Consider the following 56,085-nt stretch of genomic DNA (forward strand, 5'->3'; position numbering starts at 1 on the left):
CCCCGATCGGACCGCCGCGAGCGGAGGCCGCCGACCAGCGACGTTCGAGTCCGGTGGCCTGCCAGGCCGCCCACAGCACGTCCTCGATGCCGCGCCCGCGCCCCAGCGGAACCCTCGCCTTGCGCAGCACGGACAGCACCCGGTTCAGGGACGCCGCTTCGACGTCGGTCAGCTTCGCCGTGACCCTGCGGGTGCTGTCCGTCTCGCCGACCAGCAGGAGACGGAGCAGTTCCGCGGAGTCGCGGTCGCCGCCGGAGGCCAGCTCGGCGCGCCGCAGACCCCGGCGAAGACGCCGGAGCGCCACGGGTTCCGCGCCGCCGACCGGGCCGGCGAGCAGGGCGAGCGCATCCTCGCCCGTGAATTCCTGCCCCGACAGTGCCCGCAGCACCAGCATCAGCCCCGACACCCCGTGCTGACGGGCCAGCGGCAACTCGGACGCCGCGGTGGTGACGGGCACGCCCGCGCTCAGCAGTGCCCGCCGGAGCGGCGCCAGCGCCCGCGGAACCGAGCGCACGATCACCGCCATCTCCGTCCACGGCACGCCGTCGAGGAGGTGGGCGCGGCGCAGGGTGTCGGCGATCAGCGCGGCCTCCTTCGCCGCGGTGCCGAGGACCCGGACCGACGTCCTGCCGCCGTCCTGCGACGGGGCCCAGATCCGGTGGGGCAGGTGCCCGGGAAGGCGGGACGTGATGCGGGCCGCGGTGGCCGCGACCTCCGCTGAACTGCGAAAGTTGACCGGGAGCAGCACCTGTCGGGAATCGCCCTTGTCGGCCAGGCCGGTGAGGAACGTGGGGTCGGCCCCGCGGAAGCCGTAGATCGACTGGTCCGGGTCGCCGGCCACGACCGTGGTGCGGGTACCGGTGCCGACGAGCCGGACCAGTTCCGCGGCCTGCGGATCGAGGTGCTGGGCGTCGTCGACGAGCAGGTGCCGCACCCGGGTCCGTTCCGCGCTCAGCAGGTCCGGATCGGTGGCGAACGCGGTGAGGGCCGCACCGATGAGTTCGGCCGCGTCCAGCGCCGGCGCCGTGGCCTCGGGGGCCTCGACACCCACCGCTCCGCGCAGCAGCATGCCGTGCTCGTACCGGGCGGCGAACATGCCCGCCGCCACCCACTCGGAGCGGTTGTGCCGCCGGCCCAGCTTGATCAGATCTTCCGGGCCGAGTCCCCGCTCGCTCGAGCGCAACATGAGATCGCGCAGTTCGACGGCGAAGCCGCCCAGCGCCAGTGCGGGACGCAGACGTTCGGGCCACATCTCGCCGCCGTCCGCAATGTCGCCCTGCAACATCTCGCGGAGCACGGCGTCCTGTTCGGCGCCGGTGATGAGGCGCGGCGGCGGATTGCCGTGGGCGGCGGCCTGCAACCGCAGCACCGCGAACGCGTAGGAGTGGACGGTGCGGACGAGCGGTTCGCGCGTGGCCCGGGGCCCGTGGTGCTCGTCGTGGCCGATGAGGGCGGCGGTCACCTCTTCGCGCACCCGGCCCGCCGCTCGCTTCGACTGCGTCAGGACGAGCACCGACTCCGGGTCTTCGCCGCCCGCGATCCGGTCCACCGCGACGTCGACGAGCAGCGACGTCTTGCCGGTTCCCGGGCCGCCGAGCACCTGCCACGGATTCCAGCCCATGCCGAGGGGCGGTGCGGTGAGGACCCGCTGCGTGGAGTCGTCCCACACCCGGGCCGGGCGGTCGGGGCTCGGGCGGTGCACGAGCCGGGCCCGGGGAGCCGACGTCCTGGTGCGCACCGCCGATTCCGTCATGGGCAGCATTCCACCAGAACGGTCCGACATCTCCTGCGGCGCCCCGATCCGGCATCATGGGTCACGTGTCAGCTCTGAATACGTACCTGTTCGGCGCCGAGGACGGCACGGAGATCCTCGCCCTGCACGGACTCACCGGTCACGGCAGACGGTGGGAGGCGCTGGCCACCGACCAGTTGCCCGACGCCCGGTGGATCTCCCCCGACCTGCTCGGGCACGGCCGCTCGACGTGGTCGCCGCCGTGGAACCTGGAGGCCCACGTCGCGAGCCTCGTCGACACCCTCGACGCGCACGCCCGGGGACCGGTCCTGGTGGTGGGCCACTCGTTCGGTTGCGCCCTCGCGCTGCACCTGGCGCGCGCGGTCCCCGACCGGGTCCGCGGCCTCGTGCTGCTCGACCCGGCGATCGGGCTCGATCCCGCGCAGATGCAGTCGGTGGCCGATCTCACCATCTCCTCCCCCGACTACACCGACGTCGAGGAGGCCCGGTCCGACAAGCTTCACGGCTCGTGGGGCGAGGTGGCCCGCGACGTCCTCGAGGACGAGATCGCCGAACACCTGGTGCCCCTCGAGAACGGCCGGGTCAACTGGCGACTGTCCACCCCGGCCGTCGTCACGGCGTGGGGCGAACTCGCCCGCGAGGCTGTTCTTCCGCCCGCGCACCTGCCGACCGTGCTCGTGCAGGCATCGAAGGTGCAGCCGCCGTACGTCACACCCGAGTTCCGCACGGCCCTCGTCGGCCACCTGGGCGACAACCTCACCGCCGTCGACCTCGACTGCGACCACATGGTGCCGCAGGCCCGGCCCGACGAGGTGGCCGCGCTCATCCGCACACTCCTCTGATGGTCGCGACGACGGAGGAACAGGTCGAGGCGGTCCGCGCGCTCGTCGCGTCGATTCCGCCCGGCCGGGTGGCCACCTACGGTGACATCGCGTCGGCGGCCGGGCTGTCGAGTGCGCGGACGGTGGGTTGGATCATGCGCACCGACTCCGCCGACCTGCCCTGGCACCGCGTGCTGGGCGCCTCGGGGCGGCCGGCGCCGCACCTCGCGCACAAGCAGATCGCGAAGCTCGAACTCGAGGGCGTGCCCATCCGGGACGGCCGCGTGGATCTCGCGGCGGCGCGGTACCGGTTCGATCCGCCCGGCTGACGGTCCACCCGCCTCAGCAGGTGCTCGGCGCGGGGTCGCCGCGGAACCGGGCGTCCATCCAGTCCAGCCCCTGGGGCAGTCCCAGCGCCGCCGCCGACAGATGGTCGGGTGTCGGCGTGAGCAGCGTCTGCACCGGTGTGCCCGCGTCGCAGTACCGCCGCAGCGTGGTGTCGATCGAATCGACCGGGATCAGCGCGTCCGTCGGGCTGTGCCATTCGAAGATCGGCGTGGTGGGCACGCCCGGATACAGTTCCAGGCTGTTCTCCTCCATCACTTTCCACGCTTCCGGATCGTCCATGAAGTTCGTGTTGTCCGTCATCTGGGAGGCGCTTCGCCCGAGCCCGAACAGCATGATCTCGTTGGTGCATCCGTTGCCGATCATCTGCTTCATCCAGCGGCCCTCGTCGTTGAGTTGGCCGCTGACGTCGATGCGATCCGGGTATTCGCGCTCGAGCCCGAGCGCGGCGGCCATCGCGAGACCGAACGCGGGGTGCGGGTTCGTGCCCAGCGCCTCCGCCATCTTCACCAGGTTCATCGGGGTGCCGCCTGCGGCGGCGCCGACGATGTTCAGGTCGGGGGCGTAGCTCGGGGCCAGCGCCGCCGCCCATGCCGTCGCCATGCCGCCACCGGAGTACCCGCCCAGTCCGACCTTGCTGTTCTGAACCTGCAGTTCGGGAACCCGCTGGACGGCACGGATGCCGTCCAGCGTGATCTGGCCACCGAGTTTGGCTGCGCCGTACGCCATCCGCGGTCCCAGATGGTCGGGCAGCGCCACCGCCCACCCGCGCGCGAGAGCGATGTTGAGTCCTGCGGCCTCCCGGATCTGGTGCAGCGGGTCGGTGGTGTACAGCTCGGTGACGATCTTGCACTTGTTGCCCAGCGAATTGATGATGTGCTGATACGACACCAGCGGGCCGTCCGGGACGTGGTTCGGGGGCAGCACGTACGTGGTGTTCGCCGCGATCGGTCTGCCCTCGGAGTCGGTGGTCCGGAACAGCAACTCCCACATCGCACTACCGGGGAAGTAGTACGACGGCGGCAACTGGCGGATCTTCAGCACGTCGCCCGGGGCGTGGTCGGCGATGTCCGCGGGCTGAATGTAGAAGGGGTCCGGGTCGGCGACCGGGAAGATCGCGTCGGCGGCAGGTGGTGTCGGCAGGGGCGCCAACGGTACCAGTGGTTGTGCCGCGGAGGTTCCGGCGCCGAACAGGGCGGCGGTCAGTGCGAGGACCGAACCGACTGTGCCGAAGGATCTGCGGAACAACGAGCCCATGACATACCCCACATTTCAGCGACGGGTCGACGGCATCACTATGCCAGAGCGTCGATAAAGATCCGCCCCTTTCCCGGTACCGAACAGGTCTCTGACCGATACTTCGATTCACAGATACATTTCCGTGACCCACCCCGCGTCACACGACGAGCGTCGGCGCCGCGGACATCGCGGCGTCGACGGACACGACCAGCGTGGCAAGGACATTCACGGCGGCGGTCAATTCGGACATCGGCCGCGTGAACGGCATCCGCTGATGGTCGTCGAACAGATGGCCGGTGCCGAACCGCGGCCCCGGCGCCAGCAGCAGCCCCCGCGACCGCGCGGCCGCGACGAGGTCCGTCGAACTCGTACCGGCAGGCAGCCGGCACCACAGGGACAGTCCCCCGGCGGGCAGCACGTAGCTCCACCCGGGCAACCGCTCGTCGATCGCCGCCGCGAGCGCGTCCCGCTGCACCCGGAGATCGTGGCGGCGCTGTGCGACCAGTCGGTCGTGCCAGGCGAACAGGCGCACGGCCGCAAGCTGATCCAGCACCGAGACCGACAGTTGCCTGCGCGCCATGATCTTGGCCATCTGCGCGGTGCGGGCAGCCTCCGCACGCACCCAGCCGATGCGGATACCACCCCACACGGTCTTGCTGAGGCTGCCGATCGCCACGGTCGCCGATTCCGGGACCGGGACGCCGAACGGCTCGAGGTCGTCCGGACCGTCCAGCACGATGTCGGCCGCCACCTCGTCCACGACGGTCACCACTCCGTGCCGGGCGAGGGTCGCGGCCAGCCGCCGTCTGCCCTCGGCGGTGGCCCGGGCTCCCGACGGATTGGAGAAGTCCGGCATCACGTACGCCACCGTGGGGGCACTCTGCCGGGCGGCCCGGTCCACTTCGGCGACGAATGCGTCGGGGTCGGTCGCGTCGATCGGCACCGGAACGGGTCTGCCGCCGGCCGCCTGCACGGATTCGACCGCGCCGGGGTAGGTCGGGTGCTCGATCAGGACCCGGTCGCCCGCCTCGACCAGTGCCTCGAACACCACCTCGGTGGCGTCGCCCGCGCCCCCGGTGACGAGGATCTGGTCTGCAGTGGTCGGGCGACCGCGGCGCGTGTAGCGGTCTGCTATCGCCGCCCGGAGTGTGGTCAGCCCGCCGGGGTGGTAGCCGTGCTGGAGCATGAAGCGGGGCAACTCGTCGACGGCGTCGAGGTATGCCTCCCGGAGTTCGGGAGCGGCCGCCGGTGCGGCGTTGACGAGGTCGATCACGCCGTCGACCGGCGCCCCGACCATGCTCCCCCAGGCGGGCGGACCCGACGGCATCGCCACGAACGTCCCCGATCCGTGCCGCGCCGACGCCCAACCCGCCTCCCTCAGTTCGCGATAGGCGGCGCTGACGGTTACCCGGCTGAGCCGGAGTTCCTCCGCGAGGGCCCGCTCGGCGGGCAGCCGGACTCCGACGGCCAGGGATCCGTCGGCGACCCTCTCGCGGAGGGCGTCGGCGAGACCGCGGTACAGCGGCTGCCTGCCTGCGGGTGCCGCGCCGAGCAGCACCGCCAACTCGGCCGCGGAGACGGTTCGGACCGGTTCACTGCTCATACAGGCCACTTTTCCACAGAGGACTGGAAATCACGGTCCATTTTGGGCCGACAATTGATTCATGTTGGTAATTGGAATCCTCCTCGCCCTCAGTCTGGCGTCGGTGGCCTGGCTCTGCGTCAGCACGGCGCAGGGCGGACGGTCCGGGCTCGCCGGCCCTCCGCGCAGCCACCTGCACAGCGACTGAGGGTGTGCGGCAGCATGAGGGAATGAACTCTGCCGCGCCCGTTCACGCGATAGTCCTCGCCGGTGGACGAGCCACTCGGATGGGCGGCGTCGACAAACCGGCCGTGGTGGTCGGCGGACGCCGGATGCTCGACACCGCTCTCGACGCCGTCGACGACTGTGAGCGCATCGTCGTCGTGGGACCTCGCCGCACCGACCTCGATTCGACAGTGCTCCAGACGCAGGAGACGCCGCCGGGCGCCGGCCCGGTCGCAGGAGTGGCGGCCGGGCTGGCCGTGCTCGACGCCGACCCGGGCGACCGGGTGATCCTGCTCGCGTCGGACCTGCCGTTCGCGGAACCGGCGATGGCCGAGGCCCTCGCCACCGCCGTGCAGGACGCCGACACGGTGTTCGCGGTCGACGAGTCGGGCCGACTGCAGTTCCTGTTGTCCGCCTGGCGCGTCAGCGCGCTCACCGACCGGCTCCGCGCGCTCGGCTCGGCCGTGAATCAGCCGATGAAGGCCCTCGTCCCGGAATCGTTCGACACGGTGCTCTTCCGGGGCGTCACCGACTGCGACACACCGGAGGACGTCGAGCGGGCCCGCAGCACGGCCGCGGCGGTGCCCGTCACCGTCGCCGAGGCCCGCACCGCGATCCTGACCGCGGTCCCCCCACTGCCACCGCGCGCCGCGACGCTCGGCGCATCGCTCGGCGCCACGCTGGCCGAGCCGCTGCTCGCCGCCGAAGCCCTGCCGCGTATCGCCGTGTCCGCCATGGACGGATACGCCGTCGCGGGCGACGGTCCGTGGGTGCTGCGCGACGCCATCCGGTACGCCGGCAGTGACGAGGAACTCGAGCTGGCGGAGGGCGAGGCGGCGCGGATCGCGACGGGGGCACACCTGCCCAACGGCGCCTCCACCGTCGTGCGGGACGAATTCGCTGTGACGACAGACACTTCCGACGGACGGCGACTGTCCCGCAGGACCGACGCCCCCGTGCGCGACGACGCGCGGCGCCGCGGCGAGGACTGGCACGAAGGGTATCGGCTCGCGGCGGAGGGGACAGCCGTCACGCCCGCGCTCGTCTCCGCGGCCGCGAGCGCGGAGGTGACCACCGCCGGGGTCCGCGGACCCGTGCGCGCGCACGTGGTGGTGACGGGAGACGAGATCCGGCGCGACGGCCCACTGCGGCACGGGCAGACGCGGGATGCCCTGGGCCCCGTTCTCCCCCAGTTCCTCTCGTGGTGCGGCATCCACACGGTCGCCGACACGCACCTGCGGGACACGTCCGACAGCTTCGACGAGCTGTTCCGGGAAGTCCGCCGGCCCGACCTGATCGTGATCGTGGGGGCCACCGGCGGCGGCGCGGCCGACCAGCTGCGTGCGTCGCTCGACCGGGCGGGCGCCCGGATCGTGGTGGGGCGGGTGCGGTGCCGGCCGGGCGGTTCACAGGTGACCGCCCTGCTACCCGACGGCCGGGTGGTCCTCGGGCTGCCCGGCAACCCGTACGCCGCGGTCGTGACACTGCTGACCACGGTTCCGTCCATCGCGGCCGCGCTCACCGGTCGCACCCCGGCCCCGATTCAGCTGGGGCGCATCGCGAATGCGTCGGAGGTCAGCGGCGACGCGACCCGCATCCTGCCTGCCGTCCCGCAACCGGACGGCACGTGGCGCGTCGACGCCGGAATCCGGACGGCGCATCTCGCGGCCCTGATCGACCGCGAAGCGCTGGCTCTGGTCCCGGCGGGGGCCGCCGACGGTGATCTCGCCGAGCTGGTGCCGCTGCCGCGCTGACCGGGCGGTTCAGCGCTGGTACGACAGGGCGCGGACCGCGGCCGGGATTCCGCTGCGGTAGCGGTCCGCGACGAGATCGACGATCGCCGGATCGACGCCGAGCGGCTCGGCCACCCCGTCCGCACCGGCATCGGCGAGGCGGGCGTGGAACAGTCCGTGGGCCAGGAGATACGACGCGACGAACACCCGCTGCTCGCCGTCGGCCCGCAACCCGGCGACCACGTCGGGGACGCGCGGCTGCGCGGTCGCGACGTAGCCGATCCGGACCCGCGACTCGACGAGTTCCGACAGCATCGCCGCGGCGCGCCGGACGTCGCGCAGCGCCCGGGGGTCGGACGAGCCGGCCGCGGCGAGCACGACCGCGTCGCCGGGCCGCCAGCCCGCATCGACGAGACGCCGCAGCAGGACGTCCGCGAGAACGGGGTCCGGTCCCAGGGCCCGGGTCACGGCCACGGAGGGATGGCCGCTGTCGGCGACCTCCCGCGGAACGTCGGTGTGGACGTGGTAGCCCGACGCGAGGAACGCCGGCACCACGACGGCGGGCCCGGTGATGTCTCGGAGCACCTCGGCGGGTGACGGCCCGAGCACGTCCACGAAGGACACCCGGGTGGGTCCGACCTGCTCGGCGACGGCGTCGGCGAGCGCGGCGATCATTTCCACGCCCCGGGGACTCCGCGTTCCGTGTGCCACCAGTACCAGTGCTGTCTCGTTCATCATTGCTGTCCCTCCTCACGTGAATCGGCGCAGTCGACGGGATCGAGCGCGAGGCGGTATCCCCGCTTGACCACCGTCTGGACTGCTTTCGGTGCGCCCAGGGACGCGCGCAGTCTGGCCACCGCCGTTTCCACGGCGTGGGTGTCGCCGCCGCCTCCGGGCAGTGCGGCGAGCAGTTCGTCCCGGGGGACGACCCGGCCGGGCCGGGCGCCGAGCGTGCGCATCAGCGACATCGCGGCGGGCGGCAACTGGCGCACCTCGCCGTCGACGACGACGCATCCGCCGCGGATGCTCAGCTCGTGTCCGGCGGTGTGGATCTTGTTCGCCCGCCGCGGCAGCTCGTCGGCGATGTGCCGGGCGAGCGCACCCAGTCGTGAGCGTGCCGGCATGGTCGTCGGGACCTCGAGCTCGCGGAGCGGTCCGGCGGTGACCGGTCCGACGCAGGCGGCGAGAACCCGGTGCCGGAACGAGTGCAGCACCATCTCGATCATTCCGGTCTCCTTGGCGCGGGTCAGCAGCGAGGCGACCGCCGGTGCGCTGGTGAAGCTGACCGCGTCGAGACCGCCGGAGGCGATCAGTTCGATCATCCGGTCCATCGGGGCCTGGTCCTCGAGCGGTGTCCACCGGTAGACGGGGACGGCGATCACGTCGGCGCCCGCGCAGCGGAGCACCTCGCAGAAGTCCGCGACCGGCTCCCATTCGGTGGTGGCCCCGTGCAGCTGGACCGCGATGCGCTTGCCTTCGACGCCCTCGCCGAGCAGGTGATCGAGCACTTCGGCCGACGACTCCGACGCGGGTGACCACTCTTCCCGCAGGTCCGCCGCCCGGATCGCGCCCTTTGCCTTGGGTCCGCGGGCCAGCAGCCGGCTGGCGGCCAGCGCGCGCCCGAGCTCCTCCGCTTCACCCCAGCCGTCCGCGGCCTCCATCCAGCCGCGGAAACCGATCCCGGTGGTCGCGACGACGATCTCCGGCGGGTTGTCGATGATCTGGCGCGTGACGCGCTCGAGTTCCGTGTCGTCGGCCAACGGGATGATGCGGATGGCCGGAGCGTGCACCACGGTGGCACCGCGCCGCGTCAGCAGTGTGGCGAACTCTTCCGCACGCCGGGACGCCGTGATCCCGATCGTGAACCCGCACAGCGGCGCCGCGTCGTTCACGCGTGCGTGCTGTGGACCTGGACGACGCCGGCCCACACCCGCACGTCGTACACGGGCAGCCGCACCGATTCGTCGTCCAGGCAGCGACCGTCGACCAGCGAGAACACCTGCTTGAGCAGGGGCGACGCCACGGTGGGCTCCCCTGCCCGGTCCCCCACGAGGCCCCGCGACATCACGGCAGCGCGCCCGAACGGGTCGATGTTGCCGACGGCGTGCAGGGATCCGTCCTCGAGAAGGAACAGTGCCACCTGCTCTCCGCCCCGCAGCAGCACCGCCACCCCGAGACCGGGGATCAGTTGGCTGAGCGGACACGCGGACGTCCATTCGAGACGGCCTGACTTGACGCTTTCGAACCTGGTTCCACTGGCACTGTGGACGTTCATGTCGACGACGGTCATCACAGTCCTCCTTCGGGCTGGTGTGTATCCGTGCTTGGATACATAGTTCGTGGTGGGTGTTTCCGCTGCGTTAAGCGGGGATTACTCCGATGTAGAAGCTGCGAATTTCGGCATTCCCATCAACACCGGGACCTTCCGGACACCCGTGTCGTCGAACGCGACGGTCGGATCGGCCTCTTCGGGTGCGTTGACGAACGACACGAACCGCGACAGCTTCTCCGGGTCCTCGAGCACACCCGCCCACTCGTCCTTGTACCCCAGAACGTGCTTGGCCATGGCCGCCTCGAGTTCGGCGGCGATGCCCAGGCTGTCCTCGCACACCACGGCCTTGAGATGGTCGAGTCCGCCGTCGAGGGACTCGACCCACGGCGCGGTGCGCTGGAGCCGGTCCGCGGTGCGGATGTAGAACATCAGGTACCGGTCGATGTACCGGATGAGGGTCTCGTCGTCGAGCCCGCCCGCGAGCAGCTGGGCGTGCTTCGGCGACTGGCCGCCGTTGCCGCCGACGTACAGATTCCAGCCGTTCTCTGTGGCGATGACGCCGACGTCCTTGCCGCGCGCCTCGGCGCATTCGCGGGCACAGCCCGACACACCGAACTTGATCTTGTGCGGGGACCGCAGACCGCGGTAGCGGTTCTCCAGGTCGACCGCCATACCCACGGAGTCCTGCACGCCGTACCGGCACCAGGTGGATCCGACGCAGCTCTTCACGGTGCGCAGCGACTTGCCGTACGCCTGACCCGACTCCATGCCGGCATCGACGAGACGCTTCCAGATCGCGGGCAGTTGCTCGACGCGCGCGCCGAACAGGTCGATGCGCTGACCGCCGGTGACCTTCGTGTAGAGACCGAAGTCGCGGGCCACCTCACCGATGACGATGAGCTGTTCGGGCGTGCACTCGCCGCCGGGCATCCGCGGCACCACCGAGTAGGTGCCGTTCTTCTGGATGTTGGCCAGGAAGTGGTCGTTCGTGTCCTGCAGTCCCGCCTGGTTGCGGTGCAGAATGTGGTCCGAGTCGGTGGACGCCAGGATCGACGCGACGACGGGCTTGCAGATGTCGCAGCCCGAGCCCGTCCCGTACTTCGAGATCAGGGCGGAGAACGTGCGTGTGTCGGTGGCCTGCACGATCTCGAACAGCTCGGCGCGCGACTGCTCGAAGTGCTCGCACAGCGCCTTCGACATCACCACTCCGGACGAGGCGAGCAGCTGCTTGATGGTCGGCAGGCAGCCGCCGCACGTGGTGCCGGCGTTGGTGCAGCTCTTGACCTGCGCGATGTCGCAGGCGCCGGCAGCGATGGCGCCGCAGATCGAACCCTTGGTGACGCCGTTGCACGAGCACACCTCGGCGTCGTCGGGCAGCGATCCGGCGCCGGGCTTCTCCCCCGCGGGCGAGATGAGCGAGGCCGGATCGCCGGGCAGTTCGCGGCCGACGAGGGGACGCAGCGACGCGTACGCGGACGCGTCGCCGACGAGGATGCCGCCGAGCAGCGTCTTCGCGTCGTCGGACACGACGAGCTTGGCGTAGGTGCCCTTGGCGGCGTCGCTGAGAACCACCTCCAGCGCGCCGGGGGTCTGAGCGTGGGCGTCGCCGAAGCTGGCGACGTCCACACCCATCAGCTTGAGCTTGGTGGACAGATCGGCGCCGGGGAACTCCGCCGCCCCGCCGAGCAACCGGTCCGCGACGATCTCCGCGGTGGTGTACCCGGGAGCGACGAGGCCGTAGCACCGGCCCTCCACCGCGGCGCACTCGCCGACCGCGTAGATGTTCTCGTCCGACGTGCGGCAGCCGAGGTCGGTGATGATCCCACCCCGCTCGCCGACCTCGAGTCCGGCGTCGCGGGCCAGCTGGTCCTGCGGCCGCACACCCGCGGAGAACACCAGCAGCGCGGCCTCGATCACCGAGCCGTCGGACAGTTCGACGCTGATCCCGTCCGGGCCCTCGGTGATGCCTGCGGTGCCGACACCCGTGTGGACGGTGAGACCCAGGTCGGTGACGAGGTTGGCCAGCAGCGCGCCGCCGCCCTCGTCCACCTGCAGCGGCATCAGCCGGGGAGCGAACTCGACCACGTGCGGGGTCATGCCCATCAACTTGAGGGCGTTCGCGGCCTCGAGTCCGAGCAGACCGCCGCCGACGACGACACCGACGGCGCCGGGACCGGCCTCGTCGGCCCGCTTCCGGATGCCGTCGAGGTCGGCGAGCGTGCGGTAGACGAAGCACTCCGGGCGGTCGTGGCCGGGGATCGGCGGTACGAACGGATACGAACCGGTGGCCATCACGAGGGCGTCGTACCCGACGACCTCACCCGAATCGGTGGTGACCTTGCGGGCCTCCCGGTCGATGGTCGCGGCCCGGCGGCCGACCCGCAGGTCGACGAGCGCGTCGTCCGGGTAGTCGTTACCCGCGAGCGCAAGCTCCTTGGGGTCCCACGCCCCCACGTAGGAGGACAGTCCCACCCGGTCGTACGCGGGGAGGGGCTCCTCGCAGAGCACCGTCACCGACCAGTCGTCCGACTCGTCGCGTGCCCGCAACGCCTCGACGAATCGATGTCCGACCATTCCGTGTCCGATGACCACTGCTGACTTGCGGCTCATGCCGTCGCTCCTTCTAGCTGAATTTCTCGGGTTCGTGCGGTACTGCGCGGGGTCAGGCCGAGACCGACACCTTTTCGTCGTCGCCGTCGGAGACGGGGAGGCCACGCGTGACGGACGGGCGGCGCAGGAAGACGAACCAGGTGACGAGGATGCAGGCGAGGTAGAAGGCGAGGAACACCCAGAACGCCATGGTCGCCGACTTCGCGGCGCCGCCGTAGGACGCGCGGAGCACCAGGTTGATTCCGACGCCGCCGAGGCCGCCGATGGCACCGGCGAAACCGATGAGAGCGCCGGACATCGCCCGCGACCACGCGGCCTTGGCGTCGCGGCTCAGTCCTTCGAGCCCCTGCGCCTTGGCCTCGAAGATCGACGGGATCATCTTGTAGACCGAGCCGTTGCCGATGCCGGCCAGCAGGATCAGGGTGATGAAGCCGAACACGAACGCCACCAGCACTCCGGCGGTGGCCGCACCCGGCGCGCCGTCATCGACGGTGCCCGCGGTCACCAGCACTGCGGCGGCGAGCGCCATGGCGACGAAGGTGTACAGCGTGATCTTGCCGCCGCCGATGCGGTCGGCGAGCTTGCCGCCCATCGGCCGGGCGATGGAGCCGAGCAGCGGTCCGATGAACGCGATCTGCGCGGCGTGCAGGGCGGCCTCCGCGGGAGTGGCGCCACCGGCGAGGAAGTTGATCTGCAGCACCTGGCCGAACGCGAAGCTGAATCCGATGAACGAACCGAACGTGCCGATGTAGAGGAAGCTGATGACCCACGAGTCGGAGAACTTCAGCGCCTTCGCCATCGACCGGAGATCGGACTTCTGGTTGCCGAGGTTGTCCATGAACAGGGAAGCCCCGACCGCGGCGACGGCGATGAAGACCAGGTAGACGGCGCACACGATCCAGGGGTCCGTGTTGCCGAGGGTGGCGATCACGAGCAGACCGACGACCTGGATCACCGGGACACCGATGTTGCCGCCACCCGCGTTGAGACCGAGCGCCCAGCCTTTGAGCCGCTGCGGGTAGAACGCGTTGATGTTGGTCATCGACGAGGCGAAGTTGCCGCCCCCGACGCCGGCGAGTGCCGCGACGAGGATGAACGTCGTGTACGACGCTCCCGGGTTCATCATCAGGTAGAGAGTGAACAGCGTCGGGACGAGCAGGACGAGGGCGCTGAAGACGGTCCAGTTGCGACCACCGAAGCGGGCCGTCGCGACCGTGTAGGGGATCCGCAGGATCGAGCCGACGAGGGTCGGGACGGCGACGAGGAAGAACTTGCCCGCCGCGTCGATCCCGTAGATGTCGGTCGGCATGAACAGGACCATGACGGACCAGATCGACCAGACGGAGAAGCCGACGTGCTCAGCGACTACCGACCAGATCAGGTTCCGCTTCGCGATGTCCTTGCCGCCCGCCTCCCAGGCGTCGACGTCTTCCGCGTCCCAGTGCTCGATGTAGTGCTTCTTCACCCGGGCCTCCTCGTTGTGTGGGAGACCCAAAGGTAGAAAACCGGTGTTGCGGCGGTGCTGCGGTCGGTGACCGGGGCGTCAACGGATCCTCACTTTTCGACTGGGCCGATGTGAGGTTTCCTGCATGTTTCCTAGACGTGTCGAAGAGCGTCCACGGGCTCATTTTCGACGTGCCAGCTGTCCTCGAGCATGCGCGGCTTGCATGCCTGGTACGCCGCTATGAGGAGGATCACCACGCCGAACGTCAGGAATCCGAACGACACGGTCCAGCCGCCCGAGGCGTCGTGGAACACCCCGAACAGTAGCGGACCGAGGCACGCGACGGCGTAGCCCACACCCTGCGTGAAACCGGACAGCGTCGCCGAGCCGAGGTGGCTGCGCGTGCGCAGATTGATGAGCGTCAGCGACATCGGGAACGTGCTCGGTCCGAGCCCCAGCAGCACGATCCACAGGATCGGTGCGCTCATCGGAGCGAACAGCAGCCCGCTGAAGGCGACCAGGTAGCAGACCGCGCATCCGATCACGACCGGGAACGGGTTGCGCATGCGGGCGCACAACGTGGGGGCGCCGAACGCGGCGACGAGGCCCATGAACGAGAACAGTCCCACCATGGCGCCGCCGAACGCCTCGCTCGCGCCGGCGTCGGACAAGATGTCGGGAATCCAGGTGAACATCGAGTACGTGATCATCGACGTCATCCCGAACATGCCGGCCATCCCCCAGCCGACGGGCGAACGCCAGGCCTTCCCGCGCGGGCGATCGGCCTGCGCTCCCGTCGGCTGATCCGTCGCGACGACCACGGCGCGACGTCGCTCGCGGGTGAGCAGGAAGATCCACGGCACGGCCGCGGCGAAGCCGAGGAGCGCCCAGACTCCGATCGAAAACCGCCAGCCGAGCGCCTCGGCGAGCGGGACGGCCACGAAGGCGGGCGCGATGGTGCCGATCTGCACCCCGACGATGTACACCGAACTCATCACGGCCAGCCGGTCGGAGAAGTAGCGCTTGACCAGCGGCGGAATCACCACGTTGCCGATTCCCATGCCGGCCAGCGCGAGCGACGACAGCGCCAGCAACGACCAGGTGTCGCTCATCAGTGCTCTCGTGAGCATGCCGACTCCGGCCATCAGCATCGCCACGAGCGCGGTCCGTTCCAGGCCCCATCGCTTGGCGATGAGCGGGGTTCCCAGGCCGAACAGCGCGAACATCGCCGTCGGCACCATCCCGAACACCCCGACGACCGTCGGCGAGAATCCGATGTCCTCCCGGATCTGCGAGGCCAGCGGGGTGAACGAGGTGACCGCGAGCCTCAGGACGAGAGCAGACATGGCGATCGCGCAGAAGACGAGGAGGCGGCCGCGTAGAAGAGTCACGAGAGAAATCATAGGATGACAGGATGACCTTTGGAAAACCCGTGCGCCGCTCGAGTCTCATCTCACAGGTGACCGAGCAGCTACGCGACGAGATCTGCAGCGGCCGGTGGGCGGTGGGCGCGAAGATTCCCACCGAGACAGCACTGTCCGAACTCACCGGAACGGGACGCAACACCGTCCGTGAAGCAGTGCAGGCCCTCGTCCACACCGGGCTTCTGGAACGGCGGCAGGGATCGGGCACGTACGTCGTCGCCACCTCCGACGTCGGCGGAACACTCGGCAAATACTTCGCAGGCGCGCACGAACGGGACGTCACGGAACTGCGGCAGGCACTCGACGTCACCGCGGCCGCCCTCGCCGCCCGGCGACGCACCCCGGACGACGTCGCCCGACTGCAGAACCTGCTCGACGAGCGGTTCCGGTGCTGGGCCGAATCCGACACCGAGGCCGCCGTCGCAGCCGACGTCACCCTGCACCGCGCGATCGTCGAGGCGAGCCACAACGCCGTGTACCTCGAGTTCTACGACTCGCTGCTGCCCTCGATCGCCCAGACCGTCGACCGGCACGTGCACGCGACGGGGGCGGGGTTCCACGACGAGCACCGGAACCTGATCGGGGCGATCGTCGACGGCGACGAGTCCGCGGCGACCGCCGCCGCCCGCGACCTGTTCGCCGAACTGCTCACCACCTAGAGCAGGAGACGCACCACGTCGGCGGTGCGAGCGAGCCCGGGGAACGCCTCCGCGGTCGAGCGCGGGTGCAGCGCGTGGACGGCGAGCCGGAACAACACCGCCCGCAGCAGCATCTGCGGCCACTCGGGCAGGTCTTCCCACCTCCCGATGAGGGCCTCGTCGGCTCCACCCCAGGAGATGGCGTCCACCACCGCCACCGCCGCCGCCCAGGACGCGGGGCGCCAGTACGGCGTGATGTCGGTGATCCCGGGCGCGAGGGCACCGGCGAAAAGGACGGTGCCGAACAGGTCGCCGTGGACGAGCTGATCCGGACACGTGACGGGCTTGCGCAACGTCGCCAGCCCGGTGATCAGCTCGAGACTCTTGCGACCGTCCGGGGACGGGGTCTCGAGCTGTTCGGCGCCCTTCGCACTGCGGAGCGGAATCTTCTCCCAGGCCGCCCGGTCCGCCGCGACGAACACGTCGACCTCCGCCCACGGCGCGACCGGGGGCTGCACCAGGAACCGGGGACGGTCGAGTTGCGAGGTGGCGGCGTGCAGCCGCCCCGACATCGACACGACCTCGTCGTGACGCGGTTCGGGTGTGCCCTCGATGAACGTGTCGGCGCGCCACCCGGACACCACGTACCGGCCGTCGGTGGACCGCACGGGACGGGCGAGCCGCACGCCGTCCACCTCGAGCGTCTCGCGGACCTTGGCGGACCACGCGGCGCGCGCGTGGTCGGCGACGGCTGACAGGACTACGTCTCCACAGAGCCACCCGCCGTCCCAGTCCGCACCGAGCGGGATGGGCTCGACTTCCCGGAGGCCGAACGTGGAGCACACGTGCTGAGGGGGTTGGCCGGTGCTCACGTCCTCAACGCTACCGCCGGGTGGGCCGGTGACAGCGCAAGGCGCGCTGGCCCGGAGACGTCAAACACGCCGCGACCGGGCCGGTGGGCAGGCAGTGGTCAGTAGACGGGCAGGCTCGTGTCCACCTGCCTGGCCCACGCGATGACCCCACCCTGCAGATGGGTGGCGTCGGAGAACCCGGCCTTCTTCAGCGCGGCCAGCGCCTCCGCCGACCGAACCCCGGTCTTGCAGTGCAGCACGATCGGCTTGTTCTGCGGAAGCTCCGACAGCGCCTCCCCCGACAGGATCCGGTCCTTGGGGATGAGCACCGCACCGGGCAGGTGGACGATGTCCCATTCCACGGGCTCGCGCACGTCGACGAGTTCGATCTCCTTGCCGGAGTCGAGGAGGTCGCGCAGCTCCGTGGCCGTGATCGTCGAACCGGCCGCCGCGGCCTGCCCCTCGTCGGACACCACACCGCAGAACGCGTCGTAGTCGATCAGTTCGGTGACCGGAGTCCGCGCCGGATCCCGGCGCAGCGCGATGGTGCGGTACGTCATGTCGAGCGCGTCGTAGACCATCAGCCGTCCGAGCAGTGATTCGCCGATGCCGGTGATCAGCTTCACCGCCTCGGTGGCCATGATCGAACCGATCGAAGCGCAGAGCACACCGAGCACGCCGCCCTCCGCGCACGACGGCACCATGCCCGGCGGGGGCGCCTCCGGGTACAGGTCGCGGTAGTTGAGTCCGCGGCCGTTCGGCGCGTCCTCCCAGAACACGGACGCCTGGCCTTCGAAGCGGTAGATCGAGCCCCACACGTACGGCTTGTGCGCGAGGACGGCGGCATCGTTGACGAGGTACCGGGTGGCGAAGTTGTCGGTGCCGTCGAGGATCAGGTCGTACTGCTCGAACAGTTCGACGGCGTTGTCGGGCTCGAGTCGGAACTCGTGCAACCGGACGTCGACGTTGTCGTTGATCTCGCGGATCGAATCGCGCGCGCTCTCACCCTTGGGCCGGCCCACGTCGGAGCGGCCATGGATCACCTGTCGTTGCAGGTTCGACATGTCGACCTCGTCGAACTCGACGATGCCGAGCGTCCCGACCCCCGCGGCCGCCAGGTAGAGCAGGGCCGGTGAGCCGAGGCCGCCGGCGCCGATGACGAGGACCTTCGCGTTCTTCAGGCGCTTCTGCCCCGCCATACCGACGTCGGGGATGATCAGGTGCCTGCTGTACCGCGCCACCTCGTCGCGGGAAAGTTCGGCGTCCGGTTCGACCAGCGGCGGCAGCGCCCCGGTTGTCTTCACAGAACGGTCAAGCGACACGGCCCACTCCTGACGATTGCGCGACGGCTTCCGATGTGTCGGACAGCATTGCTTTCAACGCCCCGACGAGGTCCATTCTTCCCCTCTCGCCCGCAGTCGCGCGGGACCGGTCCAGACTCACGCCCGCGGGAAGGGCCAGGGATTGAAATGGCAGGTCAGCCCGTTCATCGGCACGACACCCTCGGGGTCGAGCTGCGCGATGTCGTTGTTGGCGGTCCCGAACGTCTGCTGCATCATCACCGGCGCGAGACCGCCTTCGGTCTCCCACGGCTGGTGGTCCTGATAGCCGATGGCGTGCCCGACCTCGTGGTTGATCTGGTACTGCCGGTACGACCCGATGTCGCCCTGGAACGCGATGGCGCCGCGGACCCAGCGGGGCTCGTTGAGGACGACGCGGTCGATGCCCGGGTTGTAGCAGGACACCTCCAGCTGGATGTCGTAGCCACACGCCTCGCGGATCGTCATCTGCGACGTCAGCGACACCCGGAAGTCGGGGTCCCCCTGGTCGACGCGGCGGAACGCGAACCGCGGGTCCTTCGTCCAGCTCTTCGGATTCGACAGCGTCTGGTCGACCATCCGGCCGAACGACTCGTCGCCGCCGAATCCGGACGTGTCGACGCCGTCCTCGATCTCGACGCTGTACGTGAATTCGCGTTCGGTGCCCTGCCCCACCTTGGTTCCGTTGCCGGGAACGACGTGCCAGGTGCCTGCGCCCACCGCCGTGAACGGACCCCCCTCGGGCAACGCGCCGGAGGGAAGTTCGGCGGCGAAGTTCCCGTCGGCCTCCGGCGGGACCCCGATGACGCTCGAACCGTCGGTGTCGCGCGACAGGGTGCCGAATCCGGGGGTGTCGGTCTCGGCCGTCGTCTCGCCGCCACCGGTGTCGCGGACCGCGTCGACCACCACGAGCACGGTGACCACCAGCAGGATCGGGATCGCGTACGCGCGCCAGCCGTAGGTGGAGACGAACCGGCCGATGCGGCTCTGTTTCCGGGCCTGCCGCTCGGGGCGCGGGTTGCGGGGACGGCCGACGTCGCGGCTGGTCGGGTCCCATTGCGCGCGGAGCGGTTGATGCGACTGCGCCTGCGGTGCCGACTGCGAGGCGCGGGGACGGACGTCACGCTGGTCGATGCTTCGCGATCGTCGCTCCCCGTCCTCGGAACTCTGGGGAGCCCGGCCGCGAACACGCGGTCCTCCTCGGTCAGTCACGCAGCCCAGAATCTCACAGTCCGGCACCGCCTCGTCCCAGTGCACCGTCCGCAGGTCATTCGGCGTGTCACGGGAACACGACCCGCAACGTCGCGGCTACCCGGGTCACCAGGTGTCCCGAACCCCTGCGGTACCCCAGCTACCGAACAGGCAATATCCTTGACCGGGCGAGTCCTGCGAGTCCACCATGAACGGTTCACTACGCGCGGGTATCGTTCACACAGTTACACAGAATGTGACGCGGAATACTTGTGCAGATTGGAAGCGCTATGACTGAACTCGCGGATCGGACGAACTCCGATCGCGATGCCAACACCGGAAAGGGCACCGGGGCCCGTCGCAGCACGCGACTCCCCCGCGACGCCCGGCGACTGCAGCTACTCGCCGCAGCCAGCGAGGTCTTCGTCACACGCGGATACCACGCTGCCGGTATGGACGAGATCGCCGAGTGCGCCGGTGTGAGCAAGCCCGTCCTCTACCAGCACTTCCCCGGCAAGCTCGAGCTGTACGTGGCCGTGCTGCAGAGCTATGTCGACAGCCTGATCTCGGGTGTCCGGCAGGCGCTGCGCTCGACCACCGACAACAAGCAGCGTGTCCGTGCCGCGGTGCAGGCGTTCTTCGACTTCGTCGACAACGACTCGCAGGGCTTCCGGCTCGTGTTCGAGTCCGACCTCATGGGCGAGCCGCAGGTGCAGAGCCGCGTCGAGCAGGCCACCGAGGCGTGCGTCGACGCCGTGTTCGACCTCGTCAGCCACGACTCCGGTCTCGACCCCTACCGGGCCCGCATCCTCGCCGTCGGCCTCGTCGGCGCCAGCCAGTTCACCGCGCGGTACTGGCTCGAGGCGGCGCGCCCGATCCCGAAGGAAGAAGCGGTCGACACGACGGTCACGCTCGCGTGGGGCGGTCTGTCCCGCGTGCCGCTGCATCCCGAACAGCGCTGACACTCACGAGAAAGGGCCCGACAGTCGATGCGACTGCGGGCCCTTTCTCGTGTGATCACGTGGTCGGAGCGAATCCGACTGCGTTCACTTCGCCGGTGCGAATCCGACCTTGCGGATATCGGACGGGCCGATCTCCACGTAGGCGATCTTGCTGGACTGAATGAGGTACTTACGCCCCTTGTCGTCCTCCAGGGACAGGATCCCGTCGCCACCGGTGAGGGCGCCCGAGACCAATGTCTCGACCTCGTCCGGGGTCTGCTCGCTGCTGACGATGAGCTCACGCGGGCTGTCGATTACACCGATCTTGACCTCCACGGTCAACCTCCGAACTCTCCGAGAAACATCAGCTGTCCTGGCCAGGCTAATGCAGTGGCCGCCGCCGGTGCGCGTCTGCGGGCTGTGCCCTGAGCGAACACGCCCGACGGCGGTGCCGTCCAGACCAGGCCCGACGTGGTGCCGTCTAGACCAGGCCCAGCACGGCCATGCGTTCGGCGTGCATCTCCTGCATGCGGTCGAAAAGTGCGACGACGCCGTTGAGGTCGCCGGACGCGGAGATGACGAGTTCGGTCAGCGCTTCCCGCTGCGCCAGGACGAACTGGGCCTGGGTGATGGCCTCGCCGAGCAGTCGTCTGCCCCACAGCATGAGGCGGTCCTTGTCGCGGTTGCTGGCCTTGATCGCCTGCTGCACCTCGTGGACGACGAACTCGGAGTGACCGGTCTGTGAGAGCACCTCCTCGACGGTTCGCGACACCTCGGCGGGCAGCGAGTGCCCGATCTCGCGGTAGAAGTCCGCGGCGATACCGTCACCGACGTACGCCTTGACCAGCGCCTCGAGCCACGTCGAGGGAGTGGTGGACGCATGGTAGTTGTCGAGGGCGCGGACGAACGGATCCATTGCCTCGAAGATGTCGAACCCACGGGCGGTCAGCGCCTTCTCGAGCATCTCGAAGTGGCCCATCTCGGCGGCCGCCATGCTCGCGAGCGCCACTTTGCCCTGCAGGGTCCGCGCCATCTGCGCGTCCTCGGACAGCCGGTAGAACGCGGAGATCTCGCCGTACGCGAGGACCGCGAAGAGTTCACCGACGCCGGGGTGATCAGCGGGAATCGTGGAATCAGAGGATGCAGGGGTGTTGGGCTCCATGGCGCCACAGCCTAGTGCGTCGGGCAGTGATGTTTGCCATGCGTAACCAGTTGCGGAGCGTTCTCCGGCTACAATGATCGTGGGCAACCGCTCGTCACCACGTTCGTCTCCACAGAGAACGCGGTTCGAGTGATGAGAGATCACGATCCGATCGGCGGTTCCCACCGATAATGTGCGCGCACCTGATCGACGGTCCCAGCCGCGCCTCGCCGAAATCTTCGATTTCTGCGCTGAGGCAGAGGCAGGATCGACTCGGAAGAGGACATCGACGAGCGTCGACTGGGAAATCGGGCCGACCAGCGGCCTGGCCCTTACCTCGTGCGTGCGTGCAGCTACGAGGAAGGCCAGACCCCTGAGCAAGATCACTGTCGACCATGAAGACGACGCCACCGAGACCACGCTGTCGGCGCAACTCGACTCCACACACGTCGCCCCCACGTTCGCCGAACTGGGGGTTCGTGACGAGATCGTCCGCGCTCTCGACGAGATCGGCATCGAGCGCACATTCGCCATCCAGGAGCTGACGCTCCCCCTCGCCCTCGCCGGCGACGACCTGATCGGTCAGGCCCGCACGGGCATGGGCAAGACGTTCGGTTTCGGCGTCCCGCTGCTCCACCGCATCTCCTCCGGCACCACGGGGACGGCCGCGCTCGACGGCACTCCCCGCGCGCTGGTCATCGTCCCCACCCGCGAGCTGTGCATCCAGGTCACCAAGGACCTCGAGGGCGCCGCGAAGTACCTGAAGGGCGAGAAGAACAAGCCCCTCGAGGTCCTCGCCATCTACGGTGGCCGCCCGTACGAGACCCAGATCGCGACGCTCCAGAAGGGCGCCGACGTCGTCGTGGGCACCCCCGGCCGCCTGCTCGACCTCGCCAACCAGGGCCATCTGATCCTCGGCAAGGTGGAGGTGCTCGTTCTCGACGAGGCCGACGAGATGCTCGACCTCGGCTTCCTGCCCGACATCGAGCGCATCCTGAACATGGTTCCGGACAAGCGCCAGACGATGCTGTTCTCGGCGACCATGCCGGGCCCGATCATCACGCTCGCCCGCACGTTCCTCACCCAGCCGACGCACATCCGCGCCGAGCAGGCCGACGACTCGGCGGTCCACGACCGCACGAGCCAGCACATCTACCGGGCGCACGCGCTCGACAAGGCGGAGATGGTGGCCCGCGTGCTGCAGGCCGACGGCCGCGGCGCGACGATGATCTTCACCCGCACCAAGCGGACCGCGCAGAAGGTGTCCGACGAACTCGCCGAGCGCGGTTTCGCCGTCGGTTCCGTGCACGGCGACCTCAACCAGGTCGCCCGCGAGAAGGCGCTCAAGGCGTTCCGCTCGGGCAAGATCGACGTGCTCGTCGCGACGGACGTCGCGGCCCGCGGCATCGACATCGACGACGTCACGCACGTCATCAACTACCAGTGCCCGGAGGACGAGAAGACGTACGTCCACCGGATCGGCCGCACCGGCCGCGCGGGCCGCACCGGCATCGCCGTGACGCTCGTGGACTGGGACGACATCCCCCGCTGGCAGCTCATCGACAAGGCTCTCGGCCTCGGTATCCCGGATCCGGTCGAGACGTACTCGAGCTCCCCGCACCTGTACGAGGAACTGTCGATCCCGGCCGAGGCGACCGGCACGATCAAGCGTCCCCGGGTCGAGAAGGCCGCACCCGCGCAGAGCGAGAACACCGAGCAGGCCGAGAAGGCCGAACGCACGGAGCGTCCGGCCCGCACCCGCACCCGTCGCCGCACCCGCGGCGGCCGTCCCACGGACTCGGTGGGGCCGAAGTCCGTGTCGCCGGAGCCGACGGCACCGGAATCCGCAGCGCCGAGCGCGGACGCCGACGGCGACGGCACCTCCAAGCCCCGGCGGCGCCGTCGCCGCCGGACCACGAAGGTCGGCGCCGCCGCGACGAACGCGGAGTAAACAACCGCCGTGCTCGCACCTGAGCGGCGGTCGCGCGCCGATCTCGTCGTCGCTGCCGGAATCGCCGTCACGATCGTGGTCGCCCTCACCGTGGTGTGGTTCCGCAGCGATGCCCGGGGCACCACCTCGGTCACCGCCGCCGAGCCGCCGGCTGCGCTCGTCACCGCCCTGACGGTCCCCGAGACACTGAGCCCGATCTGGGACTCCGCCAGTTCCGCCACCACGGCGCCTCTCGTGGCCGGTGGTGCCGCCGTCACCGCCGAGGGCGGCGTCGTCGTGGGCCGGGACCGGATGTCGGGCGCCGAGCTGTGGCGGTACGAGCGTGATCTCGACCTGTGCGGTGTCACGGCGTCCTGGGAGAAGGTGGTGGCCGTCTACCGCGACGACCGCGGATGCTCCCAGGTCACCGAACTCGACGGCGGCACCGGTGAGCGTGTGGCGCAGCGGAACAGCGACGCCGATCCCGCGGTGACGCTGACGGCCGACGGAACCTATGTGGCGTCCCTCGGCGACCGCCGCCTGGAACTGTGGCGCTCGGACCTGGTGCGCACCGTCGAGTACGGGCGGGTGGACGCGCCGGTGAATCCCAAGAAGCAGCCCCGCAGCGGATGCACGCTGATCGACGCCGATTCGAGCAGCAGCAGGCTGTCCGTGCTCGAACGCTGCCCCGGCGAGGTGGCCGATCGGCTGACGGTCATGAACCCCTCACCGAAAGACAATCAGGAACCCGAGGAATACGGGTCGAGCGTCCTGGCGGGTGTCGACGCCGGCGTCGAGGGTGCCCGCATCCTGGGGGTGTCGGGTGAGACCACAGCCGTCTACCTTCCCGCGGGCAGGACGACCGGGCCGCGGATCGGCCTGTTCGACGGCACCGGCAACGCCGTGTCCGAATACGCGCTCGCCCTGAAGATCGGACCGGATCCGGTCACGTCCGCGAGCAGTTCGGTGGTCACCTGGTGGACCGGTTCGGATGTCGTCTCGCTCGGCGCGTCCGATCTCGTTCCCCGCTGGACCTTCCCGGGCGCTCTCGGCCCCGGTGCCGTGATGGCCGGAAACCTGCTGGTTCCGGTGGAATCCGGGATCGCCGTGCTCGATCTGTCGAGCGGGGCGTTGCTGCGCACGATCCCGGTCGCGCGGGACACCTCGACCGGGCCGATCACCACGACGGTGGCCGGCGACGTCGTGCTCGAACAGCGCGGCGACGGCGTGGTGGCGCTGCGCTGAGGTCGCCGCTCAGGCGGGTTCGGCGAACACCACGAGGTAGCCGTCGAGATCGCGGAGCCAGATCTCGCGATGTCCCGCATTGGGATTGACGTGCACGTCCGTGACCACGTCGGCTCCCGCCTCCCGCGCCCGCGCGACGGTGCCGTCGAAGTCGGTCGTCTCGAACCAGATCGCCACCCCGTTTCCGCGCGCGAGTGACGGATCGCCGAGGGGGCCGTGGTGGTGGCCCTCGTCGAGTCGGTGCAGTTGCAGGATCATGTGCCCGTCGACGAGGAGTTGCTCGTAGTCCTGCCCACCGTGACCGCTGCGTGCGTTCAGGACCTTCCGGTACCACTCGCCTGCCCGTTCGACGTCGTCGACGGCGAGGAGCGGCTGAGCCCGCATCGACAGCGTGTTGTTCCGAGGTGTGTCCGAGACCGTCATGCGCCGAACGTTAGCGCCGGACGCTCCCCCGCTCTTGGACGAATGGGCACACCGCGCGCCCGTCAGCGGAAGGTGGCGCGGTACGCGGAGGGTGAGACGCCGACGGTGCGCGCGAGGTGTTGCCGCAAGGAGGTCGCGGTGCCGAATCCCGCGGCCCCGGCCACGTCGTCGACCGGCAGGTCGGTGTTCTCCAGCAGTTCACGGGCGCGGGTGATCCGCTGCTCGAGAATCCACTGCGTCGGCGACATCCCCGTCTCGGCGCGGAATCGCCGGGTGAACGTGCGCACGCTCATCGACTCCCCCGCCGCCAGTTCCCGCAGCGACAGCGGCTGATCGAGGCGGGCCAGCGCCCGCACCCGCGCACCCGACGTCGACGCACCGTCGGCCGCCGGGACGGGCGCGGTGACGAACTGCGCCTGACCGCCGCTGCGATGAGGCGGCACGACCGTTCCCCGCGCCACCTCGTTGGCCACCGACGCACCGTGGTCGACACGAATCATGTACAGGCACAAATCGATTCCGGATGCGACGCCGGCGGCGGTGAGCACGGTGCCGTCGTGGGTGTAGAGCACGCCGGGGTCGAGGTGCACGCCGGGGTAGAGCCGCCGGAACGCGTCCGCCGACTTCCAGTGCGTCGTGGCTCGCCGGTTCTCCAGCAGGCCGGCGGCGGCGAGAACGAACGATCCCGTGCAGATCGAGGCCACCCGGGTGCCCGGCCGGATGTGCGCGAAGGCATCCGCGAGGTGGCGGGGTAGTCCGCCGTCCTCCGGCGGGTCGTAGTCCTGATCGGACGCCGGGACCACGACCGTGTCGGCGGTGCCGAGCAGCGCCGGGCCGTGCTCGACCGACAGCGTCACGTCGGTGTCGGTCCGGACGGCGCCGGGCTCGAGGGCGCACGTGAGGACCTCGTACAGCGGTTCGCCGTCCCGCGACCGCGCTTCCCCGAACAGTCGGTGGACGATTCCGAACTCGATGGGGAGCAGGCCGTCACGCACGAACACGACCACGCGATGGCGGCGCCCGGGCCGTTCGCCTCTCGAATCGGACATGGCCCGATTATTTCACATAGTGTCCCACCGGCCACTGGTGCGGCGACGCGCGCGGATCCATGATCGGAAGGGTCGACGGCGACCGAGCGAAAGGTGGACCATGAAGATCCTCTGGGTGTCGGCACATCCCGAGCCGAAGTCCCTGAACGCGGCACTACGCAGCGATGCTCTCGCAGCCCTGCGCTGCGCAGGCCACGAGATCCGGACCTCCGATCTGTACGGGATGCGATGGAATCCGGTGGTGACCGCGGAGGACTTCGCGCACGATCCGAGCGGCCGACTGCTGGTCGGAGCGCGGTCCGGGCAGGCACTGGCCGAGGGCACCCTGGCCCCCGACATCCTGGCGGAGCAGCGCAAACTCGGGTGGGCCGATGCGGTGATCGTGCAGTTCCCACTGTGGTGGTACGGCATGCCCGCGATCCTCAAGGGCTGGTTCGACCGGGTGTTCGTCGAGGGCTACGGGTACGGGGTTCGCCGCGAGGACGGTGCCACCCGCCGATACGGCGAGGGGACCCTCGCCGGCAAGCGGGCCATGACCGTCGTCAGTTTCGGCGGCAGCGCCGACAGTGCGGGCCCGCGCGGAATCAACGGCCAGATGGACGAGGTCCTGTTCCCCATCCACCACGGAATCTTCTGGTACACGGGGATGTCCGTGCTGCCCCCGGTCCTGATCGACAGCGCGGACCGGCTGCGCGCCGAGAACTACCCCGGCGTCGCGGCCCGCCTGATCGATCGTGTGTCCGGCCTGTTCACCGACGCGCCGCTGCCCTTCCGCTCACAGAACGGCGGCGACTACGACGACCGGTTCGTGTTGTGCGAGGACCGGGCACCCGGCGTCACGGGACTACGCGCCCACTACGCCGACACGAATTCCGCGGCACTCGGACCGGAGGCCGAAGTCCCCACCCGCTGCACTGTGTAACGTGTTCTAATTCACGGCATGGCAACCTACGTGATCACCGGTGCGGCCTCCGGCATCGGGGCGGCGAGCCGCCACACCCTCGAGGCCGGCGGCCACACCGTCATCGGCGTCGACCTCGCACACACCGACGTGACCGCCGACCTGTCCACCCCCGGCGGCCGGGCCGCCGCGGCCACCGCCGTGTCGGACAGGAGCGGCGGCGTCGTGGACGGCCTCGTCTGCTGCGCCGGACTCGGATCGCTGTCCCACGTCCCCGGCGGCAAGCTGATCGCCGTCAACTATTTCGGGGCCGTGGATCTCGTGACGGCCCTGAAGCCCGCCCTCGAACGCGCGGGCGGCGCCTCGGTGGTGGTGATCTCGTCGAGCAGCACCACCACGCAGCCCGGAGTTCCCGGGAATCTGGTGACGGCGTGCCTGCGCGGCGACGAGGCGGAGGCGGTGCGCATCGGCGACGAGGTGACCGCCATCCCCGCGTATCCGGCGTCGAAGCTCGCGCTGGCCTGGTGGATTCGACGGGAAGCGGTGCGACCCGAATGGATCGGCAACGGCATCCGGCTCAACGCGATCGCACCGGGCATGATCGACACGCCGATGACCAGCGGAGACGACCTCGACCCCGAGCTGGCGAAGGCCCTGGACTTCTATCCGGTGCCGCTCGGCAGGCGCGGACGTCCGGACGAGATCGCCGCGCTCGTCGAATTCCTGCTCGGACCGGGGTCGACACTGCTCTGCGGAAGCGTCGTCTTCGCCGACGGAGGCACGGATGCGCAGTTACGCCAGCAGGATTGGCCCGCCGCGTGGAGTCCCACGCCGGAGGAACTTACTCGGCACTTCCAGGCGAAAACGTAGCGAGTTCCGATCCGGCCCAGTGCTTGGCGAGGTTCTCGGCCAGGTCCCGGTAGGCCTGGGCACCCTTGTTCTTGCGCCCCGCCAGCACCGTGGCACCCGACGCCGTCGCCTCCGCGAACCGCACCGTCCGCGGGATCGGCGGGGCGAGGACCGGCAGGTTGTAGCGATCGGACACGTCGGACAGCACGTCCCTGCTGTGGGTGGTGCGCGCGTCGTACAGCGTCGGCAGCGCGCCGAGCAGCACCAGGTCGGGGTTGGTGATCTGCTGCACCTCGGTGACCGTCCGCAGCAACTGCCCGACACCGCGGTGGGCGAGCGTCTCGCACTGCAGCGGCACCAGTACCGATTGCGCCGCCGTGAGCCCGTTGAGTGTGAGCACACCGAGCGACGGCGGACAGTCGATGATGACCGTGTCGTAGTCGTCCAGCAACGGCGTCAGAGCGCGTTTGAGGGCGAACTCGCGACCGGGACGCATGAGCAGCAACGCTTCCGCGCCCGCGAGGTCGATCGTCGCGGGCAGGAGCGCGACACCGTCCTCGGTGTCGATCACCGCTTCCCGCGCCCCCAGGTCACCCGTCAGCACCTCGTGGACGGAGGCCTCCAACCGGTCGGGGTTGTGCCCCAGGGAGAAGGTCAGGCAGCCCTGTGGGTCGAGATCCACCACCAGAACCTTCTGGCCCAGCCCGACGAGAGCCGCGCCGAGAGAGGCGACCGTGGTGGTCTTCGCGACCCCACCCTTCTGATTTGCCACTGCAAGAACCGTTGTCACGGCTCGATCCTTACCTACTTCGTCGCCGGAGGCGAGCCATACACGCAGATTGACTGACATGATGGACGGATGCCACCCAGTGATTCGCCGCGCGGCCGCCGGATCGTCCTCCTCCGGCACGGCGAAACGGAATGGGCCCGTTGGGGTAAACACACCGGCCGCACCGACGTCCACCTCACGGAACTGGGTGAGTCCCAGGCGCGGCAGGTGGGTCCGGCGATGGACGCCCTCGCGCTGCGCGACCCCCTCGTCATCGTCAGCCCGCGACAACGCGCCCAGGAGACGGCGGAACTGGCGGGTTTGAAGATTCAGCGCACCTGGGACGCACTCGCCGAATGGGACTACGGGATCTACGAGGGCATGACGACGCCCGAGATCCGGCAGCAGGTGCCGGATTGGACCGTGTGGACGCATCCGTGCCCCCGAGGCGAACAGGTCGAGCAGGTGCACACCCGCTGCGACCTCGTGCTGTCCGTCGCGCATTCGCAACTCGTCGACCGCGACGTGATCCTCGTCGGGCACGGCCACTTCTCCCGCGCGCTCATCGCGCGCTGGGCGGAGCTTCCCGTCAGCGAGGGCCGACGGTTCGCGATGGCGCCCGGCGCGTACTCCGTCCTCGGTTTCGAGCACGGGGCGCAACAGGTGGTCAGCCACAACGTGACGACGGAAGGTGCCCGATGATCAGACGCGCAGCACGCGAGGACGTCTCCGCGATCACCGCGATGATCTACGAACTGGCCGAACACCAGAAGGCCCGCGACAAGTGCACCGTCACGGCCGACCAGATAGACGACGCCCTGTTCGGCCCGCAGCCGTCCACGTTCGCCCACGTCGCGGCGAACGACGACGACCGGGTCGTCGGGATCGCGGTGTGGTTCCGGAACTTCTCCACGTGGGACGGAACGCACGGCATCTATCTCGAGGACCTGTTCGTCAGCCCGTCCGAGCGCGGTTCCGGTCACGGAAAGGCGCTGCTCGCCACCCTCGCGAAGGAGTGTGTCGACAACGGCTACACGCGGCTGTCGTGGTCGGTGGTCAACTGGAACACGCCGTCGATCGCGTTCTACGAGTCCCTCGACGCGCGACCACAGGACGAGTGGACCACGTACCGGCTCACCGGGGATCCCCTCGGCCGCCTCGCGTCCGAGGTGAGTTAGCGCTCCGACGGGTTGTCGACGTCGGCTTCCTGGCCGTACTCGGCGGCCATCCATTTCGACGTGGGGCTGCTGAACAGGCACCCGAGGGCTCCGACCACCACGACGCCGAGCAGCACACCGAAGAACGGCTGGTGGGAATCGGTGAGCAGCGACCACGCCACCGGAAGCAGCAGCAGTTGGGCGACGATCGCGATCGCCCGCCCCCAGCGCCTGCCGAAGATCAGGGCGAGCCCGGCGGCGAGCACGGCGCCACCGAGAATGGCGAACCACGCGGCGGTGCCGTATCCGCTGCTGACGCTCTGGTCGTGCCCGAGCAGCCCCCGGATCACCAGTACCACGGCGACACCGACCGCCACCGCGCCCTCGAGCGACACCAGGGCGCCCGCCGCGCGGACCGTGGTGGGCGTGGACTTGCTCTGAGACGGCTTCGGCACGTCGGCCAGCCTAGAACACCCCGCCGCCGGCGGCCTCGGACGGTGACACGTGCCGCCCCGGCTAGGCTTGGGCCCCGTGCGTGCGCTGCTGATCGTCAACCCCAATGCCACATCGACGACCCCGGCCGGGCGGGACCTGCTCGCGCACGCGCTGTCGAGCCGGGTGCGGTTGACGGTCGCGCACACGACGCATCGTGGGCACGCCGCCGAACTGGCGCAGCAGGCCTGCGTCGACGGAATGGGCCTGATCATCGTCCACGGCGGCGACGGCACCGTGAACGAGGTGGTCAACGGGCTGCTCGGCATCCCGGACCCGAAGTCGACGAGCGCGGTGACGGTGGGGCCGATTCCCCCGATCGCCGTCGTTCCCGGCGGATCGGCGAACGTGTTCGCCCGCTCGCTCGGCATCGCCCCCGACCCGGTGGACGCCACCAACCAGCTCATCGACCTCCTCTCCCGCGGGCAGCGGCGCAGGATCGGGCTGGCCCACTGCGACCACCGCTGGTTCACGTTCAACGCGGGCCTCGGCTGGGATGCCCAGGTGTGTGAGGCGGTCGACATGCACCGCAAGAACGGGCGCCCCGCCACACCGGCCCAGTACGTCCGCGCGGCGGTGCGCGTGTTCTTCCGGTCGAAGTACGCGGAGCCGACACTCACCGTCGAGGTTCCCGATCGCGATCCGTTCGAGGGTGTTCATTACGCCTTCGTGTCGAACGCGAGTCCCTGGACGTATCTGAACAAACGGGAAGTCCACACCAATCCCGATACCACCTACGACACCGGCCTCGGTGTCTTCGCGATGCGGTCCACCGCGATCCTGACCACCCTGCGCGTGGCCCGTCAGCTGCTGACCCCCGGAACCCGCCCGACGGCGAAGAAACTCGTCCGGGTCGACGACGTGCCGCGCGTGCGGATCTCCGCGTCGGAGCCGATCGGACTGCAGATGGACGGCGACTACATCGGACTTCGCAACGTGGTGGAGTTCGTGTCGGTGCCCGACGCGCTGGATGTCGTCGCGCCGCCGCGACCCTGAGCAGTTCTCGAGAATCCCCGTTTTCACCTAGCGGGAAGCGCCGGCGCGGGGTAAAAAGGACGGCGCCCCTCGAAGGGCAGCCTAACTACGTGAGCTCCCCCACGGTGCGGCGGTTTTCTATTGACATCCCGCCAGTTCGTGAAAGCATTCACAAGCAACAGTGCGGAAACATTCTCTACGCACACATGAACTCACGAAGACGAAACGGTGCACGACGCACCCAGTTAAGGAGCAGAAGGATGGACTGGCGCCACAAGGCAATCTGTCGCGACGAAGACCCCGAGTTGTTCTTCCCTGTGGGCAACAGCGGTCCGGCTCTCGCGCAGATTGCTGATGCCAAGGTTGTCTGCAACCGCTGCCCGGTGACCGCCGAATGCCTCTCGTGGGCACTCGAGTCGGGCCAGGACGCCGGTGTGTGGGGCGGCATGAGCGAAGACGAGCGTCGCGCACTCAAGCGCCGGAACGCTCGGACGCGTGCCCGCACCACCGTCTGATACTTCAGAAGGAGACGGGCCCGGCACCACATGGTGCCGGGCCTTTTGCTTGCCCGCCGGTCAGTACCGCGGTCCACGACGGCCCAGCGGTACGCGTAACACGGCATCCGTTCCCCCCTCCGCCCCCGGGTGCAGCCCCAGCGAACCGTTCAGTTCGGCGGCCACCAGGGTCCGGACGATCTGCAGACCGAGCCGGTCGGACCGCTCGAGGCTGAAACCGGGCGGCAATCCCCTGCCGTTGTCGTGGATCACGACGTCCAGCCAGCGCGCCGACCGTTCTGCCCTCATGGTGACCGTGCCTGCGGCGCCCGGTTCGAAGGCGTGCTCGATCGCGTTCTGCACGAGTTCGGTCAGCACCATCACCAGCGGTGTGGCCCGCTCCGCGGAGAACACCCCGAAGCTGCCCTCCCGGCGGACCTTGATCGGCGTGCTCACCGTCGCCACGTCGGACAGAATCGGCACGAGCCGGTCCACGACCTCGTCGAGGTTCACCTCCTCGTCCACCGACATCGACAGCGTGTCGTGCACGAGGGCGATCGACGTGACGCGGCGCACCGATTCGCTGAGCGCCTGACGGGCCTCCTCGTTGTTGGTGCGGCGGGCCTGCAGCCGCAGCAACGCCGCCACGGTCTGCAGATTATTCTTCACCCGGTGATGGATCTCGCGGATCGTCGCATCCTTGCTGAGCAGGGCGCGATCCCGCCTCTTCACCTCCGTGACGTCCCGCACGACGACGGCGGCGCCCACCCGCTTCCCGCCGGGTTTGAGTACCAGCGCCCGCAGCAGGACGGTCGCGCCCCGGGCCTCGATCTCCATCCGGCGGCCCGGTTTGTCGGCGATCGTGTCGCGGATGTATCCGGCGACCTCCTGCGACTCGAACGGATCCGTCACGAGTGAGCGTGTCGTGGCGGCGAGGTTCTGGCCGATCAGGTCCGAGCTGAGACCCATCCGGTGGTACGCCGACAGCGCGTTGGGACTCGCGTAGACCACGCTGCCGTCGGTGTCCAGGCGGATGAAGCCGTCGCCGGCGCGGGGGCTCGAGTTGGTGTCCGAGCGGGCCTCACGGATCGGGAACGTGCCGTCGCTGATCATCTGGCACAGGTCCTCGGCGCAGTCGAGATACGCGACCTCGAGCGGGCTCTGCGCCCGCTGGTGCGACAGGTTGGTGTCCCGGCTCAGGACGGCGATCACCTCGCCGTTCCACCGCACCGGGACCGCTTCGCCGCGCGGCGGCAGACCCGCGTGCCCGCCGCCGTCCTCGGGCCGCACGACGCGGCCCTCGAGCAGCGCCTGCAGCACCTGCGGGTGTTCCGACTCCGACACGACGGTTCCGACGACGTCCTCCGGGAACGCGGTCGACGCGGTGGTGGGCCTGCAGTGCGCGACGCAGATCACGGTGCCGGTCGGGTTGGTGGCCGCGGAGTCCGCTCCGACCCACAGCAGGACGTCCGCGAAGGAGAGATCGGCGAGCAGCTGCCATTCGCCGACGACGCGCTGCAGGTGGTCGACGGCCTCGCCGGGCAGGTCGGTGTGTTCGGCGAGCAGATCGCTCAGGGTCGACATCGTGGGAGGTGTCAGTCAGCTCAGGAGATGACCGCGATCAGGTCGCCCTGTTGGATCACGTCGCCGACCTTGACGTCCACCGAGGTGACCGTGCCGGGCTCTTCGGCGATGACGGGGATCTCCATCTTCATCGACTCGAGGATGACGAGGGTGTCGCCTTCCTTCACCTCGTCACCCGCGCTCACCACAACCTGATACACCGTCGAAACCATTTCGGCGCGCACGTCTTCTGCCATTGTGATCCTTCACTCCCGGGTGTCGAGAAAGCCCTGTTGCAAGGACACCCAACCACACGTGGAAGACTGTGGTGAAAAGAAGGGAGATCTACTCATGGGTAAGCGTGGTCGCAAGAAGCGCAGTCGCAAGGGCAATGCCGCAAACCACGGTAAGCGTCCCAACGCCTGACGCGCCGTAGAACGCACCAGGGGCCGGAAAGCAGCGATGCTTTCCGGCCCCTGATTGCTGTTCTGACGGGTTACGACTCGGGTTCGGTGTTCGTGATGAGGATCGTCCGCCGCAACTCGATGGAGAGCCTCTGACGCAGGCTCTCCGGTGCGTGCTCACCGCCGCACTTGCGGTTCACGAGGCTCTTGACCTTCTCCTCGATGCCGTACGCCTCGAGGCACGACCCGCACTCGTCGAGGTGCCGCTGCAGCCGCGCCCGCGAGGCCTCGTCGCATTCGCTGTCCAGCATCAGCCAGACGTCCGCGATGACGGCGGAGCAGTCGAGCTGCTCGAATTCGTCCTGCTCGCTCACCGAGAAACCTCCTGCTCCGCACTCACTACACTGCCGCCGGCCACCTCGTCGGTGCCGCCACGGTTGAATCCTCGTTCGCGTGCGACGTCGGCGAGCAGACCCCGGAGCTGCTTACGCCCGCGGTGCAGCCGCGACATCACGGTCCCGATCGGGGTGCCCATGATCTCGGCGATCTCCTTGTAGGGAAAGCCCTCGACGTCGGCGTAGTAGACGGCCATCCGGAACTCCTCCGGCAGGGCCTGGAGGGCTTCCTTGATGTCGTCGTCGGGGAGCGCGTCCAGTGCCTCGACCTCGGCGGACCGCAGCCCGGTCGACGAATGCTCCGCCGTCGCCGCCAGCTGCCAGTCGGTGATCTCGTCGGTCGGGTACTGCGCGGGCTGCCGCTGCTTCTTGCGGTACGAGTTGATGTACGTGTTCGTGAGAATCCGGTACAGCCACGCCTTGAGGTTGGTGCCCTCGCGGAACGAGCGGAACGCCGTGTAGGCCTTCACGTACGTTTCCTGCACGAGGTCCTCGGCGTCCGCCGGGTTCCGGGTCATCCTCAGAGCAGCGCCGTACAACTGATCCAGAAGTGGGAGCGCATCCCTTTCGAAACGCGCGATCAACTCGTCCTGTGGCTCGGCCTTCTCTGCCGTCGGACGGTCATGTTCCTGCACGCTGATCCCTTCGGTCGCCGTGGGCGTCAACGTTACCGCCAACTGCAGATGCGACGTGGGCTCGATTACCGAGGACATCACGATACGGACCACTCCCTTCGATGCACGGGTCTTCTGCAGGTACCAACACGACTCCCGCCCGCGGTGTTCCCGCACCGCGTGGCAGAGTGTTCGTCCATGGCCGGAACTGCCACTCCCGCGACGAAGTTGCTCGTCACACAGCGCATCGACCACACCGTGCACAGCTACGCGCACGACGAGCGGGCGGAGTCGTACGGTTCGGAGGCCGTCGACGCGCTGGGCGAGACGGTCGGCGTCACCGCCCACCAGGTGTTCAAGACGCTCGTGATCAAACTCGACACGGGCAAGCTGGCGGTGGCGGTCCTGCCGGTGCCGGAGAAACTGTCCCTGAAGGCGGCGGCCGCGGCGCTGGGCGCAGGCAAGGCCGTGATGGCGGACCGCACCGAAGCCGAGCGCTCCACCGGTTACGTGTTCGGCGGCATCTCCCCGCTCGGCCAGCGGAAGGCACTTCCGACGGTCGTCGACGCGTCGGCGCTCGACTGGGACCGGGTGCTGTGCAGCGCGGGCAGGCGCGGACTCGAGATCGAACTCGCGCCCGCCGATCTGGTGCGGCTCAGCGGAGCCGTCACCGCGGCGGTCACAGCAGGCTGATCTGCTCCCCCACCTGCGCGCCGTCGCGACCGGCCGCGTCGGGGGCGAGGAGTTCCGGGCCGTTGTTCTTCACGCTGTTCACCAGCGTGGACACCCGCCGGACCGTGATGTCGGCGATGGCGTCGGGCGACACCTCGAGCAGGTCCGTCGACGCGGGGTGCTCGGGATCGAGCCACGCGGCCCAGCGGTCGCGGGGCATCACGAGCGGCATCCGGTCGTGCACGTTCTCGAGCTGGGCGGCGGAGTCGACCGTGATGATGCTGCAGCTCAGGACGGGCGGCGACTCCTCGACCGCGGGATCGTGCCAGACCGACCACAGCCCGGCCATGTACAGGCGCGAGCCGTCCTCCGGCGACATGTAGTACGGAATCTTCTTCGCCTTGCCCGCCTTCTTCCCGGCGGCCGCCGGCTCGGTCTCGGTCTGCCACTCGTACCAGCCGTCCATCGGCACGAGGCAGCGCTTGTACTTGAACGAGGTCCGGAAGGCGGGCTTGTTGTCGACCGAATCCGCCCGGGCGTTGAACAGCACCGGCCCCTTGCCGAGCTCCTTCGTCCACGACGGCACGAGACCCCACCGCATCCGCCGGATCCGACGGGCGTCGTGCCGGTCGACCACCGTGAGGACCTGCGTGGTGGGTGCCACGTTGAAGTCGGGCGGACTCTCCTCCTCGCCGGCCTCGTTGATCGCGTCGAGGTCGGCCGCGAGTGTCGCCGGATTCGCAGTGGTCGCATACCTGCCGCACATGTCCACCAGAGTGGCACGAACCACCGACACCCGCGACACGCCGCCCACCCCGCCCGGCGGCCCGCCCGATAGGCGAAGATGGAGACCGTGAGCCTGAGCCTGTGGAACGCCCCCCGCGCCGAAGCGCCCGTCGTCGCGACGGTCGCCCTCCCCGGATCGAAGTCGATCACCAATCGCGCGCTGATCCTCGCCGCACTCGCGGACGGTCCGTCCACCCTCACCGGGGCACTGCGCAGCCGGGACACCGACCTCATGATCGACGCACTCCGGACGCTGGGGATCGGCGTCGAGACGGCCGGCGCCGACACGACGCTGCGGGTCACTCCCGGACGCCTCCGGGGCGGTGCGGTCGACTGCGGCCTGGCGGGCACCGTCATGCGGTTCCTTCCGCCGGTCGCCGCGCTCGCCGAGGGGACGGTCGACTTCGACGGAGACGAGCAGGCGCGTACCCGCCCGCTCGACACGATCCTGAACGCGCTGCGCGGTCTCGGCGCGGACATCGAGGGCGACTCCCTGCCGTTCACCGTCCGCGGCGCGGGCTCGTTGCGCGGTGGCCGGGTCACGATCGACGCGTCCGGTTCTTCGCAGTTCGTGTCCGGGCTGCTGCTGTCTGCCGCCGCGTTCGACGAGGGCGTCACGGTTCATCACGACGGCAAGACGGTCCCGTCGATGCCGCACATCGACATGACGGTCGAGATGCTGCGCGAGTCGGGTGTCGAGGTCTCCACCCCGGCGACGGGCGGGGAGGCAGACACGTGGCGGGTGAGCCCCGGTCCGGTGCGGGCCGTCGACCGGGTGATCGAGCCCGACCTGTCGAATGCCACCGCCTTCCTCGCCGCCGCCGCCGTCACCGGCGGTGAGGTGACCGTTCCGCTGTGGCCTGCCGAGACGACGCAGCCCGGCGACGCGATCCGCGAAATCCTGCTGGCGATGGGCGCCGACGTCCGGCGGGACGGGGCGAACCTCACCGTCCGCGGCCCGCAGCAGCTGACCGGCATCGACATCGACCTGCACGACGTCGGCGAACTCACCCCGACCGTCGCGGCGCTCGCGGCACTCGCGGACGGCCCGTCCCACCTGCGGGGCATCGCACATCTGCGTGGACACGAGACCGACCGGCTGGCCGCGCTCGCTCACGAGATCAACTCGCTCGGCGGAAACGTCACCGAAACCGAGGACGGGCTCACGATCGTGCCCGCCGACCTGCACGGCGGGACGTGGCGTTCCTACGCCGACCACCGGATGGCGACGGCGGGAGCCATCGTCGGGCTGCGCGTCGACGGCATCGAGATCGAGGACATCGGCACCACGGCGAAGACGCTGCCCGGATTCGAGAACCTGTGGGCCACAATGCTGTCCGCGGCGGCGGGCACCGGGCGGAAGGCGAACTTCTGAGTCGCAGGCAGTACGACGAGTCCGACGTCCGGGTGCGCCCGGGCCGAGGGACGCGTCCGCGCACGAAAACCCGGCCGGAGCACCTCGCGGCCGAGTCGGCGATGGTCGTCGCCGTCGACCGCGGCCGGTGGGGCTGCGTGCTGGGCGGCGACCCCGGGCGTCCCCTCGTCACCATGCGTGCCCGCGAACTGGGCCGCACCCCCATCGTGGTGGGCGACGAGGTGAGCGTCGTCGGCGATCTGTCCGGCAAGCCCGACACCCTGGCGCGGATCGTGCGGGTGGCCGAGCGCGCCACCGTCCTGCGGCGCACCGCCGACGACACCGACCCCTACGAGCGGATCGTGGTGGCCAACGCGCAGCAGTTGCTGATTGTCGTGGCGCTCGCCGACCCGCCGCCGCGGACGGGATTCGTCGAACGCGCGCTCGTCGCCGCGTACGCGGGCGGGCTGAGCCCCGTCGTGTGCCTGACGAAGAGCGACCTCGAACCGCCCGAGGAGTTCGCCAGCACGTTCGCCGACCTCGACGTCCCCGTGGTGGTGGCAGGCCGCGACGATCCGGTCGACGAGGTCCTGGCGATGCTGTCCGGCCGGCTCACCGCGCTGATCGGGCATTCGGGGGTCGGGAAGTCGACGCTCGTCAACCGCCTGGTGCCCGACGCCGACCGGGCCGTGGGCGTGGTCTCCGGCGTGGGCAAGGGCAGGCACACGTCCACGCAATCGGTCGCGCTGCCGCTACCGTCGGGAGGCTGGGTGATCGACACCCCCGGCATCCGGTCGTTCGGACTGGCCCACATCTCCCCGGAGAACGTGGTGGCCGCGTTCTCCGATCTCGCCGCGGCCATCGAGGACTGTCCGCGTGGGTGCACCCACCTCGGCCCGCCCGCGGATCCGGAATGCGCGCTCGACCACCTCGAGGGCAAGGCCGCCAAACGCGTCGACGCGGTCCGTCACCTCCTCACGGCCATCGCGTCGAACGAAGCCTGGTGAGGGACGAACCGCGCCGGGCGGAATTGTCCGGTGGAACTGTCTAGCGGGAGAGCAGCGCGCGCAGACCGCGACGCTTGCGGGTGCGCTTGATCGCGGAACCCAGCCCCTGACGGCGACCGGTCACGGGATCGATTGTCGCCGTGGTGTTTCCACCGAACCTGCGCTCCGACGCCGTCTCCGGCGCGTCGTCCGCGGTTGCCTTGAGATACTTGTTCGGCAACGACAGCTTCGCGATGGTGCGCCACGACTTCGCGTACTGCACCAGGAACGGGCCGGTGGTGTACGGCAGGTCGTACTTCTCGCACAACTCCCGCACCCGCACCGCGATCTCCGCGTACCGATTGCTCGGCAGGTCGGGGAACAGGTGGTGCTCGATCTGATAGCTCAGGTTGCCGGACATGAAGTCCATCAGCCTGCTGCCCTCGATGTTGGCGCTACCGAGCATCTGACGCAGGTACCACTGGGCGGGCGTCTCCTTGTCGATGTCGGCCTTGGTGAACTTCTCGGCGCCGTCCGGGAAGTGCCCGCAGAAGATGATCGCGTTGGTCCACACGTTGCGGATCGCGTTCGCCGTCATGTTGGCGGTGAGCGTGCTCTTCCAGGCCGGACCGGTGACGGCGGGGTGGATCACGTAGTCCTTGAGGACCTGCTTGCCGATCTTCTCACCGACCTCGCGCAGCTTGCGCTGCGTCTCCCCCTTCGGCACCCGCCCCTTGGCGACCTTGCCAAGTTCGAGGTGCTGCGCCGCGACGCCGTACTGGAAGAACAGGGCCAGCAGGGTGTTGTAGACCAGGTTGCCGGCGTTGAACGGCTTCCAGCGCTGGTCGCGCGTCACCCGGAGCAGGCCGTATCCCACGTCGTCGTCCATGCCGAGGACGTTCGTGTACTTGTGGTGCAGGTAATTGTGGGTCTGCTTCCAGTGCGCGGACGGACCGGTGTTGTCCCACTCCCACGACGTGGAGTGGACTTCCGGATCGTTCATCCAGTCCCACTGGCCGTGCATGACGTTGTGGCCGAGTTCCATGTTCTCGATGATCTTCGAGACGCCGAGCATGCCCGCTCCGAGCAGCCAGGCGGGACGCCGGCGACTCGCGAACAGCACTGCGCGGCCACCGATCTCGAGTCCACGCTGCAGTCTGATGGTGTTCCGCACGTAGCGCGCGTCGCGCTCCCCGCGAGATTCTTCGATATCGCGGCGGATCGCATCCAACTCGCGCCCGAGCGCCTCGACATCGGCATCGGTGAGATGTGCGTATTCCTTGACATCTGCAATCGCCATGGGGGACCTCCTCCTGGCTGGTCGACAGTTCACACCGGATAGGCGCTGACATGACCTACCGTACCGTAAGTTACGGCACCGTAGGTTACTTGAGTGTAGGTGTGAGTGAAATCACCGTCGGCGGCGCGGAATCTTGGCCTCCGCGTGGGCGCGCAGCGCCGACAACAGACCCCGGCGCCGTCCCGTCACGGGATCGGTGCGCAGCGTCTCGACCATCGCGGCACCCGTATCTCGGGCATCGCGGAACTTGCGCTCCGACGAGGTCTCGGGGGCGTCGTCCGCCGTCGCCCACAGGAGACGGTCGGGCAGGGCGAGTTTGTGGATCGTGCGCAGGGCAAGCAGGTACTGCTTGGCGAGCGAGCCCGTGGTGTAGGGCAGGTCGTACTTCTCGCACAGCGCCCGCACCTTCACGGCGATCTCCGGGTACCGGTTGCTCGGCAGATCGGGGAACAGATGGTGCTCGATCTGGTAGCTGAGATTCCCGCTCATGAAACCCATGATCTTGCCGGAGTCGAAGTTGGCGCTGCCGAGCATCTGCCGGAGGTACCACTCGTGCCGGGTCTCGTTCTCGTATTCGTCCACGGTGAACTTCTCGGCGCCGTCCGGGAAGTGCCCGCAGAAGATCACCACGTACGCCCACAGGTTCCGCACCAGATTGGCGGTGGTGTTCGCCGTCAGCGTCGACTTCCACGCCGGCCCGGCGAGCACCGGGAACAGGAGGAAGTCCTTGCCGACCTGACGGAAGATCTTGCGGGCGAAATCCTTGTTGGCCTGCGAATTGAGCTGACCCTTCTCGGCGCCCTCCAGTTCCGCCGCGAACGTGAGGTCGTGGAGCGCGATGCCCCACTCGAACGTGGCGGCGAGAATGATGTTGGCGAACGGCTGCAGCAGGTTGATCGGCCGCCACTCCTCGTCGCGGGTCATCCGGAGGATGCCGAAACCGACGTCGGAATCCATTCCCACGATGTTGGTGAACGTGTGGTGGGAGTAGTTGTGCGCCCGCTTCCAATGCTCGGACGGCCCCGTCTGATCCCACTCCCACGACATCGAGTGGATCTCCGGATCGTTCATCCAGTCCCACTGGCCGTGCATCACGTTGTGGCCGAGTTCCATGTTCTCGATGATCTTCGAGAGGGAGAGCATCGCCGTGCCCGCCAGCCAGGCCGGCCGGTACCGGCTGCCGAACAGCGCGAGCCTGCCACCGAGCTCGAGCAGTCGTTGCGCCCGGATGGCACGGCGGATGTATCGGGCGTCGCGGACGCCGCGCGAATCCTCCACGTCGAGCCGGATCGCATCCAACTCACGCCCGAGCGACTCGATGTCCGCTTCGGTCAGATGCGCGAACTCTTTGATGTCGGTGATCGCCACCGTGCTCCTCCGTCTGGTGAGAGTCCGAGAATAGCGGAGTCAGGTGAACAACACGCTCACGCTCACGCGTCGAGCGTGCAGTCCCCTGCCGCCGCCGAGATACAAGTCTGGACTCGGTCACCTTCGGCATGCTGCTTGCCGGACCTCAGGTCGATGGCGTGCCCGGCGAGAATCGGCACGACACAGGTCTGGCAAATTCCCATCCGGCAGCCGAACGGCATGAGCGCCCCGACCTGCTCACCGGCCTCGAGGAGAGTGGTGGCACCGTCGATCGTGACGGTCTTGTCGGCCTTGGCGAACGTCACCGTTCCGCCCTCGCCGGACGTGTCCGCGCGGGAGACGGCGAAACGTTCGAGATGCAGCTTGTCCTCGATGTTCTCGTCGCGCCACAGCGTCTCGATCTCGTCGAGCATCGGCAGCGGCCCGCAGGCCCACGTCTGCCGTTCGCGCCAGTCCGGGCACACCTCGTCGAGCGAGGACAACGCGAACTTGCCCTGACTGCGGGTGAGCTGGATCTTGCACCGGAAGTCGTCGTGCTCCTCGTGGAGCTGGGTGAGTTCGTCGGCGAACATCACGTCGGCGTCGGTGGGCGCCGAGTGGACGTGGAAGACGTCGGGAAGCTGGCCGCGCCGGTTCATGGTGCGCAGCATCGCCATGACGGGAGTGATGCCGCTGCCCGCGGTGAGGAACAGGATGCGCTGCGGCGGCGGGTCGGGCAGCGCGAAGTTGCCCGTGGGCGTCGCGAGCCGGACGATCGTTCCCGACGGCACACCGTTGACGAGGTGACTGGACAGGAATCCTTCGGGCATCGCCTTGACGGCGATGGAGATGAGTTTGTCGTCCCAGTTCGGGGGCGAGGTGAGGGAGTACGAACGCCAGTGCCAGCGTCCGTCGATGTGCAGGCCGATGCCGATGTACTGGCCGGGCTCGTAGTCGAAGTCGAATCCCCAGCCCGGCTTGATGACGATCGTGGCGGAGTCCGCCGTCTCCGCGCGCACCTCCACGATCTGTCCGCGCAGTTCGCGGGCCGACCACAGCGGGTTGGCCAGGTGCAGGTAGTCGTCGGGGAGCAACGGCGTCGTCAGACGTGCCGCCGCACCGCGCAACCAATTGAGCTTGGACCGCTTGGCGGGCACGACCGCTGCTGCGGGCGCCTCGATCCAATCCTTCAGACCCATCCGACCTCCACCTTTTCCGTCACGACCTACGCTACCGTAGGTTTTCAAGTTACGGTACCGTAGGTTACCCCAAGGTAAGAGGACGTACCGGTCAGAGCAGTTCGAGCAGGAACGGAAGCTCCTGGGTGGCGTACCACGCCAGAACGTGATCCTCGGCGTCACCGAGAACGAACTCGGCGTCCGGGTCCCCGAGATCCGCCTCGTCGATCGCCGACACGGCCCGTTCGATGTCGGGCTCGGCCTCCGCGAGGTCCACGTGCACCGACGCGACCCGGCCGATCGTCACCGGACCGGGCAGCCGGACCACGGCGTCGTCGAGGTCCGGACGGGGTGTCACGTCGTCGATGTCCGCGGCGACCACCGCGCGGCGGAAGCGGACCCCGTCGCTCCCGCCCTCCCCCACCCGGCCCGCGATCAGGCGCAGCGACGCCCGGGCCGCCTCGGCCATCGCGACCTCGGCCAGTTCGTCGTCGTCGCCCGACGAGTACGCCTCGCGAAGCGTGGCGGTGACGGCGAAGGCGGTACGGCTCATCGGATCGAACTCCTGGTCGGCGACGAGCCGCTGCAGGATCTCGATCGTCGCGGGAACGTACACCCTCGTCATGCGTCACCCGTCATTCGCACCGCGGACTTCTCACCGGCTGGCATCCAACAACTCCTCGAGAGATTCGTACAGCAGCGCCGCCACCACGTCCACGTCGGCCATGGCGTCACGGTCTGCATTCAAACCGTAGTAGACGTTGCCGTCGTAGGACGTGAGGCCGATGCTCAACGTCTGGTTTTTCAGCAGGGGCGACACCGGATACATCTCGAGCATCCGCGCTCCCCCGACGTACAGCGGCATCTGCGGACCCGGCGCGTTCGTGATCATCAGGTTGAACATGCGCTGCGAGAAACTGCTCGCGACACGGGCACTCATCGCGTGCAGCGTGGCGGGCGCGAATCCCGACAACCGGACCAGGGTCTCCGCGGTGACCCGCTGACTCTGCTTCGCGTGCGCCTCCATGGCGTGCGCCACGTGCGACAGTCGCACCACCGCGTTCGGTTCCCCGACCGGCAGGTCGATGAGGAAGGACGACACCATGCTCCGCGGGTCCGCCCACTCGCCGCGGCGGAACGCGTCGTCCTCGGCGTCGGGATCCGTCGCGTACACCGACATCGGAACCATCGCCCGGACCGTGGTCGACTCGGCCACCGGTTCGCCGCGGGACAGCAGCCAGTACCGCATCGCACCCGACACGACGGCGAGGATGACGTCGTTGACCTCGCACCCGTATTGTGCGCGGATCTTCCGGTAGTCGCCCAGTTCGGTCTTGACCACCGCGAACCGCCGGTTGCGGGAGATCGTCGCGTTGAGCGGGCTCGTAGGCGCCACCTGCGTCGCGGTGCGCACCACGGCGGCGAGCTTGCCGACCGCGCGCACGGTCTCGCCGAGCGCAGACGCCATGTCGCCCAATGTCATCCGCAGTGCCGCCAGGCCCTCGCCCGGCCTCGACACCATCTCCGCCAGCGCCCCCGCGATGAGAGTGGACTCGCTGGGGGCGGGGCTCGGCATCCACAGTTCCTCGGCCATCGGCCGCCGGGTCTTCGCCGGGTCCAGGATCACCTGACCGATCTCGAGCGCCGTCTCGCCGTCGACCAGCGAGGAATGCGACTTCGTGAAGATCGCGAAGCGATTGTTGGACAACCCCTCCACCAGGTACATCTCCCACAGTGGTCGCGTGTTGTCGAGAGGCCGGGACGTGAGCCGTGCGACCAGGTCGTGCAACTGGGCGTCCGATCCGGGCTTCGGCAGCGCCGACCGCCGGACGTGGTATTCGATGTCGAAATCCTGATCGTCCACCCACACCGGCCGCGACAGCCCCAGCGCCACCTCCCGCACCTTCTGCCGGTAGCGCGGCACCAGGCTCAACCGCTCCTCGACGAGGCTCAGTAATTCCTCGTAGGACAACCCGTTTCGCGGCTTCCGGAAGATCGCCAGCGATCCCACGTGCATCGGCGTACTGCTCGCCTCGAGGAAGTAGAACGATGCATCCTGCGTAGTCAGTCTCGTCACCATGTCGGTGCCTGTCCCCCTTGCATCCCGTCTCGATCCACCTCGAGAAGTATCGCTATCTCGTCCGCCGTGGCCGCGCCGTCGACGTGGTGGATGCCCACCATCCCGACAGCCACCGCGCCCCGGACGTTGACCGGCAGGTCGTCGACGAAGATACAGTCGCCCGGGTCCAGACCGAGCGCGCCGGCCGTCAGCCGGTAGATCCGCGGATCAGGTTTGGCGACACCGACATCCCCGGACAGCACGACCTGATCGACCAGCCGGCCGTCGCCGAGTTCCCGCAACCACTGCGCGCCGGGACCGCCGGGATCGTTGCTGAGGATCGCGGTCCGCACACCACGGGTCCGGGCACCGGCCAGCACGGACGACAGGCCGTCCATGTCCGAACCGGGACCCGCGAGAACGCCGCCGAAGTCCAAAATCAATCCCCGCACGTCCCCACCCTAGGGTCCGCCCCACGGTTCGGCGACACGAGTCCGCTCCGCGGTACGGCGACACGAGTCCGCCCCGCGGTACGGCGACACGAGTCCGCCCCACGGTTCGGCGACACGAGTCCGCTCCGCGGTACGGCGACACGACGACGGGATCCGTGCGATCATGACCGCTACGACGGCCGTCTCATGCCGAAACCGGGGGGTAAGAAATGAGTGAGTCCTACACGTTCCTGTCACGGGTGCCGCGCTTCGAGCCGGCGGCCGGCGACGGCACCGCGCCGATCCTGCCGGGCAGTACGGCGGCACCGTCGGGTGCGCGGCATCCGCGCGGGCACGCCAGGCACCGGTCGTCGCCGCACTCGGGGGCGTCACCGCGCACCGCCGCGGCGCACCCGGGAACTCTGCCGATTCCGTCGCCGGACGTGCAGCGGTTCACGGAGCAGGCGTTCCGGCTGGTTCTCGAAGTGCTGGATCGGCGGCGCAACGTCCGGCAGCTGCGGCCGCTGGTGACGCCGTCGCTCGTCGACGTGGTGCGCACGTTCGCGCTCGCGGAGTCGCCCGCCCGGCGACTCGGTGTCGCGGCGCTCGTCCGCGTGCATCTGCGCGCGGTGGAGCCCTGCGTGTTCGAAGCGTTCGGCACCTACGGCCGGGGGCCACGGATCTTCGTGATCGCAGCCCGTGTCGAACAACAGTCCGACACGGGCTGGACCGTCACCTCGCTGGTGATCGGCTGATCGTCCGCGCCGCGGTCAGCGCTTGCGCTTGGTCTTGGGCGCCTTCCTGCCCTTCGACTGCGACCGCGCGGCCTCCCGCCGCTGGCGACGGGTTCCGGCGTCGGCGGCGTCGTCCGCCTCGGCCGCTCCGCGGCGGCTGAGCTGGGCGTTGCCGTCCTCGGCAGGCCCGGAATAGGTGAGCCCGCGAGGCTCGCCGTCGTCCAGACCCTTCGCGCGGAGGGCGGACGGCGCCGCCGTGCCCTGCGCCTGCTGCGCGGCCTCCTGGGTGGGCAGCGGTCGCGGCGCCGCCGGAGCGGGTGCGGCCGACGCCGTCGCCGCAGCGGAAGCCGCGGTGACGCTGACGCCCGGGGCCTGCGCCGCCTGCGGGGCTGCCGCCTCGACCTGGAGGTTGAACAGGAATCCGACCGACTCCTCCTTCAAACCCTCGAGCATCCCGCCGAACATGTCGAAACCTTCGCGCTGGTACTCGACGAGCGGATCACGCTGGGCCATCGCCCGCAGGCCGATGCCCTCCTTCAGGTAGTCCATCTCGTAGAGGTGCTCACGCCACTTCCGGTCGAGGACGCTCAGCAGGACCCGCCGCTCGAGTTCGCGCATCGATCCCTCACCGGCGACACCGTCGATCTCGGCCTCACGCCGGGTGTAGGCGTCGTGCGCGTCCTTCAGCAGGGTCTCGCGCAGCTCGTCGGCGGTGATGTCCTTCGTCTCGTCGTCGCCGTCGCCGACCAGTTCCTTGTAGTCGACGCCGATCGGGTACAGCGTCTTGAGCGCCGTCCACAGTTGTTCGAGATCCCAGTCCTCGACGTAGCCCTCCGCGGTGGCGCCGTCGACGTAGGCGGTGACCACGTCGGTGATCATCTTCTCGACCTGGCCCTCCATGTCCTTGCCTTCGAGGATCTGGCGGCGCTCGTTGTAGATGACCGTGCGCTGCTGGTTCATCACCTCGTCGTACTTGAGGACGTTCTTGCGGATCTCGAAGTTCTGCTGCTCGACCTGCGTCTGAGCGCTCTTGATGGCCTTCGAGACCATCTTCGCCTCGATCGGAACGTCGTCGGGCAGGTTGAGCCGGGTCATGATCGATTCCAGCGCCGCACCGTTGAACCGGCGCATCAACTCGTCGCCGAGGGACAGGTAGAACCGCGACTCACCCGGGTCGCCCTGACGGCCGGACCGGCCGCGCAACTGGTTGTCGATGCGCCGGGACTCGTGCCGCTCGGTACCGAGGACGTACAGCCCGCCCGCCTCGCGCACCTTGTCGGCGTCGGCCTTCACCTCGGCCTTGACCTGGTCGAGGACGTCGTCCCACGCCGCCTCGTAGTCGTCGGGGGTGTGGACGGGGTCGAGTCCCTGCTTGCGCAGCGCGATGTCCGCGATGATGTCGGGATTGCCGCCGAGCACGACGTCGGTACCACGACCGGCCATGTTGGTGGCCACGGTGACCGCGCCCGACCGGCCGGCCTCGGCGATGATCTGAGCTTCCTGCTCGTGGAACTTGGCGTTCAGCACGTTGTGCGCCACGCCGCGCTTGGTGAACTGCTTCGACAGGTACTCGGACCGCTCGACGCTGGTCGTGCCGATGAGGACCGGCTGGCCCTTCTCGTGCCGCTCCACCACGTCGTCGACGACGGCGTCGAACTTGGCTTCCTCGGTCTTGTAGATCAGGTCACCGTTGTCGACGCGGACCATCGGCCGGTTGGTGGGAATCGGGATGACGCCGAGGTTGTAGATCTGGTGCAGCTCGGCGGCCTCGGTCTCGGCCGTACCCGTCATGCCCGACAGCTTGTCGTACAGGCGGAAGTAGTTCTGCAGCGTGATCGTGGCGAGGGTCTGGTTCTCGGCCTTGATCTCGACCTTCTCCTTGGCCTCGATCGCCTGGTGCATGCCCTCGTTGTACCGGCGGCCGACCAGGACGCGGCCGGTGAACTCGTCGACGATGATCACTTCGCCGTCGCGGACGATGTAGTCCTTGTCCTTCGTGTACAGCTCCTTGGCCTTGATGGCGTTGTTCAGGTAGCTCACGAGCGGCGAGTTGGCGGCCTCGTACAGGTTGTCGATACCGAGCTGGTCCTCGACGAGCTCGACGCCGGCCTCGTGGACGCCGATGGTGCGCTTGCGGATGTCGACCTCGTAGTGGACGTCGCGCTTGAGCAGCGGCGCGATACGCGCGAACTCCGCGTACCACTTGCTCGACGCGTCGGCGGGGCCGGAGATGATGAGGGGGGTCCGGGCCTCGTCGATGAGGATGGAGTCGACCTCGTCGACGACGGCGAAGTTGTGACCGCGCTGGACGAGATCGTCCAGGGAGTGCGTCATGTTGTCGCGCAGGTAGTCGAACCCGAACTCGTTGTTGGTGCCGTATGTGATGTCCGCCGCATAGGCCGCGCGACGCTCGGCGGGCGACATCCCGGACAGGATCACGCTGGTGTCGAGTCCGAGAAAGCGGTGGACGCGGCCCATCCACTCGGAGTCGCGTTTGGCGAGGTAGTCGTTGACCGTGACGACGTGCACGCCGTCGCCGGCGATCGCGTTGAGGTACGCGGGCAACACGCAGGTCAGGGTCTTGCCCTCACCGGTCTTCATCTCGGCGATGTTGCCGAAGTGCAGGGCGGCGCCGCCCATGATCTGCACGTGGAAGTGTCGCTGGTCGATGACGCGCCAGGACGCCTCGCGGGCGACCGCGAACGCCTCGGGCAGCAGCTCGTCGAGCGTCTCGCCATCACGGTAGCGGGCGCGGAACTCCTCGGTCTTCGCGCGGAGTTGCTCGTCGGTCAGGTCTTCGACCTCGGGCGACAGCGAGGAAACGTGGTCGGCGATGTGCTTGAGCCGCTTGACCATGCGACCTTCACCAACACGGAGCAGCTTCGATAGCGACAGCGACGGCACAGTCTTGTTCGTCCTCAATCTTCGGCAGTGGATGGGTGACACACAAAATCCGGCCGGAGGTCCGAGAACCCCGGCCGGATTCCATGGTAGGCGCTTCCGCGATCGGACGAGTAGACCGACCGCTCGGATCGTCAGGCGGAACGGGAGTACATCACGCCAGACGGATCAATCCGTAGTCGAACGCGTGCCGCCGGTAGACGACGCTCGCCTTGTCCGACTCCTTGTCGTGAAACAGGAAGAAATCGTGCCCTACCAGCTCCATCTCGTACAACGCGTCGTCGACGGTCATCGGCGTAGCCGTGTGTTCCTTGGTCCGCACGACGTGACCCGGTGTGTGCTCCTCGGACACTTGACCGTCCAGGGAGATGTCGGGACTGATGCCGAGACTCTCGTCCTCGGCGAGTGCGGCGGTGGCCTCGGCCACCGACACCGGGGTCTTTTCCCCGTAGTGGACTTTCTTCCGGTCCTTGGTGCGGCGGAGCCTGCTCTCGAGCTTGGCGGTCACCGACTCGAATGCTGCATAGAAACTGTCGGCGCATGCCTCGGCTCGGGCTACCGGCCCCTTGCCTCGGGCAGTGATCTCGACGCGCTGGCAGTTCTTCCTCTGGCGCCGATTGGGTTCGTGTTGAAGTTCGACATCGAACAGGAATATGGAGGGATCGAAGCGCTCGAGGCGCGACAGCTTCTCGGAGACGTACACGCGGAAGTGGTCGGGTACCTCGACGTTGCGTCCCTTGACGACGATCTCGGCGGTGGGGGTATCCGTCTTCTCTTGTGCTTCCGTGGTGCGGTCGTCGACGAAAACCGAGGCTTGCGAAGGGGTCGTCACTCGTACCTCCCGATTACGGCCCCGCCCCTTGATGGGCGGCGGCGAGTTTGAGCAATGCCGGAAGGGGGTCCGCCCGGCACCAGGTTCGAAGTTCCACCTCCTACCTGTGTTTTCGGGTGTGTCCGCGACGCTAGTACGTAACGCGCGCGAGTGCCACTGTTCGGCAGAATTTCATCCGACACCCGCCACGACGACCACCGCGCTGATCCGGATACCCACTCTCGACAACACCCGGACCGACTCGGTCGCGGTCGCGCCGGTGGTCGACACGTCGTCCAGCAGCACAACCGAAACCCGTTGCAAAGATGACGATTCCGACTCGAGATGCCGTGCGAATACTGCTCCGCTGCGCGTCAACCGGACGCCACCCTCGAGGTTTACTCGACGTTGATCGGCGTTCAGTCCGACCGAGTCACGCACGGCGCGCCGCATCACGAGCGCGGGACACACGCGCCTGTCCCCCACGGCGGCGACGGCGATCCGGGTGACGGGGTCGCCGCCGCGTGCGCGGGCCGCCCGCGGTCGCGTCGGAGCGGGCACGAGGACCACCGGAGCGACGTCCGGCGGATCGAGTTCACCCCACTGCTGCAGACGGCTCAGAGCGCCCGCGACGGCGGCCCCGATCGGCGCGGCGAGATCACGCCGTCCACGCTCCTTCGCGGCGATGACGACCCTGCGGCGGGCACCCGAGTAGGGCCCGAGCGCCCACACGCCGACCCCGGGATCCACGCGCGGCCGGAGCAGCACGGGGTCGTCGGCCAACTCCGCGGCGCAGCGGGCACACCACTGGGTGCCCGGCACGCCGCACCCACCGCACTCGGCCGGCAGGATCAGGTCGAGCAGGGTGCGGAGACCGGGCAGCGTGCGCATGCGGGCAGTATCCGCGTTCGCACCGACAGCCGGCCCGCACCGACAGGTTCAGCCCGGCAGGACCGGGATCGCCTTCACACCCGTCAGCCCGGGAACCTCCCGCCAGTACCGGTCGCCGGCCGGATCGTTGTTGTTCAGCTGGAACACCGCCCGAGAGTCGGCGACGAACTCCGTGGTCGTCGACGCGTCCACCGCCACCACCGGGGCGGTCAGGTTGCGGCTCGGCAACGCGTCCATCCGCGATCCGTCGACGGCCACCTGCACCACCGGGATGTCCGATGCGGCGCGCGCGACGACGATCGTGTCACTCGTACTCCAGTCCAGGGACAGCGCCGGGCTGCCCAGTCCGATCGCGACCGCACGGGGGTTCGTCAACGCGTACTGACCACCCGGCATCTGGGTGACGATGGCGAGATAGACCTTGCCGTCGACGATCAGTGCCGCCCGCACGCCGTCGCGGGACAGTCGCAACTCGGTGATGGTGTTGCCCAGCGCCGTGACGGCTCCGGCGTCGACGTTGACCACCGACGTCCGGCCGGTGCCGGGCTCACGCAACACCCGAATGACCGTGTTGCCGTTGACCGCTGCCCAGATCGCCGAATTGTCGGGGGCCCACGTGGGGCGGGTGATCGCGCCGCCTTCGAGCACCGATGCGGCACCGTCCTCGTACGCCCCGACCATCAGCGAACTCGCGGGTTCCGGCGCGGGACGCCCCGTGTCCGCGACCGCGGCGACCAGCTTCCCGTCCTGCGACAGCGCGAGCGACCGCATGTTGCGGGCCGAGCCGAAGTACCCGGGCACCGGGGTCACCCCGGTCTCGGTGACACTCACCATCGACCCCTCGCGCAGCGCGTGCAGGCCCACGGTGGCGCTGGACGTCGCGAACGGATTCATGGACGCGACGTCGGCGGTGGTCCACCCGTTCGGGAACCGTTCGTCGAACGGCTCGCCGTCGGCGAGCAGCACGTAGGGGCCCGAGATCTCCGCGTTGGCCAGCGTCCAGATCACCTGCGCCGCGAACAGCTGCTTCTGCTGCGCGTCCATCGGCGGCACGCCGGCGAAGTCGATCCGTATCCCGCCGAGCCCCACCCCGACCTGCGCGGTGCGGCCGTCGGCCTTCGTGATCGGGCCGCGCACCGAGACACCGTCACCGAGTTCGTTGCGGACGGCCGGGGCGAGCGCGGCCTTGGGCCCGTCGATCAGCAGGCCGATCAGCTGCGACGCCATCTGGTCCTGGGCGCCCGACACCCAGCGCGGGTCCGGCACGACCGTCGTCCCGGCCGGGTCGAGGAAGTACAGCGACTTGCGCTGGTAGGTGTTGAGGAACTGCGCCCGATCGAGGATCACGCCTGCGGGGAGTTCGGAGATCCGCCATTCACCGCCCTGCAGCTCGAGACTGATCTTCGTCTCGAAACTGCCCTCCTCCGCCACGTACAGCCCACCGGGCTCGAGCTGACCCACCTTGTTGGCGCGGATCGTGTACGTCGCCTGGTCGGCCGAGCGGGTCTCCGGGAGAACGTCGACCTTGTCGACGATCGTGGCGCTGGCCGCGTCGTCCCACCTGCCGGACACACCAGGGGTGAGGAACTGGCGGGCGGCGAGGTGCCGGTCGGTCGGATCGGTGCTGGCCTTGAAGAAGTCGCGCAGCAGCAGGTCCGGTTCGCGTCCCGGCGCCGGCGCCGCGACACTCGAGCCCGGCGAGTCACGGTTGATCGTGCCGATCGCCTGCGGGGTGGACGAATCCGGGAGGCTCGCGCACCCGCTGACGGTCACGAACACCGCGAGGGCGATCGCACCGCACACCGACCGCGACAGCAGGGCGGAACGCCGTCCGGGCGTCATCGGTCCGACTCCGGCACGTGCGCACCGTCCCGGTCACCGACGTGCGCACGCTCCCGTTTCTCGGGAACCGTGTGGGACTCCTCGACCGCCGCCTCCGGGCTCTCGTTGCGCACCGGCAACGTGTCGTCGCCCGGAACCGGCTGCCCTTGAACGTATTTCGCGGTTCCCGGCTTCAGTGGCAGCGGGCTCGACACGACCTTGCGCCCCCGCACCCGGGGCAGCGTCAACCGGAAGCAGGCGCCCTGCCCGGGTTCACCCCACGCCTCGAGCCTGCCGTCGTGGAGATTCGCGTCCTCCACGCTGATCGCGAGTCCGAGGCCGGTACCGCCCGACCGTCGCACGCGCGACGGATCGGACCGCCAGAACCTGTTGAACACCAGCTTCTCCTCGCCCGGCCGCAGACCCACGCCCTGGTCGCGCACGATGAACGCCACAGCGCTGTCGTCGGCGCGCACGCGCAGCAGCACCGGTTTGCCCTCCCCGTGGTCGATCGCGTTCGCCAGCAGATTCCGCAGGATGCGCTCCACCCGGCGCGGGTCCACCTCGGCCATCACCGCCTGATCGGGCAGGTCCACGATCAGTTCGGTTCCGCTCTCGCGCGCGAGGTGGCGGACGGTCGAGATCGCCGCGCGCGCACACATCCGGACGTCGAGTTGTTCGGCGGCCAGTTCCGCGACGCCGGCGTCGTGCCTGCTGATCTCGAGGAGGTCGGCCAGCAGCCCCTCGAACCGGTCGAGTTCCGCGACCAGCAACTCCGAGGACCGCCGCAGCACGGGGTCGAGGTCGTCGCTGCCGTCGTGGATGAGATCGGCCGCCATCCGCACCGTCGTCAGCGGTGTCCGCAGCTCGTGGCTCACGTCGGAGGTGAATCGCTTCTGGAGGTTTCCGAACTCCTCGAGCTGGGTGATCTGCTTGGACAGACTCTCCGCCATCTCGTTGAACGACATCGCCAGCCGGGCCATGTCGTCCTCGCCGCGCACGGGCATGCGCTCCTTCAGCCGGCCGTCCGCGAAGCGCACCGCGATCCGTGACGCCGACCGGATGGGCAGAACCACCTGCCGGGCGACGAGGAGCGCGATGGCCGCGAGCAGCACGGCGAGCACGGCGCCACCCACCAGCAGTGTGCCGCGGACCAGCGACAGGCTGCGGTCCTCACTGGCCAGCGGGAACACCAGGTACAGCTCGAGTGTGGAGATCGCCGACGCGGTCGGGCTCCCGACGATCAGCGCCGGCCCCGAATAGCCTTCCGGATCGTTCACGGTGGCGAACTGGTACGCCACCTGACCGGCCTGGACGAACGCCCGCAGCGACTCCGGGATCTGGTCCGCCGGACCACTCGACGTCGGCGCACGGGGGCCGTCACCGGGCACGATCAGCACCGGGTCGAACGTCCCCGCCGAACCCGACGCCTGCCCGGCGTCGGGTTCACGATTCGTCAGGGCGGCCCTGGCGCCGTCGAGCTGCGTGGTGGGCGAACTGCTGTCGTCCGCGCCTGCCAGCTGCCCCTCCACCGTGCTCCGGGCACGGTCCATCTCCTCGGTGGCCGCGTTGATCTTCGTCTCGAGCAGACGGTCGGTGATCTGACTCGTCAGCACGACGCCGAGCACGACGATGACGATGAGCGACAACGTCAACGTCGAGACGACGACCCTCAGCTGCAGCGAACGACGCCACGTGTGCGCGAGGGTATTGCTCAGTGAGTGACCCCACCGAAGGATCGGCGAAACGCGTCGGTTGACACGACGCCGCCATCGGGAAACACCTGTCACGGCGGTCCGGCCTTGTAGCCGACCCCCCTGACCGTCAAAACCACTTCGGGATTCTCGGGATCAGTCTCGACCTTGGCACGCAGACGCTGCACGTGCACGTTGACCAGTCGGGTGTCGGCCGCATGTCGGTAACCCCACACCTGCTCGAGCAGCACCTCACGGGTGAACACCTGTCGCGGCTTGCGCGCCAGAGCCACCAGCAGGTCGAACTCGAGGGGGGTGAGGGAGATCAGTTCTTCGCCCCGGCTCACCTTGTGGGCGGGGACGTCGATGACGATGTCGGCGATGCTGAGCAGCTCGGCCGGCTCGTCCTCGGTCCGGCGAAGCCGAGCCCGGACCCGAGCCACCAGTTCCTTGGGCTTGAACGGCTTCATGATGTAGTCGTCCGCGCCGGATTCCAATCCGAGGACCACGTCGACGGTGTCCGTCTTCGCGGTCAGCATCACGATGGGAACACCGGAATCGGCCCGCAGGACACGGCACACGTCGATGCCGTTCATGCCGGGCAGCATCAGGTCGAGCAGCACCAGGTCGGGGCGTGTCTCCCGGACCGCGGTGAGCGCCTGCGTCCCGTCCCCCACCACATACGGATCGAATCCTTCGCCGCGGAGCACGATCGTGAGCATCTCCGCGAGCGCAGTGTCGTCGTCGACAACCAGAATCCTTGGCTTCATGTCCCTATCGTTGCATCTTCGGAGGCCGTAACAGCCCGTTCGCCGTTACGGCGTGCCGTGTTCTTTCTCGTCACGGCGTGCCGTGTCGTCACTCAAGAGTGCCAGGTTTTCGGCGAGCGTGACCGGGTCGGTGTCCGGGGTGAGCACCCACCACGGCGAAACCCAGTCCTTCACGGCCAGCTCGCGGTACACCTCACCGGTGCGTTCCTGCAGCCCACGGTCGCGTTCGTAGGCGTCCAGGGACCGGCTGGCGTCCGCCGATTCGCGGCCCCGGGCGCGTTGCGCGGCGAGCGCCACGGGAACGTCCAGATACAGCTGCAGGTCGGGTCGGGGCAGCCCCAGCCGCCCGAATTCGAGGTTCTCCACCCAGCCCACGAACTCCCCGTCCGCCGCCTGGTGCAACCGGGCCGCACCGTAGGCGGCGTTGGACGCCACGTAGCGGTCGAGGATCACCAGGTCGTGGCCCGCGAGCAGTGCGGACAGCTCGGCGATGGCGCCGGACCGGTCGAGGGCGAACATGACGGCCATCGCGTGCACGGAGTCGGCGAGGTCCCCGTGCGCGCCCTTGAGCGCTTCGGACGCGAGATCGGCGTGCACGGACCGGCCGTACCGCGGAAAGTCGAGAGTGCCGACCGTCAGACCCCGGTCGGCGAGGCGGGCCACGACCGCGCCGACGAGTGTTCGCTTGCCCGCGCCGTCCAGGCCTTCCAGCGCAATCAGTGTTCCCACGGGGAGAAAGGCTATCCCCCGGCCCGCACGCGACGGACCGGGGGACGCCGCGGCGTCTAGTACCGGTAGTGCTCGGGCTTGAACGGGCCCTCGACGTCGACGCCGATGTACTCCGCCTGCTCCTTGGTGAGCTTGGTGAGAGTGCCACCGAGTGCCTCGACGTGGATCTTCGCGACCTTCTCGTCGAGGTGCTTCGGGAGGCGGTACACCTCGTTGTCGTACTCCTCCGGCTTCGTCCACAGCTCGATCTGGGCGATCACCTGGTTGGAGAAGCTGTTGCTCATCACGAACGAGGGGTGGCCGGTCGCGTTGCCGAGGTTCAGCAGGCGGCCCTCGGACAGCACGATGATCGAGTGGCCGTCCTTGAACCGGAACTCGTCCACCTGCGGTTTGATGTTGATGCGGGTGACCTCTCCGGAACGCTCGAGGCCCGCCATGTCGATCTCGTTGTCGAAGTGACCGATGTTGCCCAGGATGGCCTGGTGCTTCATCTGCTTCATGTGATCGAACGTGATGATGTCCTTGTTGCCCGTGGACGTGATGATGATGTCGGCCCAGCCGATGGCCTGCTCGACCGTCTTCACCTCGAAGCCGTCCATCAGTGCCTGGAGGGCGTTGATGGGGTCGACCTCGGTGACCGCGACGCGGGCACCCTGTCCGCGCAGCGCCTCGGCGCACCCCTTGCCGACGTCGCCGTAACCGCAGACGAGTGCGGCCTTGCCGCCGATCAGGACGTCGGTGCCGCGGTTGATGCCGTCGAGCAGCGAGTGGCGGGTGCCGTACTTGTTGTCGAACTTGCTCTTGGTGACCGAGTCGTTGACGTTGATGGCCG

Annotated in this window: 54 protein-coding genes and 2 pseudogenes (1 of these 56 cut by a window edge); 19 read left to right on the forward strand and 37 right to left on the reverse strand. The window is 69.0% G+C overall.

The window, feature by feature from the left end:
* Positions 1–1,753, reverse strand: a pseudogene (locus tag ACFTZB_RS02950) (UvrD-helicase domain-containing protein); the annotation flags it as partial.
* Between the two features lie 56 nt (positions 1,754–1,809).
* Between ACFTZB_RS02950 and ACFTZB_RS02955 the strand changes: the two are divergent.
* Both ACFTZB_RS02955 and ACFTZB_RS02960 read left to right on the forward strand, forming a co-directional pair.
* Positions 1,810–2,595: an alpha/beta fold hydrolase gene (locus ACFTZB_RS02955; protein ID WP_378430023.1), complete on the forward strand. Its 786-nt coding sequence runs from the start codon at positions 1,810–1,812 to the stop codon at positions 2,593–2,595.
* Positions 2,595–2,903, forward strand: a complete 309-nt coding sequence (locus ACFTZB_RS02960) for an MGMT family protein (RefSeq protein ID WP_378430024.1) — start codon at positions 2,595–2,597, stop codon at positions 2,901–2,903. Before ACFTZB_RS02955 ends, ACFTZB_RS02960 begins: the two co-directional genes overlap by 1 nt.
* 13 nt (positions 2,904–2,916) lie before the next feature.
* On the opposite strand, the gene ACFTZB_RS02965 is transcribed toward ACFTZB_RS02960, so the two are convergent.
* A complete protein-coding gene (locus ACFTZB_RS02965; RefSeq protein WP_378430025.1) occupies positions 2,917–4,176 on the reverse strand; it encodes a lipase family protein in 1,260 nt (419 codons plus the stop codon).
* Positions 4,177–4,315: 139 nt separating this feature from the next.
* Positions 4,316–5,761: a PLP-dependent aminotransferase family protein gene (locus ACFTZB_RS02970; protein WP_378430026.1), complete on the reverse strand. Its 1,446-nt coding sequence runs from the start codon at positions 5,759–5,761 to the stop codon at positions 4,316–4,318.
* 61 nt (positions 5,762–5,822) lie between these two features.
* Here ACFTZB_RS02970 and ACFTZB_RS02975 point away from each other — a divergent pair, with 61 nt between their 5' ends.
* Together ACFTZB_RS02975 and ACFTZB_RS02980 are read left to right on the forward strand one after the other, a co-directional pair.
* The gene (locus ACFTZB_RS02975) at positions 5,823–5,948 is read left to right on the forward strand and encodes a hypothetical protein (RefSeq protein WP_257890675.1); all 126 of its coding nucleotides are present in this window, start codon (positions 5,823–5,825) and stop codon (positions 5,946–5,948) included.
* A 22-nt stretch (positions 5,949–5,970) separates the two neighbouring features.
* Positions 5,971–7,719, forward strand: a complete 1,749-nt coding sequence (locus ACFTZB_RS02980; protein WP_378430027.1) for an NTP transferase domain-containing protein — start codon at positions 5,971–5,973, stop codon at positions 7,717–7,719.
* Between the two features lie 9 nt (positions 7,720–7,728).
* On the opposite strand, the gene ACFTZB_RS02985 is transcribed toward ACFTZB_RS02980, so the two are convergent.
* The 6 genes from ACFTZB_RS02985 to ACFTZB_RS03010 all read right to left on the reverse strand — a co-directional run bounded on the left by ACFTZB_RS02985 (position 7,729) and on the right by ACFTZB_RS03010 (position 15,427).
* Positions 7,729–8,433, reverse strand: a complete 705-nt coding sequence (locus tag ACFTZB_RS02985) for a sirohydrochlorin chelatase (RefSeq protein ID WP_378430066.1) — start codon at positions 8,431–8,433, stop codon at positions 7,729–7,731.
* Complete coding sequence (locus ACFTZB_RS02990) at positions 8,433–9,590, reverse strand: uroporphyrinogen-III synthase (protein ID WP_072937661.1); 1,158 nt, start codon at positions 9,588–9,590, stop codon at positions 8,433–8,435. Before ACFTZB_RS02990 ends, ACFTZB_RS02985 begins: the two co-directional genes overlap by 1 nt.
* Positions 9,587–9,988, reverse strand: a complete 402-nt coding sequence (nirD, locus tag ACFTZB_RS02995; protein WP_043825757.1) for a nitrite reductase small subunit NirD — start codon at positions 9,986–9,988, stop codon at positions 9,587–9,589. The genes ACFTZB_RS02990 and nirD overlap by 4 nt, the downstream gene beginning before the upstream one ends.
* An 81-nt stretch (positions 9,989–10,069) precedes the next feature.
* Positions 10,070–12,580 (reverse strand): nitrite reductase large subunit NirB, encoded by a 2,511-nt coding sequence (nirB, locus tag ACFTZB_RS03000; RefSeq protein ID WP_378430028.1) that lies wholly within the window; start codon positions 12,578–12,580, stop codon positions 10,070–10,072.
* A gap of 52 nt (positions 12,581–12,632) precedes the next feature.
* Positions 12,633–14,045, reverse strand: coding sequence for an MFS transporter (locus tag ACFTZB_RS03005; RefSeq protein WP_378430029.1), 1,413 nt, complete (start codon positions 14,043–14,045; stop codon positions 12,633–12,635).
* A gap of 131 nt (positions 14,046–14,176) precedes the next feature.
* Positions 14,177–15,427 (reverse strand): CynX/NimT family MFS transporter, encoded by a 1,251-nt coding sequence (locus ACFTZB_RS03010; RefSeq protein WP_378430030.1) that lies wholly within the window; start codon positions 15,425–15,427, stop codon positions 14,177–14,179.
* A gap of 11 nt (positions 15,428–15,438) precedes the next feature.
* Here ACFTZB_RS03010 and ACFTZB_RS03015 point away from each other — a divergent pair, with 11 nt between their 5' ends.
* Positions 15,439–16,107 carry a FadR/GntR family transcriptional regulator gene (locus tag ACFTZB_RS03015; RefSeq protein ID WP_378430031.1) on the forward strand — a complete coding sequence of 223 codons (669 nt, stop codon included), beginning with the start codon at positions 15,439–15,441 and terminating at the stop codon, positions 16,105–16,107.
* On the opposite strand, the gene ACFTZB_RS03020 is transcribed toward ACFTZB_RS03015, so the two are convergent.
* The 3 genes from ACFTZB_RS03020 to ACFTZB_RS03030 all read right to left on the reverse strand — a co-directional run bounded on the left by ACFTZB_RS03020 (position 16,104) and on the right by ACFTZB_RS03030 (position 19,513).
* Positions 16,104–16,958 carry a TIGR02569 family protein gene (locus ACFTZB_RS03020; RefSeq protein ID WP_378430032.1) on the reverse strand — a complete coding sequence of 285 codons (855 nt, stop codon included), beginning with the start codon at positions 16,956–16,958 and terminating at the stop codon, positions 16,104–16,106. The two genes, ACFTZB_RS03015 and ACFTZB_RS03020, sit on opposite strands and share 4 nt — an antisense overlap.
* A gap of 98 nt (positions 16,959–17,056) precedes the next feature.
* Positions 17,057–18,241 carry an adenylyltransferase/sulfurtransferase MoeZ gene (gene moeZ / locus ACFTZB_RS03025; protein ID WP_378430067.1) on the reverse strand — a complete coding sequence of 395 codons (1,185 nt, stop codon included), beginning with the start codon at positions 18,239–18,241 and terminating at the stop codon, positions 17,057–17,059.
* 135 nt (positions 18,242–18,376) lie between these two features.
* On the reverse strand, positions 18,377–19,513 hold the full coding sequence (locus ACFTZB_RS03030; RefSeq protein ID WP_378430033.1) for a DUF3152 domain-containing protein: 1,137 nt from the start codon (positions 19,511–19,513) through the stop codon (positions 18,377–18,379).
* A 224-nt stretch (positions 19,514–19,737) separates the two neighbouring features.
* Between ACFTZB_RS03030 and ACFTZB_RS03035 the strand changes: the two genes are divergently transcribed.
* Complete coding sequence (locus ACFTZB_RS03035; RefSeq protein WP_015890120.1) at positions 19,738–20,409, forward strand: TetR/AcrR family transcriptional regulator; 672 nt, start codon at positions 19,738–19,740, stop codon at positions 20,407–20,409.
* Positions 20,410–20,493: 84 nt separating this feature from the next.
* Here the strand turns inward: ACFTZB_RS03035 and ACFTZB_RS03040 are convergent, their stop codons facing one another.
* Positions 20,494–20,724, reverse strand: a complete 231-nt coding sequence (locus ACFTZB_RS03040) for a DUF3107 domain-containing protein (RefSeq protein WP_276140738.1) — start codon at positions 20,722–20,724, stop codon at positions 20,494–20,496.
* Between the two features lie 145 nt (positions 20,725–20,869).
* A complete protein-coding gene (locus ACFTZB_RS03045; protein ID WP_378430034.1) occupies positions 20,870–21,550 on the reverse strand; it encodes a ferritin-like fold-containing protein in 681 nt (226 codons plus the stop codon).
* A 322-nt stretch (positions 21,551–21,872) separates the two neighbouring features.
* Between ACFTZB_RS03045 and ACFTZB_RS03050 the strand changes: the two genes are divergently transcribed.
* Positions 21,873–23,480 (forward strand): DEAD/DEAH box helicase, encoded by a 1,608-nt coding sequence (locus ACFTZB_RS03050; protein ID WP_378430035.1) that lies wholly within the window; start codon positions 21,873–21,875, stop codon positions 23,478–23,480.
* 9 nt (positions 23,481–23,489) lie between these two features.
* On the forward strand, positions 23,490–24,704 hold the full coding sequence (locus ACFTZB_RS03055; RefSeq protein WP_378430036.1) for a hypothetical protein: 1,215 nt from the start codon (positions 23,490–23,492) through the stop codon (positions 24,702–24,704).
* A 9-nt stretch (positions 24,705–24,713) separates the two neighbouring features.
* Here the strand turns inward: ACFTZB_RS03055 and ACFTZB_RS03060 are convergent, their stop codons facing one another.
* Complete coding sequence (locus ACFTZB_RS03060; protein WP_378430037.1) at positions 24,714–25,127, reverse strand: VOC family protein; 414 nt, start codon at positions 25,125–25,127, stop codon at positions 24,714–24,716.
* A gap of 62 nt (positions 25,128–25,189) precedes the next feature.
* Complete coding sequence (locus tag ACFTZB_RS03065) at positions 25,190–26,176, reverse strand: GlxA family transcriptional regulator (RefSeq protein ID WP_378430038.1); 987 nt, start codon at positions 26,174–26,176, stop codon at positions 25,190–25,192.
* Positions 26,177–26,276: 100 nt separating this feature from the next.
* Here ACFTZB_RS03065 and ACFTZB_RS03070 point away from each other — a divergent pair.
* Both ACFTZB_RS03070 and ACFTZB_RS03075 read left to right on the forward strand, forming a co-directional pair.
* Positions 26,277–27,108, forward strand: a pseudogene (locus ACFTZB_RS03070) (NAD(P)H-dependent oxidoreductase).
* Between the two features lie 8 nt (positions 27,109–27,116).
* Positions 27,117–27,947 (forward strand): SDR family oxidoreductase, encoded by an 831-nt coding sequence (locus ACFTZB_RS03075; protein ID WP_378430039.1) that lies wholly within the window; start codon positions 27,117–27,119, stop codon positions 27,945–27,947.
* Here the strand turns inward: ACFTZB_RS03075 and ACFTZB_RS03080 are convergent.
* Positions 27,919–28,716 carry a ParA family protein gene (locus ACFTZB_RS03080; protein ID WP_378430040.1) on the reverse strand — a complete coding sequence of 266 codons (798 nt, stop codon included), beginning with the start codon at positions 28,714–28,716 and terminating at the stop codon, positions 27,919–27,921. The genes ACFTZB_RS03075 and ACFTZB_RS03080 overlap by 29 nt on opposite strands.
* Before the next feature lie 69 nt (positions 28,717–28,785).
* Between ACFTZB_RS03080 and ACFTZB_RS03085 the strand changes: the two genes are divergently transcribed.
* Together ACFTZB_RS03085 and ACFTZB_RS03090 are read left to right on the forward strand one after the other, a co-directional pair.
* Positions 28,786–29,397 (forward strand): acid phosphatase, encoded by a 612-nt coding sequence (locus tag ACFTZB_RS03085; protein WP_378430041.1) that lies wholly within the window; start codon positions 28,786–28,788, stop codon positions 29,395–29,397.
* A complete protein-coding gene (locus tag ACFTZB_RS03090) occupies positions 29,394–29,873 on the forward strand; it encodes a GNAT family N-acetyltransferase (protein WP_378430042.1) in 480 nt (159 codons plus the stop codon). Before ACFTZB_RS03085 ends, ACFTZB_RS03090 begins: the two co-directional genes overlap by 4 nt.
* Here the strand turns inward: ACFTZB_RS03090 and ACFTZB_RS03095 are convergent.
* Complete coding sequence (locus ACFTZB_RS03095) at positions 29,870–30,307, reverse strand: hypothetical protein (RefSeq protein ID WP_378430043.1); 438 nt, start codon at positions 30,305–30,307, stop codon at positions 29,870–29,872. The genes ACFTZB_RS03090 and ACFTZB_RS03095 overlap by 4 nt on opposite strands.
* 76 nt (positions 30,308–30,383) lie before the next feature.
* On the opposite strand from ACFTZB_RS03095, the gene ACFTZB_RS03100 reads away from it, so the two are divergent.
* The gene (locus tag ACFTZB_RS03100; protein WP_378430044.1) at positions 30,384–31,340 is read left to right on the forward strand and encodes a diacylglycerol/lipid kinase family protein; all 957 of its coding nucleotides are present in this window, start codon (positions 30,384–30,386) and stop codon (positions 31,338–31,340) included.
* A gap of 239 nt (positions 31,341–31,579) precedes the next feature.
* Positions 31,580–31,834: a WhiB family transcriptional regulator gene (locus tag ACFTZB_RS03105; RefSeq protein ID WP_005240099.1), complete on the forward strand. Its 255-nt coding sequence runs from the start codon at positions 31,580–31,582 to the stop codon at positions 31,832–31,834.
* A 60-nt stretch (positions 31,835–31,894) separates the two neighbouring features.
* Here the strand turns inward: ACFTZB_RS03105 and ACFTZB_RS03110 are convergent, their stop codons facing one another.
* Entirely contained in the window at positions 31,895–33,397 is a 1,503-nt protein-coding gene (locus ACFTZB_RS03110; protein ID WP_378430045.1) for a sensor histidine kinase, read from the reverse strand.
* Between the two features lie 20 nt (positions 33,398–33,417).
* Positions 33,418–33,633 (reverse strand): biotin/lipoyl-binding carrier protein, encoded by a 216-nt coding sequence (locus ACFTZB_RS03115; protein WP_005240095.1) that lies wholly within the window; start codon positions 33,631–33,633, stop codon positions 33,418–33,420.
* Positions 33,634–33,727: 94 nt separating this feature from the next.
* On the opposite strand from ACFTZB_RS03115, the gene ACFTZB_RS03120 reads away from it, so the two are divergent.
* A complete protein-coding gene (locus ACFTZB_RS03120; protein ID WP_022597109.1) occupies positions 33,728–33,802 on the forward strand; it encodes a 50S ribosomal protein bL37 in 75 nt (24 codons plus the stop codon).
* A 70-nt stretch (positions 33,803–33,872) separates the two neighbouring features.
* Here the strand turns inward: ACFTZB_RS03120 and rsrA are convergent, their stop codons facing one another.
* On the reverse strand, positions 33,873–34,154 hold the full coding sequence (gene rsrA, locus ACFTZB_RS03125; RefSeq protein WP_072937642.1) for a mycothiol system anti-sigma-R factor: 282 nt from the start codon (positions 34,152–34,154) through the stop codon (positions 33,873–33,875).
* On the reverse strand, positions 34,151–34,888 hold the full coding sequence (locus ACFTZB_RS03130; RefSeq protein WP_378430068.1) for a sigma-70 family RNA polymerase sigma factor: 738 nt from the start codon (positions 34,886–34,888) through the stop codon (positions 34,151–34,153). Before ACFTZB_RS03130 ends, rsrA begins: the two co-directional genes overlap by 4 nt.
* Before the next feature lie 99 nt (positions 34,889–34,987).
* Here ACFTZB_RS03130 and ybaK point away from each other — a divergent pair, with 99 nt between their 5' ends.
* A complete protein-coding gene (ybaK, locus tag ACFTZB_RS03135; protein ID WP_160097591.1) occupies positions 34,988–35,482 on the forward strand; it encodes a Cys-tRNA(Pro) deacylase in 495 nt (164 codons plus the stop codon).
* Here ybaK and ACFTZB_RS03140 read toward each other — a convergent pair.
* Positions 35,469–36,227, reverse strand: a complete 759-nt coding sequence (locus ACFTZB_RS03140) for an SOS response-associated peptidase (RefSeq protein ID WP_378430046.1) — start codon at positions 36,225–36,227, stop codon at positions 35,469–35,471. The two genes, ybaK and ACFTZB_RS03140, sit on opposite strands and share 14 nt — an antisense overlap.
* Positions 36,228–36,305: 78 nt before the next feature.
* Between ACFTZB_RS03140 and aroA the strand changes: the two genes are divergently transcribed.
* Positions 36,306–37,622 (forward strand): 3-phosphoshikimate 1-carboxyvinyltransferase, encoded by a 1,317-nt coding sequence (aroA, locus tag ACFTZB_RS03145; RefSeq protein ID WP_378430047.1) that lies wholly within the window; start codon positions 36,306–36,308, stop codon positions 37,620–37,622.
* Positions 37,568–38,608, forward strand: a complete 1,041-nt coding sequence (gene rsgA, locus ACFTZB_RS03150; RefSeq protein ID WP_378430048.1) for a ribosome small subunit-dependent GTPase A — start codon at positions 37,568–37,570, stop codon at positions 38,606–38,608. Before aroA ends, rsgA begins: the two co-directional genes overlap by 55 nt.
* Positions 38,609–38,648: 40 nt before the next feature.
* Here rsgA and ACFTZB_RS03155 read toward each other — a convergent pair whose 3' ends face one another.
* From ACFTZB_RS03155 to ACFTZB_RS03180, 6 genes are all read right to left on the reverse strand, one after another.
* Positions 38,649–39,887 carry a fatty acid desaturase family protein gene (locus tag ACFTZB_RS03155; RefSeq protein WP_378430049.1) on the reverse strand — a complete coding sequence of 413 codons (1,239 nt, stop codon included), beginning with the start codon at positions 39,885–39,887 and terminating at the stop codon, positions 38,649–38,651.
* Between the two features lie 111 nt (positions 39,888–39,998).
* Positions 39,999–41,255 (reverse strand): fatty acid desaturase family protein, encoded by a 1,257-nt coding sequence (locus tag ACFTZB_RS03160; RefSeq protein WP_378430050.1) that lies wholly within the window; start codon positions 41,253–41,255, stop codon positions 39,999–40,001.
* A 62-nt stretch (positions 41,256–41,317) separates the two neighbouring features.
* A complete protein-coding gene (locus tag ACFTZB_RS03165; protein WP_124390375.1) occupies positions 41,318–42,433 on the reverse strand; it encodes a ferredoxin reductase in 1,116 nt (371 codons plus the stop codon).
* Positions 42,434–42,524: 91 nt separating this feature from the next.
* Entirely contained in the window at positions 42,525–43,037 is a 513-nt protein-coding gene (locus tag ACFTZB_RS03170; RefSeq protein WP_206005385.1) for a DUF6912 family protein, read from the reverse strand.
* Between the two features lie 30 nt (positions 43,038–43,067).
* Positions 43,068–44,492 (reverse strand): wax ester/triacylglycerol synthase family O-acyltransferase, encoded by a 1,425-nt coding sequence (locus ACFTZB_RS03175; protein ID WP_378430051.1) that lies wholly within the window; start codon positions 44,490–44,492, stop codon positions 43,068–43,070.
* Positions 44,486–44,923 (reverse strand): HAD-IA family hydrolase, encoded by a 438-nt coding sequence (locus ACFTZB_RS03180; protein ID WP_276140702.1) that lies wholly within the window; start codon positions 44,921–44,923, stop codon positions 44,486–44,488. Before ACFTZB_RS03180 ends, ACFTZB_RS03175 begins: the two co-directional genes overlap by 7 nt.
* 209 nt (positions 44,924–45,132) lie before the next feature.
* Here ACFTZB_RS03180 and ACFTZB_RS03185 point away from each other — a divergent pair, with 209 nt between their 5' ends.
* Positions 45,133–45,657: an Rv3235 family protein gene (locus ACFTZB_RS03185; protein WP_378430052.1), complete on the forward strand. Its 525-nt coding sequence runs from the start codon at positions 45,133–45,135 to the stop codon at positions 45,655–45,657.
* A 15-nt stretch (positions 45,658–45,672) separates the two neighbouring features.
* Here the strand turns inward: ACFTZB_RS03185 and secA are convergent, their stop codons facing one another.
* The 8 genes from secA to ahcY all read right to left on the reverse strand — a co-directional run.
* Positions 45,673–48,540, reverse strand: coding sequence for a preprotein translocase subunit SecA (gene secA, locus ACFTZB_RS03190; protein ID WP_378430069.1), 2,868 nt, complete (start codon positions 48,538–48,540; stop codon positions 45,673–45,675).
* Between the two features lie 151 nt (positions 48,541–48,691).
* Positions 48,692–49,369, reverse strand: a complete 678-nt coding sequence (gene hpf / locus ACFTZB_RS03195) for a ribosome hibernation-promoting factor, HPF/YfiA family (RefSeq protein WP_378430053.1) — start codon at positions 49,367–49,369, stop codon at positions 48,692–48,694.
* Between the two features lie 171 nt (positions 49,370–49,540).
* On the reverse strand, positions 49,541–50,239 hold the full coding sequence (locus ACFTZB_RS03200; RefSeq protein ID WP_378430054.1) for a ComF family protein: 699 nt from the start codon (positions 50,237–50,239) through the stop codon (positions 49,541–49,543).
* Between the two features lie 48 nt (positions 50,240–50,287).
* A complete protein-coding gene (lpqB, locus tag ACFTZB_RS03205; protein ID WP_378430055.1) occupies positions 50,288–52,081 on the reverse strand; it encodes an MtrAB system accessory lipoprotein LpqB in 1,794 nt (597 codons plus the stop codon).
* Positions 52,078–53,850 carry an MtrAB system histidine kinase MtrB gene (gene mtrB / locus ACFTZB_RS03210; protein ID WP_378430056.1) on the reverse strand — a complete coding sequence of 591 codons (1,773 nt, stop codon included), beginning with the start codon at positions 53,848–53,850 and terminating at the stop codon, positions 52,078–52,080. The genes lpqB and mtrB overlap by 4 nt, the downstream gene beginning before the upstream one ends.
* The gene (mtrA, locus tag ACFTZB_RS03215; protein ID WP_005240059.1) at positions 53,847–54,524 is read right to left on the reverse strand and encodes an MtrAB system response regulator MtrA; all 678 of its coding nucleotides are present in this window, start codon (positions 54,522–54,524) and stop codon (positions 53,847–53,849) included. The genes mtrB and mtrA overlap by 4 nt, the downstream gene beginning before the upstream one ends.
* Positions 54,525–54,569: 45 nt before the next feature.
* On the reverse strand, positions 54,570–55,253 hold the full coding sequence (locus ACFTZB_RS03220) for a dTMP kinase (protein ID WP_378430057.1): 684 nt from the start codon (positions 55,251–55,253) through the stop codon (positions 54,570–54,572).
* Between the two features lie 56 nt (positions 55,254–55,309).
* On the reverse strand, positions 55,310–56,085 hold the 3' portion of the coding sequence (gene ahcY / locus ACFTZB_RS03225) for an adenosylhomocysteinase (protein WP_378430058.1). 709 nt of this gene lie beyond the right edge of the window; only the last 776 of its 1,485 coding nucleotides appear in the window; its start codon lies off the right edge, out of view; it ends in the stop codon at positions 55,310–55,312.

The organism is Rhodococcus sp. NPDC057014 (assembly GCF_042673295.1).
Taxonomy (GTDB): domain Bacteria; phylum Actinomycetota; class Actinomycetes; order Mycobacteriales; family Mycobacteriaceae; genus Rhodococcus_F.

What these genes read in the sequence shown, in the direction of transcription:
- ACFTZB_RS02955 (WP_378430023.1), top strand. Translation starts at nt 1,810, where the DNA reads ATGGGTCACGTGTCAGCTCTGAATACGTACCTGTTCGGCGCCGAGGAC.
- ACFTZB_RS02960 (WP_378430024.1), top strand. Translation starts at nt 2,595, where the DNA reads ATGGTCGCGACGACGGAGGAACAGGTCGAGGCGGTCCGCGCGCTCGTC.
- ACFTZB_RS02965 (WP_378430025.1), bottom strand. Translation starts at nt 4,176, where the DNA reads ATGGGCTCGTTGTTCCGCAGATCCTTCGGCACAGTCGGTTCGGTCCTC.
- ACFTZB_RS02970 (WP_378430026.1), bottom strand. Translation starts at nt 5,761, where the DNA reads ATGAGCAGTGAACCGGTCCGAACCGTCTCCGCGGCCGAGTTGGCGGTG.
- ACFTZB_RS02975 (WP_257890675.1), top strand. Translation starts at nt 5,823, where the DNA reads ATGTTGGTAATTGGAATCCTCCTCGCCCTCAGTCTGGCGTCGGTGGCC.
- ACFTZB_RS02980 (WP_378430027.1), top strand. Translation starts at nt 5,971, where the DNA reads ATGAACTCTGCCGCGCCCGTTCACGCGATAGTCCTCGCCGGTGGACGA.
- ACFTZB_RS02985 (WP_378430066.1), bottom strand. Translation starts at nt 8,433, where the DNA reads ATGAACGAGACAGCACTGGTACTGGTGGCACACGGAACGCGGAGTCCC.
- nirD (WP_043825757.1), bottom strand. Translation starts at nt 9,988, where the DNA reads ATGACCGTCGTCGACATGAACGTCCACAGTGCCAGTGGAACCAGGTTC.
- nirB (WP_378430028.1), bottom strand. Translation starts at nt 12,580, where the DNA reads ATGAGCCGCAAGTCAGCAGTGGTCATCGGACACGGAATGGTCGGACAT.
- ACFTZB_RS03010 (WP_378430030.1), bottom strand. Translation starts at nt 15,427, where the DNA reads ATGATTTCTCTCGTGACTCTTCTACGCGGCCGCCTCCTCGTCTTCTGC.
- ACFTZB_RS03015 (WP_378430031.1), top strand. Translation starts at nt 15,439, where the DNA reads ATGACCTTTGGAAAACCCGTGCGCCGCTCGAGTCTCATCTCACAGGTG.
- ACFTZB_RS03035 (WP_015890120.1), top strand. Translation starts at nt 19,738, where the DNA reads ATGACTGAACTCGCGGATCGGACGAACTCCGATCGCGATGCCAACACC.
- ACFTZB_RS03045 (WP_378430034.1), bottom strand. Translation starts at nt 21,550, where the DNA reads ATGGAGCCCAACACCCCTGCATCCTCTGATTCCACGATTCCCGCTGAT.
- ACFTZB_RS03060 (WP_378430037.1), bottom strand. Translation starts at nt 25,127, where the DNA reads ATGACGGTCTCGGACACACCTCGGAACAACACGCTGTCGATGCGGGCT.
- ACFTZB_RS03065 (WP_378430038.1), bottom strand. Translation starts at nt 26,176, where the DNA reads ATGTCCGATTCGAGAGGCGAACGGCCCGGGCGCCGCCATCGCGTGGTC.
- ACFTZB_RS03075 (WP_378430039.1), top strand. Translation starts at nt 27,117, where the DNA reads ATGGCAACCTACGTGATCACCGGTGCGGCCTCCGGCATCGGGGCGGCG.
- ACFTZB_RS03085 (WP_378430041.1), top strand. Translation starts at nt 28,786, where the DNA reads ATGCCACCCAGTGATTCGCCGCGCGGCCGCCGGATCGTCCTCCTCCGG.
- ACFTZB_RS03090 (WP_378430042.1), top strand. Translation starts at nt 29,394, where the DNA reads ATGATCAGACGCGCAGCACGCGAGGACGTCTCCGCGATCACCGCGATG.
- ACFTZB_RS03105 (WP_005240099.1), top strand. Translation starts at nt 31,580, where the DNA reads ATGGACTGGCGCCACAAGGCAATCTGTCGCGACGAAGACCCCGAGTTG.
- ACFTZB_RS03110 (WP_378430045.1), bottom strand. Translation starts at nt 33,397, where the DNA reads ATGTCGACCCTGAGCGATCTGCTCGCCGAACACACCGACCTGCCCGGC.
- ACFTZB_RS03115 (WP_005240095.1), bottom strand. Translation starts at nt 33,633, where the DNA reads ATGGCAGAAGACGTGCGCGCCGAAATGGTTTCGACGGTGTATCAGGTT.
- ACFTZB_RS03130 (WP_378430068.1), bottom strand. Translation starts at nt 34,888, where the DNA reads ATGTCCTCGGTAATCGAGCCCACGTCGCATCTGCAGTTGGCGGTAACG.
- ybaK (WP_160097591.1), top strand. Translation starts at nt 34,988, where the DNA reads ATGGCCGGAACTGCCACTCCCGCGACGAAGTTGCTCGTCACACAGCGC.
- ACFTZB_RS03140 (WP_378430046.1), bottom strand. Translation starts at nt 36,227, where the DNA reads ATGTGCGGCAGGTATGCGACCACTGCGAATCCGGCGACACTCGCGGCC.
- aroA (WP_378430047.1), top strand. Translation starts at nt 36,306, where the DNA reads ATGGAGACCGTGAGCCTGAGCCTGTGGAACGCCCCCCGCGCCGAAGCG.
- ACFTZB_RS03155 (WP_378430049.1), bottom strand. Translation starts at nt 39,887, where the DNA reads ATGGCGATTGCAGATGTCAAGGAATACGCACATCTCACCGATGCCGAT.
- ACFTZB_RS03165 (WP_124390375.1), bottom strand. Translation starts at nt 42,433, where the DNA reads ATGGGTCTGAAGGATTGGATCGAGGCGCCCGCAGCAGCGGTCGTGCCC.
- ACFTZB_RS03170 (WP_206005385.1), bottom strand. Translation starts at nt 43,037, where the DNA reads ATGACGAGGGTGTACGTTCCCGCGACGATCGAGATCCTGCAGCGGCTC.
- ACFTZB_RS03175 (WP_378430051.1), bottom strand. Translation starts at nt 44,492, where the DNA reads ATGGTGACGAGACTGACTACGCAGGATGCATCGTTCTACTTCCTCGAG.
- ACFTZB_RS03185 (WP_378430052.1), top strand. Translation starts at nt 45,133, where the DNA reads ATGAGTGAGTCCTACACGTTCCTGTCACGGGTGCCGCGCTTCGAGCCG.
- ACFTZB_RS03200 (WP_378430054.1), bottom strand. Translation starts at nt 50,239, where the DNA reads ATGCGCACGCTGCCCGGTCTCCGCACCCTGCTCGACCTGATCCTGCCG.
- lpqB (WP_378430055.1), bottom strand. Translation starts at nt 52,081, where the DNA reads ATGACGCCCGGACGGCGTTCCGCCCTGCTGTCGCGGTCGGTGTGCGGT.
- mtrA (WP_005240059.1), bottom strand. Translation starts at nt 54,524, where the DNA reads ATGAAGCCAAGGATTCTGGTTGTCGACGACGACACTGCGCTCGCGGAG.